This window comes from Haloflavibacter putidus (assembly GCF_006546625.1).
GTDB classification, from domain to species: Bacteria; Bacteroidota; Bacteroidia; order Flavobacteriales; family Flavobacteriaceae; genus Mesonia; species Mesonia putida.
Map to the genome: position 1 here is coordinate 1 of NZ_VIAR01000012.1, position 57,671 is coordinate 57,671.

Sequence of the window (57,671 nt, forward strand, 5' to 3'; positions counted from 1 at the left end):
TCATCCTTTTAATGAACTAATATGCCCGAAAGCGGGTGCAAATATACAACCCTTTTTCTTTCCTAAACAAACCTTTTTTGAAATAAATTTAAACTTTTCTTAATTGCTATCTAAAATGCCTGAAAATCAAAGTGAAAGATTTTGAGTTATTATTTTCTTATTTCCACTTTTTCATAGCTTCTAGAAAAGAGATATCTATTTTAGCATCATGACTTTCAAGCTCTTCAGTACGAAAAGCTCTACGTAATATATGTTCTATCATATAATCCTCCTTTACTTGAATAGGATCAAATTCTTCCTTTAAAGAAATATTAAAAAGACTAGCAGTGGTATTATACCAAAATGCATTCCATCCACTTTTTAAATCTTTCACTACATCAAATGTTGTTTCCCCGGTTTGTCGATACATTAATTTGACTAAAATTTGTCCTTCGGTTTTGGTGAGTTTTTTTAATTCTTCCTTAAACTCATCCTCCATATAATTCTGTACTATTTTAGTATAACGCTTTTTATCTGATTTGGTTTTTATATTACCGAGTCTTTTCCGTAAAGCCTGTAATCTGTCTGAAGCTAAAACTGCATACGGCCATACTTTAAAAGTTTTTCGTTTTAAAATTAAATACTGGTGTCGCTCTCTACGATCTTTAAAATTATACCTGCCTATTAGTACAACTTCATCTAAATCTATAGCAGCCATATCTTGAAGCGAGTCTTTCTCTAACAACAAATAGTCTACTTTTTTAGTAGCCGGAAGCTCTTTTTTAGAAAAAACTGCTTTAGAAGATATGGTTTGTGCAAATGTGCCGTGCAGCGCAAAGAAACTTAGTATGTAAATTAAATATTTCAATTAGAAAATAAGTTTAATTATTGAAAGCTAAAACCATTCCAAAAATTGTTATTACAAGCCGCATTATACATATTATTATTACTTTCGTGAAAAATTAGAATTAATTATTATGTCAAAAGAAACATTATTAAACGACAATTCCTTAAAATTTTTAGAGCAATACCTCAATAACGCTTCGCCTACAGGCTATGAATGGGAGGGGCAAAAGTTATGGATGGACTATCTAAAACCATATGTAGATGAATTTATTACAGATACCTATGGTACTGCTGTTGGTGTTATTAATCCCGATGCAAAATTTAAGGTGGTTATAGAAGGACACGCAGACGAAATTTCTTGGTACGTAAATTATATTACAGACGATGGTTTAATTTATGTTCTACGCAATGGCGGTAGCGATCATCAAATTGCTGCTTCTAAGCGTGTAAATATTCATACCAAAAATGGCATTGTAAAAGGTGTTTTTGGTTGGCCGGCCATTCATACCCGCGATAAAAGTGATGAACAATCTCCTAAAATAGAAAATATTTGTATTGATGTTGGTTGCAGCAATAAAGAAGAAGTAGAAAAACTGGGCGTTCACGTGGGTTGCGTAATCACCTATCCGGATGAATTTTTCGTGCTTAACGAAAATAAATTTGTTTGTCGTGCTTTAGATAACAGAATGGGCGGATTTATGATTGCTGAAGTTGCCCGTCTTTTAAAAGAAAACAAAAAAGAACTAGATTTTGGTCTTTATATTACCAACTCTGTACAAGAAGAAGTTGGTTTACGCGGTGCCGAAATGATTACCCAACGCATAAAACCTAACGTGGCCATTGTTACAGATGTAACCCACGACACCACAACGCCAATGATAGAAAAGAAAAAAGAAGGCGATACCAAAATTGGTGCAGGTCCGGTTATAAGTTATGCGCCGGCAGTACAAAACAAATTGCGCGAAATGATTATAGAAACCGCCGAAAAGAACAAAATTCCTTTTCAACGTTTGGCAGCCAGCAGAATGACCGGAACAGATACCGATGCTTTTGCGTATAGTAACGGCGGCGTGGCTTCTGCTTTAATTTCTTTACCGCTTCGTTATATGCATACAACAGTAGAAATGGTACATCGCGAAGATGTAGAAAATGTAATTAGAATGATTTACGAAAGTTTATTGCAGATTAAAAACGGCGATACTTTTAGTTATTTTGACAAATAAACTTTAATCCCCTCCAAAAAACCCTTCCGTTAAAAGAAGGGTTTTTTATTTTAATAAGTTCTGGTCATTTCTTTATCTACCACCAAAATAAAATCTGCTTGTAATTTATATTCTTCTTCCAACTTAGAAACATCTTTTTGCATTACCGTAGAAATAGTCGCAATCTTTACCTCTTTATCTGCTTGCTTTAAGTACCAATAAATACCTTCAAAATTATTGCTGTGATAAGCGCCGTTAAAATGTAAAAATTGTTGTCCCTCTGCCCTATTTTTCATAATAAAATACGCCATTGTTGCATCTTTTATTGCTTGCGCTTTCGGGAAATTAGGGTTTTTATGATCTTCCATCATTGTAAGCATTTTTTTATAACCAGGCAAATCCGGGTCGTAGTCAATAGGCAAAGGTGCTATCCAATTTTTTTCATTTTTCGGTAAAGTGTCCAAAACTTCAAAACCGTTTCTATATACTTGGCTCGCGTAACGCCGCGGAATGTTTGTCGCTACAAATTTTAAATTTTCAGATTTTGCAAAATCTACCAATGGCTTATAGTCGGTTTTATGGTTTACCCATAAACGCGCTAAGCTATCTAAGCTTTTTTGGTTAATTTTATTGTTTAAATAATCATTGAGTGCTTCTTGGTTATCGGTTTCTAGCATTTCTGCGCCTAAAACCAAATCATTTTCATGGTTTAATTCTTTTGCTAATTTTAATTGCATCCAGTGTGCGATAGGATTGTCGTGCAATTCGCCAAACAAGATAATATCTTTTTTCTTTACGGATTTGACCAGTCTTTTAAAATTCACTTTTCTACCTTTCTTATTATATAATTGGTAGGCTTCTATTTTTTGTGCTGAAAGTTGCAGGGTAAAAAGCACTAAAATTGCACTTAAGATAAATTTCATAATTTCTTATTTAGGTTCCGAAAATACTTATTTTTTAGATACTGTATGCTTCCAGCAAAAAACAATTCCGCGAAAGCGTAAAAACCTTTTGAAGACATATAAAAATTAGTACCTTTAAAATAAAAAATGAAAATCTTTGGTGTTTCGGCTTCTGCCAATACATCCAGCAGCAATTTTTATCTCTTAAAAGCTATTGAAAAGACGTGCAAAGAAGATGAGATGGAAGTTTTTGAAGGGTTACAGGAATTCGCTCTATTTAGTCCGGCGCGATTGGAAAAAGGAGTTCAAAAGAATATTCTGGAATTTAAAAAGAAAGTTTTGGCTGCCGACTTAATCCTAATTTCGACTCCGGAATACACGCACAACATCCCTGCAGCGCTCAAAAACATGTTAGAATGGTGTACGGCATCTGGAGAATTTGCCGAAAAAGCAGTTTTACCCATTACTTTTACGCCAAACGAGCCGCGCGGAGAAAACGCTATGCGTTCTTTGTTGCAATCTTTGCAAACCATGAAAGCCAAAATTGAAACCCAACTCCCACTCTATAAAACCGATGTAAAAATCCTGCATCATCAAATTGAACTGCCAAAAGAAATTCAGGAAATTATAGAAACGGCTATTGGTTTATACCGGTAATTTTGTCAAGAACTTTTACGGTTTAATTCTTGGTTAAAAAAAACAGTCAGCCAAATATTAAGCTTAATTTTGCAGCTTTTAAGTTTTGGCATATATGGGGAAAAACCTAAAAACTTCTAAAATATTTCTAATAACAGGTATTTTAGGGATAGCGGTAAATTTGCGTCCGGCGCTCTCGGATATTGGACCTTTGGCAGATTTTATTAAAAAAGATTTTGAACTTTCTGGAGCTTTGGTAGGTATGTTAACCACTTTGCCACTATTGGCTTTTGGCGTAATTTCTATGCTTACGCCTTTATTTACCAAACGTTTTGGGATAGGAAAAACGCTTTTGGGCGCAATGCTCTTACTCACCTTTGGTATTCTTATACGCTCTATATTTGGTATTGTCGGTTTATATCTGGGAACGCTTTTTATAGGAATTGGCATTGCATTTGGCAACGTACTAATCCCTGCGCTTACCAAACAAAATTTCCCCGACAGAGCCGGAATGATTACCAGTCTTTACTCTAGTATGATGGCAATTGGCGCCGCAATTGCTGCAGGAATTAGTGTTCCTTTAGCGGTAGAATATAATTTTGGCTGGCGAGGTTCTTTGGGAGTTTGGGCAGCAGTTTCTGCTTTTGCTTTTGTTTTGTGGGCGTTCCAAATAAAAAATATTAAAAAAACCAAGTCACGTCGAGCGTTTAAGGAGGCATTAAAAAAATTAAGCGGCACGAGATTGGTCTGGCAAATGGCTTTATATATGGGCTTGCAGTCTATGGCTTTTTATGTTATACTGGCTTGGTTACCGGCCATTTTGATAGAAGACGGTTACGATACTGCTTACTCCGGCTGGATGCTTTCTTTATCGCAAGCCACGGGAATTTTAGGTTCGGTGGTAATTCCGCTTTGGGCGGGAAAACGCACCGACCAACGCTTGATAATTTGGGTTTTGGTAGCCTTAGAAATCATTGCGCTTATAGGTCTGTTGTTTCCGGGAATGGGCTTGGTACCAGTTTGGGTTTCGCTTGTTGGTTTTGTATTGGGCGGCACTTTTGGACTTGCGCTTTTGCTTATTGTTTTGCGTGCTTCAGACACAGAAACCTCTGCAGAACTTTCTGGTATTGTACAGTCTATTGGTTATTTAATTGCTGCTACCGGACCGTTTTTAGTAGGACTTATTCACGATTTTAGTAAAGAATGGAATTATGCCTTGTTCTTTTTAATAGGAATTTCTTTACTGAAACTTAGTGTAGGATTGGGTGCCGGCAAGCCTCAAGAGATTTAAAATTTTCAGAAGAAAAATTGATTTTTATCAGAATACAAAATTAGCAGTACTAAAAATAATCTTCTATTTTTATCACCTGACAATCCTCTTTTTTTATGTGGCATACCCAATCTATACAACAAATACTCGAAAAATTAAAAACCGATATAGATAATGGTTTAACTTCCAAAGAAATTGAAACACGTTTAGAAAAATACGGACTCAATAAATGGCGGGAAAAAAAAGCAAAGAATATTTGGTCTTTATTTTTAGGTCAGCTTAAAGACGCTCTTATTTATGTGCTTATTGGAGCTGTGGTTATCACCTTATTTATGGGCGAATATATAGATTCTATCATTATTTTACTCGTAATCTTAATCAACGCCAGTTTAGGTGTAATTCAAGAAATAAAAGCCGGTAAAGCTATTGCCGCACTTCAAAAACTGGCTTCACCAAAAGCCTTGGTAAAACGTAATGGTAGTATAGAAGAAATAAATACAGAAGCTTTAGTACCCGGAGATATCGTAATTCTAGAAACGGGAAGGTTAGTACCTGCAGATTTACGTTTATTGGAAACTATTAATATGCAAATTGAAGAATCTGCCTTAACGGGAGAATCTGTACGGGTACATAAAGATGCCCAAAGTATTTTAAAGAAACAAAACAGTGCCTTGGGAGACCGTATAAACATGGCATATATGTCTACTATGGTTACTTACGGAAGAGGCCTAGGAGTGGTTATTGCTACGGGGGAAGAAACCGAGGTAGGTAAAATTGCCGAAGATATTAATACCACAGAAAGCAAAACACCGTTAGAAAAACGTTTGGACGAATTGGGAAAACTCTTGGGGAAACTAGCCTTAGGAGTTTGTGTGCTTATTTTTGTAATAGGCTATATACAAGGTAGAGAAGTTACAGAACTTTTTCTAACCGCAGTATCTTTAGCCGTAGCCTCAATTCCAGAAGGCTTAGCCGCCATTGTAGCCGTTGTACTTTCTATTGGTGTTACCAAAATGTCTAAACGCAATGCTATTATCAAACGTTTGCCTGCTGTAGAAACTTTGGGTTCTGTAAATATTATTTGTACGGATAAAACTGGTACGCTTACACAAAATAAAATGAAGGTAAGTGCTTTCTATACATTACATACGGGCACGATTAAGTTGCAAGATTACGCACAGCAACCTTCCGTAAATCTATTAGCAAAAGCTATGGTTTTATGCTCAGATGCAACCCTAAATGCAGAGAAAAGCAGCGGCGATCCCACAGAAATTGCATTGCTTAAATTTGCAGACGATTTAAAACTAAATAGAGAATCGTGGAACCAAAACCATAAGCGTCTAGAAGAACTTCCGTTTGATGCAACCAGAAAAATGATGTCGGTTGCAATAAAAAATTCCGAAGAAACAAATATTTATACCAAAGGTGCAATAGACCGTTTATTGCCTAAATGCACACAAATACTTTTAGGGGATGAAATAGTACCTTTAAAAAAACAACATAATTTAGCTATTGCAGAAAGCATACAAAAAATGTCTTCTCAAGCATTAAGAACTTTGGCGGTAGCCTATAAACCAATTACAACAATCCCGAAGGAAGAAAACTGGGAAGAAAATTTAATATTTATAGGTTTGGTTGGCATGATAGATCCGCCACGGGTAGAAGTAAAACCAGCTATAGCAAAAGCTGCCACTGCCGGAATTACGACCATCATGATTACCGGAGACCATAAAGAAACAGCGTTGGCTATTGCCAAAAAACTAGGAATAGCACAAGATAAAAGCCAGGCAATTACCGGGCAAGAATTAGACTCTCTCAACGAAAAAGAATTAAATAATAATATTGTTAAATACCGTGTGTTTGCAAGAGTATCACCGCAACACAAAGTAGCTATTGTAAGAGCTCTGCAAAAAGCCGGGAATATTGTATCTATGACAGGAGATGGTGTTAACGACGCTCCATCTTTAAGCAATGCAGATATAGGTGTCGCTATGGGCATCACCGGCACCGATGTTTCTAAAGGAGCATCAGATATGATTTTAGGCGATGACAATTTTGCTACCATTGTTACCGCAGTAGAAAAAGGTCGTAATATTTATAATAACATCAAGAAATCGGTTATTTTTTTACTTACCAGCAATATAGGAGAAGTAGTTACCATGCTGGTATGTATTTTAGCGGGTATGCCCACTCCTTTAATCGCTACACAATTATTGTGGATCAATTTGTTAACAGATTCACTTCCTGCAATTGCTTTGGGAATGGATCCGGATACCAAAGACGTAATGCAACATAAACCCAGACCATCAACAGAAAGTTTTTTTGCACATAAACAAGGTTGGCGTGCAATATTTGGAGGTTTACTTATTGGCGCCCTAACCATTGCTGCCTACTGGTTTGGTTTTTACGAACACGGCTATTCCCCTTTTGATGCCTCTATCCCAGAAGAAGTTTTAAGCTATGCCAGAACTATGGCATTTATGAGTATTATTTCTGCACAGTTATTCTATTCGTTAGCTTTTAGACATTATCGTCTATCTATTTTTCAACTAGGTCTCTTTAGTAACAAACCTTTAATACTTGCTATAGTTGTAGGATTTTTATTACAACTATTGGTTCTAGAAATCCCTTTACTACGAGATGCTTTTAAATTGCAAATGTTAGACGGCCCGGGTTGGCTAATGGCGTTAGGAATGGGATTAATTCCTTTACTTTTAAACGAAATTTTAAAAGCGTATTCTCGAATCAAAAAACCAAATAAATTATGAAATGGATTTTTTTATTGATAGCAATTCTATTTGAAACCATTGCTACTACTGCTCTAAAGTATTCTAATGGCTTTACGGAATGGAAACCTACTGTGTTGATGCTTATTGGTTACCTCTGCTCGTTTTATTTTTTATCGGTTACGTTAAAAGAAATTCCTATGGGAATTGCTTATGCTATTTGGAGCGCAGTAGGAATAATCTTAATTTCGGGGATTGGCTATTTTAGGTTTCAACAAAATTTAGATTTGCCGGCAATTTTGGGAATTGTTTTAATCGTTATTGGAGTTTTGGTTATTCAGTTGTTTTCCAAAACTCTTTCAGTATAAAATTAGTGTAATGCATATTTACGACGTTTTAGTAATTGGGAGCGGTCAAGCTGGACTATCTGTCGGGTATTTTTTAAAACGAACAGCTTTAGATTGGCTTATTTTAGACGAGAATAGCAAACCCGGCGGTGCTTGGCTACAAACTTGGGATAATCTAAAACTTTTCTCCCCTACCGACTATAATTCACTTTCTGGTTGGCCTATGCCTGAAACTGAAGAAGAATACCCTACAAAAAATGAATTTATAGCTTACTTAAAAGCTTACGAAAATCGCTACAAATTTCCTATTAAGCGGCCGGTAAAAGTACTAGAAGTAGAAAAGGAAAATGACTTGTTTAAAATTACTACCAATGGTAAAACCTACTTTTCTAAAAACTTAGTAAGCGCTACTGGAACGGCAAATAACCCTTTCACGCCTAATTATCCTAATCAAGATTTGTTTAAAGGAAGGCAATTGCATTCCGTAAATTATAGGAATTCTAAAAAATTTAGTAATCAAAAAGTTCTGGTAGTTGGTGGCGGAAATTCCGGGGCACAAATTTTGGCAGAAATAAGCAAAGTTGCCAACCCTACTTGGGTTACAAAAAAAGAACCTGTTTTTTTACCCGATGAGATAGACGGACGCTATTTGTTTAAAGAAGCAAACGAAATTTATAGGGGCAAGAAAAGTAAACAAATTAGCCTAGATAATATAGTAATGGTAGAAAGCGTAAAAAAAGCGCGAGATCGTGGCGATTTAAAAAGTGTTAGGCCATTTATCTCTTTTTACGAAAAGGGGGTGGTTTGGCCGGATGGAACACCAGAAAATTTTGATGCCGTGATTTGGTGTACCGGTTTTAAGCCAAATTCAAAGCATTTAAAAAACTTCAACTTGCTTCAAAATGGCAAAATAAAAACTAAAAAGACACGAAGTCTTCTAGAACCAAACTTGTGGCTGGTAGGTTATGGCAATTGGACAGGATTTGCCTCGGCTACTATCTATGGCGTGGGCAAAACAGCCAGAGAAACAGTGAAAGAGATAAAACAAGAATTCGGAGTTTAAAAAAAGTCTCCAAAAGCTAGTAGTTTTGGAGACTTTTTAATTAAATCTAAAACAAGATTATTTCTTTATAATCTTTTCTGGTAATATCGGAGCCAAAAACCTCGCCGGTAGCACAACAATTTTTGATAGTAAAAACAGAACCTTCACCGTAAAAACCTGCTACTCTACCTAAAATAAAGCTTATAGTACAGCCAGAATAAGAATTTTCTACCAGATTTTCTGTATTTTTATTAAAACCAAAAGTAGAATACTAAAGCGCCACCTGCTAAATAATATCCGCTAACGCTTTCTTCCAAAAAGCATTCACTTATAGCAGAATTACTTAAAATACTTCCGGTTATACCGCCAATTTGATTAATACCTTGTACACCTTCTTTAAAAAATCATTTAGAAATAGATGCATTTACAGCAACGTCTCTAATGCCACCACCGTTATAGCCACTTATAATAATAAGAAATTGAATTTCATTATTTTAAATAATAAAGAGGCAAACAACAAGATTATTTGTTTAAGTTATATTAATGCATTTGGTCTAACTATTTATTCTGCTTAATTTTAAAAAATATTCTAAAAAATATGACTCTTTCTTCCAGATATAAATTTCCTCAAATAACCGTAATTGTTTTTAGTGTTTTGCATGTTGTCGTGGGTTTACTCAGCTATGTAATATATTTTAATGAAAGTACGGAAGCCTGTGCAAGACAACTATTACCTTTTCAGTTGTTGGCTTTTGCCGGGCAATTACTATTGAATTACGTGAACTACCGTTCTGAAAATAAAATCGTGATTTTAACTACGCTTTTCATCGCAAGTATAATTTTATTTGGGGTTATTTCTGCTTTTTTTTCTTTACCTACTTTATGCTCTATTTACCCAACACCGTAAAAAAGCTACCAATGAAAATAAGCAGTTATTTTTTAAAACTGTGTTAGAATTATCTAATGCCTGTATTTGCATTTTCTCAAAAAGTTTATCTTTGACATCAATTGCTAAAAGTTTTCAATAGCATTAACCATAACAGCTTCATCTGTACTTAAATTATAAAACTATATGCACTTTCCACTTTTACAAGACATTCTTATTCTTTTAGGCTTTTCGGTGGTAATTGTGTTTTTACTTCAGCGTTTAAAGCTACCTTCTATCTTAGGATTTTTGATTACGGGAATCGTAATTGGGCCTTATGGTTTGGGATTAATTGCCGCAGAAGAGCAAATTGAAGTGCTTTCTGAAATTGGTATAATTCTCTTACTTTTTGTAATTGGTATGGAACTGTCTATCAAACAATTAGCTTCCATTAAAAAAACGGTTTTTATAGGCGGTAGTCTACAAGTAGGAATTACTATTTTGGTTACCGGAGCGGCTTATTTCTTATTGGGAAACAGCCTAGCCGAAGCCACTTTTGTGGGTTTTTTGTTTTCTTTATCTAGTACGGCAATCGTACTAAGCGTTTTTCAAGACCGTAACGAAATCAATACACCACAAGGTAAAAACGCCTTGGCAATACTTATATTTCAAGATATAATCGTTGTACCAATGATGTTGTTTACGCCAATTATTGCCGGCGAATCCAGTAATGTTACCCAAAGTGTTTTAATGCTCTTGCTCAAATCTGCAGTGGTTGTCATTATCACAATTGTAAGCGCTAAATATTTAGTGCCAAAACTAATGCACGCCATTGCCAAAACACGTAGTAAAGATTTGTTTTTGCTCACCACCATAACTATTTGTTTTGCAGTTGCATTTTTAACTTCGGCGGCAGGTTTATCTTTGGCCCTGGGGGCGTTTTTAGCCGGATTAATTATTTCAGAATCAGAATACAGCCATCAAGCAACCAGTATAATTTTACCTTTTAGGGAGTTGTTTACCAGTTTCTTTTTTATCTCTATAGGAATGTTACTAAATCTAAGCTTTTTTGGTGAGCATGTATTGTTCATTTTATTAATTGTCTTTGGCGTACTTATCGTAAAATCTACCATTATTGCAATAGCCATCCGCATTTTAAAATATAGCCCTAAAACCGCTTTAATTACCGGATTTTCTCTGTTTCAAGTAGGGGAATTTGCTTTTATCTTATCTAAAGTTGGTATAGAATACGGCTTGCTTAGCAACGCTACCAACCAATATTTCTTGGCAGTTTCTATTGTTTCTATGCTCATTACACCCTTTGTAATTATGTTTGCAGAGTCTATAACAGATAAGTTTTTGCACAGCAAGATAATGCAAAAGATAAGCAAAGTTCCGCAGGCTGTAGAAACCGCCCACATAGAAGACGATAGCTTAAAAAACCACTTGGTAATAATTGGTTTTGGTATAAACGGCTCTAATTTGGCACGAGCGGCACATTACAGTAACATTCCGTATGTGGTGGTAGAATTCAATGCAGAAACTGTGCAACGCGAAAAAGCCAAAGGTATTCCTATAATTTTTGGAGATGCCACCAAAGAGCATATTTTATCTACCATCAATTTAGATAAAGCCCGTGCGGTAGTGATTGCAATTTCAGACGATAAAGCTACCAAAACCGTAGTTGGTAACGTGCGTTTATTTTCAAAATCTATTTTTTTACTGGTTAGAACGCGTTATGTTAAAGAAATTTCAGAATTGTTGGCGCTTGGCGCGGATGAAGTAATTCCGGAAGAATTTGAAACTTCCGTAGAAATATTCTCGCGCGTGCTGCATAATTTTTTAGTACCCGAAGACGACATACAACACTTTACGGAAATTATTCGGGCAGACAACTATGAATTGTTCCAAAACACAACAAAATTACCAAAAACCTTTAAGCCCAGAACCAAGTTTCCAGACTTTAATATTACTTGTTTACGTGTAAATAAAGACAGCGGTAAATTAATTGGCGAGAGCTTAGAAGACTTAAGCTTGCGCGCAAAATATGGTGTAAACATTTTGGCCATTAAGCGTAAAGGAGATACTTTAGACCATATAGAACCAACCGAAAAACTACATCAAAATGATTTGCTATTCCTTAACGGAAAACCCGAAAATATTGAAAAATTTCATAGATTAATTCAATAAATGCACACTTTAATCGATAAAATAACAAACATTAACTAATATATTTAAAAATTTAGCAATTAAATTTGCTCAAGCTAGAAAATAGTTTAGCTTTGTAGGTATGATAATTAAATTTTTTCATAATGCCGCTTATTTTAATTCAGTTAATTTTAATTTAACTGAAAAGAGAAAGGCGTGAAGTTTTAAGATTAATATTTTAAAAAGCCTTTCTTTAACCGGAAAGGCTTTTTTTATTTAGATAAGTACAATGCAAAAATCAATTAATAATAACAACAATAATAATTCTACCTAAAAACGGTAGCAGATTGTTGTATCCTAATTCAGCCTGCTAACCAAGTTAGCAGGCTTTTTTTATAACCTAAAATTTAAAAACGATGAAAACTGACATTCTTACCACCGAAAAACAACTCTTGTTTAGCAAGAAGACCTTTAGAAAACAATTGCAAAAACACTTAAACTTAACCCAAGTTTCTGCACCAATCGCCGTGTTGGAAGGCACCGGTATTAACGACGATTTAAACGGACACGAGCGCTGTGTAAACTTTCCGGTAAAAGCCTTGCAAGACCGTAAAGCTGTTGTAGTAAACTCGCTTGCAAAATGGAAACGCTGCCGTTTAAAAGAGTTAGAAATGCAACCAAACTCCGGCATTATAACAGATATGCGCGCCATTAGACCAGACGAAGATTACAGCCCCATACATTCTATTTACGTAGACCAATGGGATTGGGAAAAAGTAATTACTCCTGAAGAAAGAACACTCGCTTCTCTAAAACATACGGTAAAAGCAATTTTTAAAGCTTTACGGAAAACCGAAGAAAAACTTCACAAAAAACATGGCATAGATAAAAAACTTCCAAAAGAAATAACCTTTATCCACGCCGAAGATTTACTAAAAATGTATCCGGATTCAAGTCCGAAAGAACGGGAAAACAAAATAACCAAAAAATTTGGCGCCGTCTTTTTAATTGGTATTGGTGGCGCTTTAAGCAACGGAGAACCACACGATGGCCGGGCGCCAGATTATGACGACTGGTCTACCCCAACCCTTAACGGCTATTCCGGTTTAAATGGCGATATTTTACTTTGGAACCCAATCTTAAAACACGCCTTTGAAATCTCTTCTATGGGAATTCGTGTGAGTCCGGAAACTTTAATGCAACAACTTAAAATTAGAAATCAATTGGAAAAACAACACTTTTATTACCACCAATTATTATTGAAAAAAGTATTACCAGCCTCTATTGGAGGCGGAATTGGCCAATCTAGAATTTGCATGTTCTTATTAAACAAAAAACATATAGGAGAAATTCAAAGCAGTATTTGGGATACCGGAATTATGGAACAATGCCAAAAAGAAAAAATTGATTTGTTATAAAATACACATACACAAACCATTACAAAAAGTGTAAGCCTAGGCTATTGCAAAGTCAAATTACAATAGCAGTTAAAGCGTTTATCATCACAATTTAATCGGTAAAAAAATCAAGAATTTGTTTTGGTAGTTAAAAGCCTAGCCATTACATTTGCAGCCTATTTTTATTCGGTCTAAATAAATGAAGCGTCTTTTAACAAGTGTATTGGTTTTTATTCTCGTAGCTGTTTTTCCGCTTTACGGACAAAATAAAACCGGCAGTATTAGCGGTAAAGTAACCGATTATAATGACAACTTGCTGCCTTTTATCAGCATACAGCTAGAAGGCACTAAAAAAGGTGTATCTACCAATTTTGATGGCGAATTTAAACTGGAGAATTTAGCGCCAAAATCGTATACACTTTTGGTTTCGGGTTTGGGTTTTTCTTCCGTAAAGCAAAAGCTAAGCCTAAAGGCCGGAGAAGAATTAAAAGTAAATTTTCGACTGCAAGAAAGTATTGCAGAAATAGAAGAAGTCTTGCTGCTTGGTCAAAATAAAGTTGGCAAATTACGCCAATCCGCCAAAGCAGTTTCGGTAATAGAGACCAAAGAAGTTAAACTACAAACTGCAGATTTAGGCGAAATACTTACCAGAACTTCCGGTGTAAACGTTAGACGCAGTGGTGGCTTAGGTTCTAATACGCGGTTTTCGTTAAACGGACTTACAGACGATCAAATTCGGTTTATGGTAGATGGCATTCCGTTAGATTTTATGGGGTATAGTTCTGGTATTGCCAATGTTCCGGTAAACTTGGTAGATCAGGTAGAAGTCTATAAAGGTGTGGTTCCTGTCTCTTTGGGCGCAGACGCGCTTGGTGGCGTTGTAAATTTGGTTTCTCAAAAAGATTCTATTCAAAATACCGGTGCTATTTCTTACCAAACGGGAGCTTTTGGTACGCATCGTTTGGCGGTAAACGGAGAAACAAAATTAAATGAAAACGGACTTTTCTTCCGCGGAAGCTCTTTCTACGACTATGCAAAAAACAATTATGAAGTAGATGTAGAAATTGCCGGCGAAGGTGGAAAATTAAAAGAAGTTCGTGTACCACGTTTTCACGATGCTTATAAGGGCGCAGGATTGCGAGGTACTTTTGGCGTACGAAATAGAAGCTGGGTTAACGAGTTGTCTGTAGAAGTTTTTGCCAATATCTACCAAAAAGACATTCAGAACAACAACATTATGTCTATTGTTTATGGTGAGGTTACCAGCGAAGAAGACAATTATGGTGCATTGCTTCGTTACAGAAAAAATCTTTCCGAAAAATTAAAATTGAAAACTGCCGCTGGGTATACCCAACGCAAAATAACTTTTATAGACACTAGCAAATATATTTACAACTGGTATGGCGAAAAGGTAAGAAATAATAATGGCGATATTATAAAAAGTACGCCCGGAGAAGTTGGTAACGCAACTAATCTACTTACAAAAGACGATAACCTTTACGGAAGATTTAACTTAAACTACCAACTAGCACCGCAACATAATTTGCATTTTTCTTCTGCCCCAACCTATATTTCAAGAACCATAAAAGAAAGATGGCTTGCCGAAGGACAATCACAAAAAACACCAGATAAAGAACAAAGTATTTTTAGTTGGGTAAACGGACTGGAATATATCTGGCAATCTTCTAATAAGAAAATAGAAAACATTCTTTTTGCAAAAGATTATCTATATAGTGTAGAAGCCACCGAAAAAACCAGTGGTTTACCTATTAACAGGGACCAAAACACGCATAATTTTGGCTTTGGAAATAGTTTCCGGTTTAAAATAAATTCGCAATGGCTTTTAAAAGCTTCTTACGAATGGGCAACGCGTTTACCACGACCTACACAAATTTTTGGTAACGGTAGATTAGTGGTTCCAAACCTAGCTTTAAAACCGGAGAGAAGTCATAATGCCAATTTAGAAATAAATTACGGCAATAATCCAACTGCTTCTTCTAATTGGAATATAAAATTCAACGCTTTTCTTCGTAGTACAGACCAGCTTATTTTGTTGTTAGGTAACAATGAAGTTTTTAGCTATCAAAATGTTTTTGCCGCCAGATCTTTGGGCGCAGAAGTTTCTGCTTTTTGGGAAACCGCCAATAATAAATTACGTTTAGAAGCCAACGCTACTTGGCAAGATTTTACCAACCAATCTTCGGAAGGTGAGTTTGGCAGGTATAATGGAGATCGGATTCCTAACCGACCTTATCTTTTTGGCAATACAAAAGTAAATTACCGCTTTTTTAAATTATTTGATGCAAAAGACAAATTAACTGCTTTTTGGACCACGCATTATGTATATGAGTTTTATCGCGGCTGGGAAAGTGTTGGTTTAATACAGTTTAAAGATCAAATACCGGCACAATTTGTTCACAATCTGGGAGTAACTTATGAATTACCCATCAAATCTGTAAAAACCGCTCTTACTGCAGAAATTCAAAATTTGGCAGACACAGATGTGTATGACTTTTTTGGCGTACAGCGTCCGGGAAGGGCTTTCTATATTAAATTAACTACACAATTTTAAATTAAAACAAACACAAAATGAAAAATCAACAGAAAAAAACAAGAATGTTTAACAAGCTTAACGGAATACGTCTTATGGCGCTGGCTTTATTTGCATTTACTTTCTTTTCTTGTAGCAGCGACGACGATGCTGTGAGCAATAATAATAATCCGCAAGAAGATTTATATGCTGTTTACTGGCGGGTAAATACACCAGATGGTAGAACAAATTATGTTTCTTTAGTAAACGAAATTATGAGTGGCGCCGTAGATGCTTCACAAGCTTTAGAGGTTTCTGGTAAATCTAGATTTTTTGCTCCAGAAAATGCAGATTATTTTGTAATTGGAGACGGAGAAAATATGACTTTTACCCGTTATAACATTAACCAAGAAAACCAAACAATAGAACCAGGAGAAAGTTTTTCTTTAACCAACCAAGGAGTTACTTCTTTGCAAAAAAGAAATGTTTTTTTAAGTGAAACAAAAGCTTATTATATAGATAATACGCAAGGACAAATTGTTATCTGGAATCCGGAAGAAATGGTCATTACCGGCTCTTTTGACCTTCCGGCAGAATTTGCAGATGGCTACCAAGGTTTTAGCACACAATTAGGTTTTGGAGATTACCAAGTAAATGGCAACCAAATGCTTATTCCTGTAGGCTGGGTAAATTTTGCCAACAATACCCACTTAGATAAAACCGGTTTGGCTGTGGTAGATGTTGAAAACGACCAAGTGCTTTCTTATAACGAAGACACTCGCTGTGCTTTGGCAGTAGAAACTGCTTTTATGCCTAATGGCGATGTTTATTATGGCGTAAGCGAGCGTTACCACTTTAGCACAGAAGCAAGAGAAAACGAAGACTGCGGCTGTATTTTAAAAGTGGCTGCCGGCGCAAACGATTTTGATCAAGATTACGATCCTAATTTTATGAATCAAATAGAAGGCAAAAAAGTAGGAATAGGTCTTACCAACTCGCCAAAAATGAACCACGGTTACGTAAAAGTACTAGATACAAGCATTTTACCTTGGTCGCCAGATGTTGAAGCCATAAATTATTACGGTTTGGTTTGGGAAACCTATGAAATTAATCTTCCTGAAAATGAAATTATAAGAAAAGTAGACAGACCATTAGCCCCTTCTTATTCCGAAAATCTTTACACTTTTGACGGCATTCAGTATGGCGCTATAAAAGTAAGCGATGACGAGCAGTATAAAGTTATAGAATACAACACAGACGGTTCTTACGTAGAAGGTTTAGACGTGCCCGGTTATATTTCTAATATGCAACGTTTGCATAAAGCAATATAATTTTGCATTTCTCAAAGCAATAATAAACGCAGATTTTACACTAAATATTCTGCGTAAAATAATGACAAGGTTGTCTAAAAGGTCTAATTATTTAGACAGCCTTGTTCCTTAAATAAGAATACAATTTACTTTACGGAAATTAAAAATCACCATAGCACAAAAGTCTTCTAAAAGCTGTAATACACTACTCTAACTTTAGGAAAAATTATGTTGAAACGAAAACTTTTATCTATTCATAAATGGCTGGGATTATTGGCCGGAATATTTATTTTGGTTATGAGTCTAAGTGGCGCAGCCATTGTTTTTGACGATGAGATTGAAGCCTTTTTAAATCGCGATGTTGTTTATTTAGAAAACACTTCACAAGCTGTTTCTTTAGATAACGCTTACGCGGAAGTTAGAAAAAAATACGAAAATTGGGACGCTCGTATAAAACACATTCCCAACACGGCCAACAGAGCTATAGAAATAGAAATTAGAAGACCGGACCAAAGGCGCTATCTCTATTTAAATCCGGTAAACGGAAAAATTTTGCGCGATTTAGACAGCAACAAAACCTTTTCACACTGGATGCTTAAATTGCATTACCAATTACACGCAGGTTTTATTGGAGAAATTATAGCTTTTATAGCAGGTTTTATGCTGCTTGGCTCGTTAATTACGGGCTTTTGGTTTTACCGAAAATCTGTTTGGAAAACCTTGACTTTTAAAATGCGTCCGCGTTTTAGCAAAATGAAAACCTTATCTTCAGAATTACACCGTACAATTGGTGTTTGGGCACTTATTTTTAATTTTCTAACTGCTTTAACCGGTTTTATTTTATTGTTGATTATTGTAGACTCTCACGCAGGAAAATTAGGTAAAGCAGAGCCTATTCCCAATCCGCCCAAAATAGAAGTTTCCTTAAACAAAATTGTTGCAAAAGCAAAAGAAAGCTATCCCGGTTTTAAACCTTCTTATATTAGCATGCCTAAACAACCGGATAGTAAAATAAGATTATATGGCAATACAGACACAGATTTACCAATTCATTACGAATTTTCTAATTACGTACAGTACAATCCCAAAACTGGCGAAGAAACCAAATCTTTTTTTGTTAAAAACCAAGCTTGGCATTTACATCTTTTAAGTTTTACTTACCCCTTACATTTTGGAAATTGGGGTGGTATTTTTATAAAACTTCTTTACACATTTTTTGGTCTTGCCCCAGCATTTTTATCTATTACCGGTTTTATAATTTGGCAACAACGCATCAAACGTCAAAAAGCCCTTAAAACCAAGCAACAAAAAAGAAAATTGAAATATTCGTAGACTGGTCAATTGCTTAAATAATTGATTGGTTAACTAGTGAATTCGGCACACCAAAATCTTTATTAAAATCCCGCATGCAGCTTAAAGCGTTCCCTCATTTTCTATTTTTATATTCTCTATTTTTCTTCATTTTCTTATAACAATCCAAAAGAATAAAAATTTTTCCGTAAAAACATTTTCAAAAGCTTCTTAATTACCTAAAAGCCTGTATTTTTGAGCTTCTACGGAATACCACATTTTTTATATTAAATAATTTAGTAATTTTACCGTTTAGGCAAAAAAAGAATGAAAAATAATACCATCCCAAAAAATAAGCTTGCTAACGTAAAAGTTAAAAGAGAAGATTCTAAGATTATAGCGGTGGGCGCGAGTGCCGGCGGTTTAGAAGCTTTAAAAGTATTTTTTAGCAACCTTTCTAAAACAGACATAAATACTTATGTCGTAATTCAGCATTTATCGCCAGATTATAAAAGTATGATGGGGCAATTGCTCAAAAAATTTGCGCATTTACCCATAAAACAAGTGCGGCAAAACACCTCGATAAAGCAGGGTGAAATTTATTTGATTCCATCTAAAAGTAATGCGGTTATAAAAGACGGCAAATTTGAGCTCATAGATAAAGAGAAAAAAAACCGTATTAATTTGCCAATAGATTTATTTTTTATGTCTTTGGCCAATTATAAACAAGAAAATGCCATAGGCATAATCTTAAGCGGAACCGGCAGCGATGGTACCAGAGGTGTAAAAGCTATAAAAGAAAAAGGCGGGATGATTATGGTGCAAGACCCGCAGCAGGCAAAATTTGATGGTATGCCTAAATCTGCTTTGCAAACGGGATTGGTAGATTATACGCTTGCCGCGGAAAATATGGGCAACGAAATTGAAGAGTACATTAACTCTCCTCTTATTATTAAAATTGACCAAGATAAAGTTGAATACGACAAAGACCTATTTGACGATATTTTGGAGTTGGTTAACAAACAAACCGACGCCGATTTTGCCCATTACAAATATTCTACATTAGCGCGAAGGTTAGCGCGGCGTATAAAAGTATGTAAAGCAAAAACATTAGAAGAATATTATAATGTATTAAAAGAAACGCCAAAAGAAGTTGAATGCTTATTTAAAGAGTTTCTTATTGGGGTTACCAGTTTTTTTAGAGATCAAAAAGTTTGGCAATGTTTGCATCAAGAAGTTTTACCGCAAATCATACAGAGTAAACGCAATTTTCAAAAATTAAAAATCTGGAATGTTGCCTGTAGTACTGGAGAAGAAGCTTATTCTTTGGCTATAAGTATTTATGAAGAAATGCAAAACCAAGAAAAAAACTTGGAAGTAAAAATCTTTGCTACAGACATTTCTAAAGATCATTTAGAAATTGGAAGTCAAGGTGTATATTCTGAAAGTGTTATAAGCGACATTCCGCCAGATTTACTAGAAAAATATTTCGTTTTAAAAAACGATAAATACCAAGTAGTAGATAAGATTAGAAAAATGGTCATTTTCTCTAAACATAATCTACTTAAAAATCCGCCTTTTAGCAATATGGACATTATTATGTGTCGTAATTTGCTTATTTATTTCCAACTTTTCAATCAGCAAAAAGCTTTAAATGCTTTGCATTACGGGTTAAAAGATAAAGGATTTTTAATCTTGGGCACCAGCGAAAGCGTACACACACATCACGACCATTTTGAAGAGATAAACAGACGCTACAAAATTTATCAAAATAAATTTCCGAAAAAAAGATTAGACAGCAGCAATATGCATTCTCCCAGAAAACAAGAAGTCACCAATAGAGAACCCGTCAAGAAAAAAACACTTACAAAAAGCAACAAAAACACGTTTTCTAAACATTCCTATCAAACTGCCTTAACAGAAAACATCTTAGAACATTTTGGCGGAGCAAGTGTTTTGGTAGATGTAGAGTTTACTATTTTAGAAGCTTTTGGCGAGTTTAGAAAATATGCAGATTTACCGGTAAAAGGCTTTAGCACCAATTTACTGGATATGATGGATAAAGACTTGCGCCAAGTTGTAAAAACTACGGGTAAAAAGGCCATTAAAGAAAACACCACTTTACAATACGACAATTTCAATTTACAAAAAGACGATCAAACTATAGGTTTAAAACTAATTTGTAAACCTTTTAAAGTAGAAAAATTTGGTAATGAAACCGGTCTAATTCTAAATTTTATAGAAACCGATATAAATTTAGACAAGGTTAAAAAAATTGAAAATTTAAAGCCGGGCACGCACTCGCAAGAGTATATAGAAGAACTGGAGCGCGAACTCAAAAAAACAAAAGAAGAATTACAAGAATCTTTAGAAGAAATAGAAAGCAGTAACCAAGAGTTACAAACAGCCAACGAAGAGCTTTTGGCATCTAATGAAGAACTGCAAAGCACCAACGAAGAATTGCAAAGCGTTAACGAAGAAATAAATACCGTTAATGCAGAAAATGTGCAAAAGATGGAAGACTTATCGCAACTTAATGCAGATATGAATAACCTGCTAGAGAGCACCAATATTGGTACCATCTTTTTGGACGATAAACTTCAGATAAGAAAGTTTACTCCCGCCATCAAACGACATTTTAGTCTGTTAAAATCAGATTTAGGAAGACCAATTAACGATTTTACAGCCAATTTTACTTTACGGAAAGGAAAAGATTTGGTTTCGCGCTGTGAGCGTGTTTTAAAAACCGGCAAAAGTTTAGAACGACATATTGTGGCAAAAGACGGCGTTAATTTCTTGCAACGTATTTCGCCATTTTTAAACTCTAGAGAAGAGATGGTTGGGGTAGTAATCACATTTATTAACATCGAGTCGTTACAAAAAGCAAAAAGAAAATTAGAAGCTAGCGAAAAACGCTTTAAATCTTTTTATGAAGAAGATCCGGTTATGCACTTTAGTGTAGAACCAATTTCTAATCAGATTACCCATTGCAATATAGAAGCTGCAGAGAAACTGGGTTATGAAGAAAAAGAAGAATTGATAGGAAAGTCTATTTTAGATCTTTATAAAGATAACTCTCAATTACAAACCATTAAAAGGCATAAAGAATTTAAAAAAGAAGGGGTTCTAAAAAATATAGAGCAATTATTACTTACCAAAGAAGCCGAAGAAATTTCGGTAATTATGCATATTACCGCAGAGGTAGACGAAGATGACAATATTATAAACCATCGTTTTACTTGTGTAGACATTTCCGCACAGAAAAAATCGCAAAAAGAATTAGAAGAGCAAAAAGCAGATTTAGTTAGAGTTAATCGCGATTTAGAACAATTTGTAAGTATCTGTTCACACGATTTGCAAGAACCGCTTTCTACCATAAAATTTGGTAGCGATATTCTTGGTAAAATTTATGGCGATAAGCTAGATAAAAAAGGAAAAGATTACATCTCTTATATAGATCAAGCTTCCAACCGTTTGTCTGAGCAAATTAAAGCCTTGTTAGAACATTCTCGTATTGGTAGAAATACCAATAAGAAGCTAGTAAATACGCGAGAGTTGGTAGAAGTGGTGAAATACGATTTAAGCAAACGTATAAAAGATACCAAAGCACGTGTAAGCGTTGGTAAATTACCAAAAATTAAAGCATACGAAGTAGAATTGCGTTTATTGTTTCAGAATTTAATGAGCAATGCTTTAAAGTATATTTCTAAAGACCGCAAACCGGAAATAAGAATTTCTGCTTATCCCGAGGGAGATTATTGGGTGTTTACTATTATGGATAACGGCATAGGAATCTCGGAAGAAGATCAAAAAAGTATTTTTACTATTTTTAATCGTGTACCATCTGCAGAAAAAGATTATGATGGCACCGGAGTTGGTTTGGCACACGTAGAAAAAATTGTAACCTTACACGAAGGCTCGCTTTGGGTAGATTCTCAAGTTGGAGTTGGAAGCACATTTTATTTTAAAATAAAAGCTAAATGAGGTTAAAACAATACCAAGAAAATGTAAACCTTACCAATTGCGATAAAGAGCCCATTCAAATTATTCCGTTTACGCAAGATTATGGTTTTGTGCTAGTTTGCGAACCTGCTACTTTACAAATACTGCAAGTTAGCGAAAATGTCGAGCGTTTTCTTGGTCTAAAAAAAGACGCTATTTTAAACCAGAACTTAGCTCAAATTTTACCAAAAGATGGGTTACAGCAATTTCAAAATATAAAAGAAAAACCCACCAACTTTTCTGTAGAAAAAGTAAACATTGGCAACGCAGCTTGGTTTATGCTCCCTACCCTACACAATAAGCATTTGCTTATAGATTTTGAGCCTTGGGAAGAAATAGCAGAACCGCTTTTGCTTCAAAAAGAATTATCGCAACTAATAAATTTTTTAGACAACGCCCAAAGCATACCAGAAATGGCAGCGCAAACCGTAAAAATGGTACGCGAAAGCTTTGGTTATGATCGGGTAATGCTATACGAATTTGATGCCGAATGGAATGGCGAAGTAATTGCAGAAGAAAAACAAAAGGAAATGAAAAGCTGGCTTGGTTTGCGCTATCCTGCAAGCGATATTCCTAAACCGGCCAGAGAAATTTTTTTACAACAAGGCGTAAGAATGATTGCAGATGTGCAATACAAGGCAGCAGATTTGGTTCCTAAAATTTCTCCGTTAACGCAAAAACCGCTCAATATTGCCAAATCAGAGCTTCGTGGCGTCTCTCCTATACATATTCAATACCTAAAAAATATGGAGGTTGGCGCATCGTTAACCGCTGCAATTATTGTAGATGGCGATTTATGGGGTTTATTGGCTTGCCATCATAATTACGCCAAAAAAATAAATTATTACCAACGCCAAACGTGCAAATTTTTAACCCAAGTCTTTTCTAACAAACTTTCTTTAGAAAACAGTAAAACTTACTTCAACAAATTAGAAAAGAGCGATAATTTCCGTAAAGAATTAGTAACACAAATGCGGCATAGCAAAAACTTACCGGAAGCTTTAACTGCTTTTAAAACCAAATTTACCAATTTGGTATCTTGCTCCGGTGGCGCATTAATTCTTGATAATACCATTAAATTACTAGGCAAAACCCCTACTGAAAAAGAGATAATTAAGCTAAAAGAAGAATTTTTAAAAAATAGACCGGAAAATGTTTATTTTCAGAGAAATCTTGGCGCTACTTTTCCTTCCGCAAAAGCTTATGCTCAAAACGCTTCGGGTATTTTGAGTTTACGTTTAGACCAAAGCGATAAAAATTTTGTACTTTGGTTTCGTCCCGAAGAAGCACAAGAAGTAAGCTGGGGCGGAAAACCAGAAATAATTAACAATACCAAAGACGATCTTACCTCGATGAGTCCCCGTACTTCTTTTGAAAAGTGGACTACAAAACAATCTGGTATTTCTAAAGCCTGGAAAAGTTATGATATAAAAGCAGCAGAAAATCTTTTAGAAAATATTTCGGCATTTAGATTGGCACAAAAAAAAGATAAAGTTTCGCGATTAAACAACCAATTATCTTTGGCCAATAAAGAACTGGAAACCTTTAGCTACACGGTTTCTCACGATTTACGTGCTCCCTTGCGGGGAATTAAAAGTTACCTGAAAATTTTACAAGAGGATTTGGCAGAAGGCAAAACAGAAGAGCTACCGCAAATTGTAGAGACAATGACTACAGCAACTGCCGAAATGGATACGTTGATAGAAAACTTATTAAATTATGCTAAAAATGCAGCAGGAAATATTCGGCCAACCAAAATAGCTTTGGTTACTTTAATAGAAAATATTTTAAAAAAGAATAACGTAGCTAAAAACTATCCGCAAACCAAAATAGAGATAATTCCCAATTTGCCCAACATTTTTGGAGATGCACAAATGATAGAGCAACTTTTTACCAATTTACTGGAAAATGCTTTAAAATATAGCGCCGAAAAACAAGACGCACACATTAAAATAGGTTTTGAAAAACGACAGCAAAATACCGTTTTTTATGTTAAAGATAATGGTATTGGTTTTAAAGAAGAAGATGCTAAAAAATTGTTTGAACCCTTTATACGTCTAGCTCCCAAAAACATAGAAGGTTCTGGCATTGGCCTAGCCACCGTAAAAAAAGTAATAGAAAAACATCAAGGAAAAATTTGGGCAGAGAGTGAACCCGGCAAAGGTTCGGTTTTTTATTTTATCTTAGCAGTCTGAGATAAGCTTTTTAAAAATGATAAAAATACCTTTACGGATTGTTTTGGTAGAAGACTACCAAATAGATGCAGATTTAATTACCAGGCACATAAAAAAGGTAGTTACAAATCCTACAATAAAAGTAACCGATAATCTAGCCGATTTTAAAGAACTACTAACTTCTTTTGTGCCAGATATCGTGTTATCAGATTATAATTTGCCAACGTGCACAGGTTTGGATATTTTAGAATACACCAAAGAAAACGATAAAAACTTACCATTCATCTTTATTACGGGAACTTTAGAAGACGAAGAACTGGCCGCCAACACTATTTTATCTGGTGCAGATGGTTTTATCTTAAAGAAACACTTGCCAAACTTGCACGAAAAAATACGACCTCTGTTTAAAAAGTTTGTCTTTAACATGAATAAACAAGAGGCTTTGCGCGAGCAAATTAGAAGAAATAAAATGACGGTAAACCGCATTAAACGGTATTTAGATAACCTTAGGAGCGACTCTACGGAGCAGCAAGAAAACCTTCAAAAAATACGAGAAAATATAGACTCTTTACAAGACGATAAACATGCTAACGACCTTAAAGAATGAAACCAGAGATCTTCATACCGCGACAGAAAATGAAAATCTAGCCAACAAAATTATAGATAAAAGTATTAGCAAAGAAGAATTTCATCTTTTGCTACTTCAAAACTACGTAGCTTACGCCCTTACCGAAAATGCTATTGCAGATAATTTAGATGATTTTCAGCCGGAAAAAGCCGCGGTTCTTCAAAAAGATTTAAAAAATCTAAGCATCCAATCTCCCAACTTAAATAATTATACTTACTCTTTTTCTTGTAAAAACTCTGCGGAAGCTTTGGGAGCGCAATATGTTGTAGAGGGTTCTGCTTTAGGCGGAATGGTAATTGCTAAACATTTAAAAAAATGCCCTCCCCTAGCAAATTTACCTACCCAAAATTTCTTTAGCGGAAAGCGGGAAAATTTAGCAGATTGGAAAAAGTTTCAAAATAAAATGGAAGAATACAGCTTTACCGCTTCTCAAAAAGAACAAATGCTGGAAAAAGCGAAAGAAACTTTTAATTTTTTCAGGAAGGTATTTCAAGATAAAAATCTTAAAAAGTACATACCTACAAAAAGCTTTTAAAGCAAAATAAAACGATTAGATAAAGCAACAAAAATGTTAATTTATTAAAAACCAAAAGCTTATAGTAACAAATTCCTGTTAATTATTTTCCGCTGGCTTTCTTTTTTTATACTTTAAGGCTAAATTAAGTATAACCAAAAAAATTAAATTATGGCAGTATTAAAAGTAGTAGAGATTTTAGCAAACTCAGAAAAAAGTTGGGAAGATGCAACTCAAAAAGCAGTAAAACATGCTTCTAAAACCGTAAAGAATATCAAATCGGTTTATATTAACGAGCAGACCGCTACGGTAAATGGAGACAATATAGCCGAATTTCGGGTAAACGTAAAAATAACATTTGAAGTGAATTAAAAACCTTCAAAATCTATAATTGAACAACCGTTTAAGAAATCTTTGTTAGAGAATCTTAAACGGTTTTTTTGTTTAAATTATTTCTCTTTCTATACTTTTGATTTTAGTAGGTTAGCATAATTTTTTAAGTAATTTAGCAAAATTATCAAAACATATTTTCTAAAAAACTTTGTGCTTTATTTACTCTTTTACTGTTTTTCAACTCTTCTTTATATGGACAACCTTTAGAAGAATTTATAGAGACAGAAATAATCAATAGTCCGCGTTTAGAAGGCTTGAAATTACAATATCGTGAATCGCAAGAAGAATAAAGGAAGTAAAAAGTCTTCCCAAGACATATTTTGAAGCAGGTTATTTTTTGAACGAGCCCGAAATTAGAACCGGAACCCCAGAGGCAAAATTTCCCGTAAAGCAATGCTTACAGCTTAAATTTCAATTAAAGAAAATAGAAGCCGTTAACGATTCTTATATATAAACAGCGGTTATAGAATATGTAACAAGTTAAACTATTAGTGTATAGAAAAGAGCTTATATTAATAGAATATGCATCATATAAATTTCAATTAATCAAAAAAACACTAACTTTAAATTAATTAATATTAAAACCATTTCAAAATGAAAACCAAATTCAAAACCTTAGGAATTATTGCAATTGCAGCACTGAGTTTTACCGCGTGTAAAAACGAATCTAAAAGCGATATGCAAAAAGAAGAGGTAAAACAAGAAAATACTGTAAAAAATGATCAGAACCAAGATCGTAGAATTGATTTTAGACACGAAAAAGAAGCCGAAGTTTTTTATACCTACCTGGATATTAAAAATGCATTGGTAAAAACAAACGCCGAAGAAACCCAACGTATAGCAAAAGACTTTGCAGATAACCACGAAGAAAAAAGTGAATTTCATGAGCCACAAATTTATACACTTATGGCCAAAATTGGCGAACTGGAAGATGTAGAAGAACAACGAGAGCTTTTTAATGAATTAAGTCAAAAAATTGAACCTTTTCTACAAGCGGCTCTAAAAGAAGGAGAGATTTTTAAACAATATTGCCCAATGGCTTTTAATGATGAGGGTGCGTTTTGGTTCTCTGTAAACGAAGAAATTTTTAATCCTTATTTTGGAGATAAAATGTTGCATTGCGGTTCTGTACAAGCAATTATTAAATAAAATCACTTTAAAAAATCTAAAGACTCTTGCTCCGGGTCTTTAGATTAGCTTTTTTTACTTCTATAAAAATTAAAAACGAGACGTATGAACTCTTTTTTAACACAATGGGGAGAAGCTGCATTTACCGCAGTAGGTTTTTTCTGGATGGCGCTTTGGGCATTTATATTAGGTTACATCATTAGTAGTATGATTCAGATTTTTGTTACCGAAAAACGCATGCAAAAAACCATGGGAGAAAAAGATGGTAAAAGCGTACTGTTGGGCACTTTCTTTGGTTTTATAAGCAGTTCTTGCAGTTTTGCCGCCTTGGCTTCTGCCAAATCTTTATTTAAAAAAGGAGCAAGTTTTGTAGGTTCTATCGCTTTTTTATTGGCTTCAACCAATTTGGTAATAGAACTCGGAATTATAATCTCTATTTTCTTAGGCTGGCAATTTGTAGTAGGAGAATATGTGGGAGGTATTTTATTAATTTTAATTTGCTGGCTATTAATCCGACTTATAAATCCTAAGAAATTAATACAACAAGCTCGCGAAAATCTCGAACAAGAAGAGGACGAGACAATAGATAATTCTACCAACTGGAAAAAGCAAATTAAAAAAGAAAGCAGCTGGGCAAAAGTTGCAAAAAAATATAAAATGGAATGGCAAATGGTTTGGAAAGACGTAACGGTAGGCTTTACAATAGCCGGTATAGTTGCGGCTTTTATTCCAGATTCTTTTTTTCAAACCTTATTTATAAACAGTGGTTCGGGTAATACCGATTTTTCTTTTTTCGAAATTTTAGAACATATTATAGTTGGTCCCGTGGTGGCATTTATAACCTTTATTGGTTCTATGGGCAATATTCCACTCGCGGCTTTATTATTTGGTAAAGGCGTAAGTTTTGCCGGGGTAATTGCTTTTATTTTTAGCGATTTGGTAGTATTTCCGGTTTTGCGCATCAACGCCAAATATTACGGCTGGAAAATGTCTTTGTTTATATTATTTTTACTCTTTACGGCCCTAATAGGAAGCTCCTTAATTTTACATTATGGTTTTGATGCCTTAAATCTAATTCCAGATCCCTCGCAAACCAACGTAAAAAATCAGGAGTTTTTTAAATTAGATTACACCTTCTTTTTAAACATTGGTTTTTTACTGCTTTCCTCCTATTTGGTTTACTTAGGTTTTTTTAGAAAAAAAGATGTAGATTTTAAAATGAGCGAGATGGCGCCAAAAAGTAAATTATTAGAAAGCATCTTAAAATATGCAGCTTTTATTTGCTATATATGGTTAGCAGGTGGTCTTGTGGTTAAATTTTTTGTACTTTAAGCCAAACAGCTATGCAACAAGAATTTTACATAAAAAATATGGTTTGTGACCGGTGTAAAATCGCGGTAGAAAGTATTTTGAAAAACCTAAATGCAAAACCCTTAAAAACAGAATTAGGCAAAGTTACAACAGAAATTTCAGAAGATTTTTCTATAAATACTTTACGGAAAAACCTAAACGAAGGCGGCTTTGAGCTTTTAGAAAACAACAGTTTACAACTTTCAGAAAAAGTAAAAGCAAACCTTATCAATTTACTGGAAGAAGAAAAAAATACAAAAAATATCAGTTCTTTTCTTTCACAAAAAATGAGTAAAGATTATGCGTTTATAAGCAAAACCTTTAGAAAAACAGAAGGGCAAACCGTAGAACAATTTTTTATTCGGTTAAAAATAGAAAAAGCAAAAGAACTTATACAAATGAACCAGCTATCTTTTTCAGAAATAGCTTATCAACTTGGGTATAACTCCATTAGCCACTTATCCAGCCAGTTTAAATCGGTAACCAAAACCACGATGAGCGAGTATAAAAACAACAAAAACTGGAACAGAAAACCTTTAGATAAAATTCTGTAAACCTTTTCTGTAATTATGAAAAGTTTTCTCGATAATAGCAGTTAACTTGCCTTAAAATACAGAAAAAAGATGATTTATATATATACAGTAAGCGGAATGACTTGCCAAGGTTGCCGCGCGCACGTAGAAGAAATTTTACAACAAGTTAAAGAAGTAAAAAACGCTCAAGTAAATTTAGAGAAACAAGAAGCCACCATAGAGATCAAGCAAGAAGAAAAACCGGAAGATTTATTGCAATCTTTACAAAATGCGCTAGAAAAAGATGGCAGCGGTTATGAAATTTCGCTTCCGCGGAAGCAAGGGGAAGCACAAGAAAAAACCTATTCTGTACACGGAATGACTTGCCAGGGTTGTCGCGCGCACGTAGAAGAAACGCTACAAAATATAGAAGGCGTAGAAAATGCAAGTGTAAACTTAGAAGACAAAAAAGCAAAAATTACCACTAGCAAACCCGTAACTTTAAAACAATTACAAAAAGCATTTAAAAAAGATGCTGATAGTTATCAAATAACTAAGCTTGGCGAAAAAGCACCAGAAAAGAAAAAACCAAAAAGTACGGGCACAGGCGTTTACTATTGCCCAATGCATTGCGAAGGCGATAAAACCTACGACCAACCGGGAGATTGCCCCGTTTGCGGAATGGATTTGGTAGAAGAAACACCAACAAGACAACAAACAATTTATACCTGTCCAATGCACCCCGAAATAGAAGCAGACGAACCGGGAAGTTGCCCAAAATGCGGAATGGATTTGGTACCAAAAGAACCCGACCTTTCTAGCGAAGAAAAGAATTTTATTGCGCTTAAAAAGAAATTATGGATTTCTATTGCCTTTAGTTTTCCTATTTTCTTGATTTCTATGTCAGAAATGCTCCCCAACAATCCGCTTTACAATTGGCTGGATTTAAAGTATTGGAACTGGATTCAATTTTTCTTATCCATACCAGTTGTATTTTACGCCTGTTGGATGTTTTTTGAACGCGCCTACAAATCTATAAAAACCTGGAACCTCAATATGTTTACGCTTATAGGCATTGGCGCAGGCGTAGCGTGGATTTTTAGTGTGGTGGGTTTGTTGTTTCCAGATATTTTTCCGCCGCAATTCCAATCAGAAAGCGGGGTTGTTCACGTTTATTTTGAAGCTGCTTCGGTAATACTTACTTTGGTTTTAATGGGACAGGTTATGGAAGCTCGCGCGCATAGCAAAACCAATTCTGCAGTAAAAGAATTAATAAAACTTGCTCCCAACGAAGCCACCAAAATAGAAAATGGCGAAGAAGTAAAAATAAGTATTGATAAAATTGAAGAAGGCGATTTACTTCGAGTAAAACCCGGGGAAAAAATTCCCGTAGACGGAAAAATAACGGAGGGAAAAACCAGTATAGACGAGTCTATGATTACCGGAGAGCCAATTCCGGCAGAAAAACAAGAAGGCGATAAAGTTAGCTCGGGTACCATAAACGGGCAACAAACTTTTGTAATGAAAGCAGAAAAAATAGGTAGCGAAACCTTACTGTCGCAAATTATAGAAATGGTAAACCAAGCCAGCCGTAGTCAAGCCCCAATACAACGTTTGGCAGATAAGATTGCCAGTTATTTTGTACCAATTGTGGTAATAATTTCTATCCTAACATTTATTGTTTGGGCTTTGGTTGGCCCAAATCCCGCCTTGGTTTACGCCTTTGTAAATGCAGTAGCAGTGCTAATTATTGCGTGCCCGTGTGCTTTAGGTTTAGCAACGCCTATGTCTGTAATGGTTGGCGTTGGTAAAGGCGCGCAAAACGGGGTTTTAATTAAAAATGCCGCAGCTTTAGAGGGTTTTGTAGATATAGACACGCTAATTGTAGATAAAACCGGCACAATAACACAAGGCAAACCCGCAGTAGAAAAAATTGGTGTTGCCAATAACTTTACGGAAGAAGAAATTCTTGAAAAAATTATAGCCTTAAACCAATATAGCGAACATCCTTTAGCGCAAGCCAGTTTAAATTATGCCAAAGAAAAAGAAATAAAAGCCGGCAAAGCAAACAACTTTAACAGCATTACCGGTAAAGGCGTAAGCGGAGAAATAGAAGATAAAAAATTCTTTTTGGGAAACAAACGTCTTTTAGAAGACAATAAAATAAGCATCTCAAAAGCTCTACAAGAAAATGTAGAAAGAGAGCAAGCCAAAGGCAAAACGGTTTCTTACATAGCCACTCAAGAAAACGCTATCGGCTTTATGGTAATTAGCGACCCAATTAAAAAAACCAGTAAAAAAGCAGTAAAAGCGCTTCAAGAAAAAGGAATTGAAGTAATAATGCTTACCGGAGATAACAAAGAAACCGCTCAAGCTGTAGCCAAAGAAATTGGTTTAAGCAGTTTTAAAGCAGGAATGTTACCAGAAGATAAACAAAAAGAAGTAAAAAAACTGCAAGAAAAAGGCAAGAAAGTAGCTATGGCCGGAGATGGTATTAACGATGCTCCCGCCCTAGCCCAAAGCGATATTGGCATTGCAATGGGAACCGGAACAGATGTTGCTATAGAAAGTGCAAAAATAACTTTGGTAAAAGGAGATTTGCACGGTATTGTAAAAGCAAGAAGATTGAGCGAGAAAGTAATGAAAAACATCAAAGAAAATTTGTTTTTTGCCTTGGTATATAACAGTCTTGGCGTGCCGGTTGCTGCCGGAATTCTGTTTCCCTTTTTCGGGATTTTACTTTCGCCTATGATTGCCGCCTTGGCTATGAGTTTTAGTTCTGTTTCTGTAATTGCAAATGCGTTACGTTTACGAAATGCCAAAATAAGTTAAGTAAATAAAAAGTATATGCTAAATGCTTTCGCTCTACGGCGGAATTTTTTCCGATAAGGAAAACAAAACATATAGCTAAAATAACCTGTAAACAGATTTAAAAACCTCTTTACTAAAGTTTGATTGCTATTTGGCAAACATCTTTTTACTGAAATAATTGCAGTTGAAAAGTAATCTGTATCAAATGGGTACAATGCCAAATAGCAATCTTATATTATGCGTTTTAAATTAAAACTTGCCATTTTATAATAAATTAGTTACATTCAAGTTATTCTTAAAAATTTTTGCTTATTGAATACGATTACTTCGACTGTTTCAAAACTGATTTATGAACTCTATTATAGCACAGGCTAAAACGCATTGTTTACAACTTTTAAAAGAAAGTAGGTGCAAACATTTAGCGTTTCATAATACCCAACATACTATAGATGTTTTTTCGGGAGCAAAAAAAATTGGGCAATACGAAGGTTTGACTTCAAAAGAACTAGAAATTGTACAATTAGCTGCTTTATTTCACGATACAGGAAATGTAGATTGTTTTCAAGGGCACGAAAATGTTAGCGCACAAAAAGCTTTTGACTATTTGTCTGAAAAAGGTTTAGGGCAAGAACGGGTACAAGAAATTGTAGCTTGTATTCTAGCTACAAAAATGCCCCAGAACCCACAAAATAAATTGCAAAAAGTTTTGTGCGATGCAGATTTAGCACATTTAGGCGCTAAAGATTTCCTACAAAAAAATAAACAATTACGAAAAGAATGGAGCAACCAGTTAAACCTTTCCTTTTCTACAATAGAATGGTTAGAGCTTAATTGTAATTTTTTAAAAACACATCGTTATTTTACTTCCTACGGAAAGAAAATTTTAGAGCCACAAAAGAAAAGAAACTTTGTAAAAATCAAACAACAAATGCTCAATCCAACCAAAGAATTTCCGGTTTAAAGCAATTATATTTTACTGCATTACGGCAACCTTTACTTCTTCCGTAAAGTAAAATTTTTGATTTTTCTTGATACAGAAGAAAATGAGCAAAAAGTTTAAAATTTCACATCAAATTCTATTTTAAAAGGTTTTATAGTTCAATTATCTTAGCTTGAAGCGATTAAATTTTATAAAAAATCTTATCTTTGAAGCTTATGAAATTTATGGTGTTTATTTTATCGGTGTATTTGATGGGATTAAATTTTATCCCGTGCGACGATCTTGCGCCTACTGCTCAACACCAAGAAATAAGCATAGCAGAACATACAGACTCTCACCAGCATTCTCAAAACCATGAGCAACAGGATTTATGCTCGCCTTTTTGCCAGTGTCATTGTTGCCATATTCATATTTTAGATTTCAATTTTTCTGAAGTAGTTATTTTTCACCCCAATATTCCTATTCTAGACATTGGTTATGCCAACCGTTATGGTTTAGAAATACAGCATTCTCTCTTACAACCTCCGCAAGTTTAAAATACTATAAGCAAACAATTTGTTGCTTAAAATAAGTTTCAAACACAAATTCTTATTATTATTTTAAACATTTTTATATGATTAATCGCATTATAGATTTTTCTATCCGCAATAAGTTCTTAATAGGTTTATTTATGGTTGGCTGGATAGGAATGGGCATTTGGAGTATGCAAAAAGTACCCATAGATGCCACACCAGATATTACCAATAACCAGGTACAAGTAATTACGCAAGCGCCCAATTTAAGCACAGAAGACATAGAGCAATTTGTCACCTATCCCGTAGAAGTGGCAATGAGTAATTTACCAGATGTAAAAGAAATACGCTCTGTTTCTAGGTTTGGCCTATCTGTAGTTACCATAGTTTTTAAAGATGAAGCAGGAACCTATTTACCCAGACAATTGGTTTCGGAAAAGTTAACCAAGGTTCGCGAAGAGATTCCCGAAGGTTTTGGGAGTCCTATGATGGGACCTATTTCTACCGGTTTAGGAGAAATTTACCAATATACCTTAGAAGTAGAAGAAGAATATCAAGACAAATATACTATTACCGAGTTGCGCAGTATGCAAGACTGGATAATACGCAGACAAATGTCTTTGGTGCCCGGCGTAGTTGAGGTTAACGCTTTTGGCGGAAAAATAAAACAGTACGAGGTAGCAATAAATCCGTCGCAATTAAAAGCTATGAACATTACGACTGCGGAAGTTTTGCGTACTTTAAAAGAAAACAACCAAAATACCGGTGGTGCCTACATAGAAAAAAATCACCAAGCCAATTTTATTCGAGGGGAAGGTTTGGCCAGCAATCCTACAGATATCGAAAAAATGCTTATAAAAACACGCAACGGTATTCCGGTAACCATTAAAGACGTAGCAGAAGTAAAAATTGGCCACGCCGTGAGGTATGGCGCGCTTACCAAAGATGGAAAAGGAGAAACCGTCGGCGGAATGATTTTGATGCTAAAAGGCGCCAACTCCAACGAAGTTATAGAACGTGTAAAGAAAAGAATGGAGCAAATTCAAAAATCTTTACCAGATGGCGTTTATGTAGAACCATTTTTAGACCGTAGCGATTTGATTGCAAATACTACAAGCACGGTTAAAAATAATTTATTAGAAGGCGGTTTAATAGTAATATTCGTGTTGGTTTTACTTTTAGGAAATTGGCGCGGCGGTTTAATTGTTGCATCTACCATTCCGCTTGCTTTGTTATTTGCTTTTATTTTAATGAATGTTTTTGATGTTTGGGCCAACTTGATGAGTTTGGGAGCAATAGACTTTGGTATAATTGTAGACGGCGCGGTTATTATTGTAGAAAGTACCGTTTTTTACCTTTTTGCATATACACAAAAAAATAAAAGACCAAATAGAGAAAAGCGGAATGAGATAACGGCAAAGTCTTCTAAAAAAATGATGAATGCTGCTTTTTTCGGACAGTTAATCATTGTGTTGGTTTTTATACCAATCTTAGCTTTAGAAGGCATAGAAGGCAAAATGTTTCAGCCAATGGCGCTAACTTTTATTTTTGCTATGCTTGGGGCAATGATACTTTGTCTTACCTATGTGCCAATGATGTCTGCTTTATTAATTACTGTAAAAAGTGGTAAATCTAAAAAAACAAATTGGGGAGACCGTTTTGTAAAATGGGTAGAAAAAAATTATGCTAAAGCTCTTACCAAAAGTTTAAAACACGGGAAAGCAATTTTGGCAAGTGCGGTTGTAATTTTTGGGTTGGCAGTGTTTACGTTTATGCAATTAGGTGGTGAATTTATTCCGCAATTAGACGAAGGCGATATCGCTTTTCATATCATGCCAAAATCCGGTAGTTCTTTAAGCGAAACCATTGCTACCACCACAAAAGCAGAACAAATAATCTTAAGTAAATATCCGGAAGTTAAATCGGTAATAAGTAGAATTGGAGTGGCAGAAGTACCCACAGACCCCATGCCAATGGATATCGCAGACACCTTTATAATCTATAAAGATAACTTTGAATGGACTTCCGCAAAGAACAAAGTAGATTTTCTGGAAAAAGTAAAAAAAGATTTAAGTGTGCTTCCCGGTGTTTCTTATGAATTTACGCAACCTATTGAAATGCGTTTTAACGAATTACTTACCGGTGTGCGCGAAGATGTAGCCATAAAACTCTTTGGTGACGATTTAGAACTTCTTGCTGCAAAAGCAGAAGAAATGGGAAAAATAATTTCGACAGTAGATGGTGTTGGAGATCTTAAGGTAGAAGCCACTGCAGGTTTACCGCAAATAAGCATAGAGTATAACCGTAATAAACTAGCGCAATATGGGTTGCAAATAAGCAAATTAAACCAGCTTGTACAAACCGCTTTTGCAGGCTCTAAAGCAGGAGTTATCTTTGAAGGTGAACGCAAGTTTGATTTGGTAGTAAGGTTACAAGAAAACCAGCGAAAAGATATCAAAAACGTAGAAAACCTATTTGTAAACTTGCCCAACGGCAATCAAATACCTTTACGCGAAGTTGCTAATATTCATTATGAACCCGGACCAATGCAAATAAGTCGGGATAACACCAACAGACGCACGTATGTGGGTATAAATATTAGAAATCGCGATGTAGAATCTGTAGTGAAAGACATTCAGCAAAAATTAGATGCAGAATTAGATTTACCACCGGGATATTATATAAGATACGGTGGTGCTTTTGAAAATTTGGAACGCGCAAGTAACAGGTTACAAACCGTTGTTCCTATTGCGTTAGTTTTAATTTTTATTTTAATTTATTTGGCATTACGCTCGTTTACACAAACCTTAATGATTTATTTAGCAATTCCTATGGCTACCATTGGTGGCGTATTTTCGTTGTATTTGCGCGATATGCCTTTTAGTATTTCTGCCGGAGTTGGCTTTATAGTTTTATTTGGCGTTGCCGTATTAAACGGCTTAGTGCTTATAAGTGGTTTAAACGAGTTAAAACAAGAAAAGCAAATGAGTTTAAAAAATCGTATTCTTCAAGGTACCAAAAGACGAGTACGGCCAATAATGCTTACTGCTCTTACAGATATATTAGGGTTTTTACCAATGGCAATTTCTACCTCTTCTGGAGCAGAAGTACAACGCCCATTGGCTACAGTTGTAATTGGCGGCTTGATTACTTCTACCCTACTTACTTTGTTTGTTTTACCAATTTTATATAAATGGCTAGAAAAACAAAGAGAAAAAAGAGCAGATAGAATTCCTAAAAACACCGTTCTCGCAGGACTTGTGGTTTTAGTAAGCTTTCTGCCATTTGCTACGCAAGCACAAGAAATACCAACGCAGCAATTAAGTATGGAAGAAGCCGTAGAAAAAGCCGTAGAAAACTATCCGCTTTTAAAAAATAAAGAGCTCGCCATAAACCAAAGCCAAGCAGCCAAAAAAGAAGTTTGGGATTTGGGTACTACAAAAGTTTTTACCGGCGGAGAAGAATTGACTGATGGTAAAGGCACGTATACCATAATAGGTTTAGGGCAAGAAAAAATAGATTTATTTGGCATTGCAGCAAAAAATAAATTGGCAAAAGCGCAAATTGCCTTGGCAAAACAGCAAAAAAACCTCAGCGAGTTAGAATTACAAAAAAGCGTACAATTGGCTTGGAGTAATGTTTACGTGGCAAAAAAGAAATACCATTTAATAAGTAGGTTAGATTCTGTTTATCAAAAATTTAAGCAAGCCATAGATTTACAATACAATGTAGAAGCAATTTCTAAACTCAAGTATATTTCGGCCAACAATCAAGCTCTACAAATTGCTTTGCAAAAGCGACAAGCACAAGACGATTATACCATAGCTTTAGAGAATTTTAATGTTTGGTTATTTGAAGATCAATTATATGATGTATCGCAAAATTTAGATATAAATCAGATTTTAATACAAGAAAATAAAACATTAAAAGAGCATCCGGCTTTACAAACTGCTCAATTGCAAATAGACGCAGCAAAAGCAGATTATAAAGCGGCAAAAGCAGATTTACTTCCTAAGTTTAACTTGCAATACGGTATTCAAGAAATTAGGGGTGCGTCTGGTTATTATTCTTACCAAGCTGGTATTTCGCTTCCTTTGCTTTCGGGAGCAGAGCGTAGACGCATAAAAACAAGTAAAATAGAACAACAAATAACAAGCAACAAAGCCAGTTTAAGCAAAAAAAGATTACAGACTAATTACACAAATGCTTTACGGAATTTTAAAAAGTGGAAAGAATCTTGGCAGTTTTACAAAGAAGAAGCCTTGCCACTTACCACACAACAACAAAGTGGCGCTTTGCTAGCTTTTAGAGAAGGAGCAATAGATTATACCGGATTTATTCAGTTAATCGAACAAGCTAATAAAACCGAATTAGCCGCAATCAAAACGCTTCAAAATTACTTGGAAGCTTATATAAACCTAGCATATTTTCAACCTGAACAAAATTAAAAATGATGAAATTCAATATATATATAGTATTACTTTGCGGAATTTTAGTTAGCTGCGGAAACAATTCCGAAACAGAAAAAGATTCTAATAACCAGCAAGAAACCAAGCACGAAGACAGTAATGAAATACACCTATCTTTTAAACAAGCCGAAGCTTTAAATTTAAAAGTAGATACTTTACAAACTAGAAACATGAGTGGCTTTATTGAAGCAAATGGCACCTTAGAAGTGCCACCACAAAACGAAGCAAGTATAACCTCTATTGTTGGTGCAAACGTAAAAGAAATAAAAGTAATTGAAGGAGAAGAAGTAAAAAAAGGACAAATTGTTGCCTTTTTATCGCACCCAAATATTATAGAGCTGCAAACAAGATATTTGGAAGCCTTTAACGAGCAAGAATTTTTACAAAAAGAATACCAGCGACAAAAAAAGCTATACGATGCCGGCGTAGGTTCTGGTATGAATTATCAAAAAGCAGAAGCCAATTATAAAGCCAGAAAAGGTCTATTAAATGGATTGGCTGCAAAATTACGTTTACTTAATTTAAATCCCGGAAAAATTCAGCAAGGTAATATTCAAGAACGGGTTGCATTAACAAGTCCTATAAACGGTTTTGTGCAAAAAGTAGAAGTAAAAACCGGCCAATATGTAGAACCTCAAACCAATTTGTTCGAAATTATGAATACCGAACATATTCACGCAGACTTTTTAGTGTACGAAAAAGATGCACATAAAGTAAAAAAAGGACAAGAAATACTTTTTAATGTGCAATCTTTGGGAGATAAAGAATTACGAGCCAATATTTATTCGGTTTCTAAAGCTTTTGAAAAAGATGTAAACGCAGTGCACGTGCACGCAGAAATCAAAGATTATAAAGACCAATTAATTCCGGGAATGTACATAGAAGGTAGAATTCTTACCGAAGATTCGCGCACGCTTGCCCTTCCAGAAGAAGCAGTGGTAAAAGATACTGACAAGCATATAATTTTTAGAGCCGTAAAAGCTGAGAAAGAATGGGTTTTTACTCCAATTCAAGTAAAACCCGGTATAAAACATCAAAATTGGCAAAGTATTCAACTTTTAGAAGAAGTTCCTAACAACGCAGAATTTGCATACAATAACGCCTATTTTATTTTAGCCGAATCTAAAAAAGGAGAAGGCGGTCATTCGCATTAAAAGCATTGCTTTTGATAAATAGTTTGTTCCTATGTCTACAAAAAAACAAGAAAAAGAAAGTCATCTTCACGGCGGAATTTTTGGTGAATACACAGAAATTTATTTTTCCGCTTTAAGCGGAATTTTTCTGGCAAGCGGCTTTGCTATAGCTCAATTTACAAATCTAGAACCCGGCTACTCTTTAATTTGCTATATAATTTCTTATTTCTTTGGCGGCTATTTCGCCTTGTTAGAAGCTGTAGAAAAAATAAAGCAAGGTGGATTCGAAATAGATTTTCTTATGCTGGTAGCCGCTATTGGCGCAGCATATTTAGACAAATGGGCAGAAGGTGCATTGCTACTATTTTTATTTAGTTTAGGACACGCTCTAGAACATTATGCTTTAGGGAAAGCGCAAAAATCTATTGCAGCTTTAAGCGATTTAGCTCCCAATACGGCTTTACTGAAAAAAGATGGAAAAGTAAAAGAAACACCTATAGAAAACTTAAAGGTTGACGATGTTATTTTGGTGCGCCCGCATACCAAAATTGCGGCAGACGGCTTGGTAATAGAAGGAGAAAGTAGCGTAGACCAATCTCCTATAACCGGCGAAAGTATGCCGGTAGAAAAGAAACCGTTTTCTACAAAGCAAGAAGAAGATCTTCATAATAAAAAAACAACCAGCGAGCATCACGTTTTTTCGGGAACTATAAACGGGAATCACAGTTTAGAAATAAGAATTACCAAAGAAGCACAAGATTCTACCATCAACAGGTTAATAAGGATGGTAGAAGAAGCGCAAGAACAGAAATCGCCCACGCAATTACTTACCAAAAAATTTGAAATCTATTACGTACCGGCAGTAATCATACTGGTTTTACTTCTAAATTTTGCTTTTTTAATAGTGGACGAAACCTGGAGCGAAAGCCTTTACCGCTCGTTAGTTGTTTTGGTAGCTGCAAGTCCGTGTGCTTTGGCAATATCTACTCCGGCTGCTGTGCTTAGCGGCGTGGCGAGAGCTGCCAATCGCGGAGTTTTAATTAAAGGCGGTAAACCATTGGAGGATTTAGGAAATTTAACCGCCATAGCTTTTGATAAAACAGGCACGCTAACAGAGGGAAAGCCCAAACTTACAGACGTAATTTGCCTAAATAACTATACCGAAGCAAAATTATTGAAAACGGCAATTAGCATAGAAAAATTAAGCGATCACCCTTTGGCTAGAGCTGTGGTTAGAGATGCAACCAAAAAACTAAATCTAGAAGAAACCTCTTTAGAAATTACTAATTTAGAAGCTGTGCAAGGAAAAGGGCTTAAAGCCACGGTTGAAAATGAAAGTGTATATATAGGCAATTTGAGCTTATATGAAAATTTAAAAAACCCCGTTCCAGAAAGTGTTAAAAAGCAAGTAAGCGCGTTAGAAAGAAACGGTAAAACCACCATGTTAATCAAGCGCGGTAAAGAATTTATAGGCATTTTAGGCTTAATGGATACACCTAGAAAAACGGCCAAATCTACTTTGCTAAAGCTCAAAAGCATTGGCATTAGAAAGATGATTATGCTTACCGGCGATAATCAAAATGTGGCAGATGCAGTTGCTAAAGAAATAGGAATTGCCAATGCGCAAGGAAGTTTACTGCCAGAAGAAAAAGTGGCCGCTGTAAAAGAACTGGCTAAAAAAGAAAAAAAACTTGCTATGGTTGGAGACGGCGTAAACGATGCACCGGCTATGGCCAACAGCACGGTAGGAATTGCTATGGGAGCCGCTGGGAGCGATGTTGCTTTAGAAACAGCAGATATTGCATTAATGGCAGATAAATTAGAAATACTGCCATTTGCAATTGGCTTAAGCCGAAAAACAAAAAGAATTATTAAACAAAACCTTTGGATTAGCTTGGGAATGGTAGCCGTGTTGATTCCCGTAAGTATTTTAAATCTGGCCTCTATTGGTATTGCGGTTGCTTTTCATGAAGGCTCTACCCTTTTGGTGGTTCTCAATGCATTACGCTTGTTAGGCTATAAAAAAGAATAGCTCGCAACTTTTAAAAATTAAGTAAAAAGTATTCAAAATCGTGATAAAATAGTGTCTAATTTTCTACTTCTTAAATCTAAATAGAAATAAGTTTAAAAAATGTAATCGTTTATAAGTATATTATTTATTTGATTTTCGACACTATTTCAGTACTTTAAAGAAGAGATTTATTGCAACCTGCTTAATTTGTAATTGTATATATTTGCTTTTAAAATTCAGTAAAAAAATGCGCGTATTTGTAGTAGGTACCGGCCGCTGCGGCTCTTATAGTTTTATAAATGCTTGTAAATATATCAGCAATTTTTCTGCTACGCACGAAAGTAGAACGCAAGAATTAGGAAAACAACGTTTCGCTTACGCGGAAAATCATATCGAGGCAGATAATAGGTTAAGCTGGCATTTGGCAGAACTACATAAACATTTTCCTGAAGATGTTTTATATGTGCATTTAAAGCGCGATAAAAATGCAACGGCCAAAAGTTTTTCTAAACGCTTTTTTAGACCAAAAAGTATGATAGATGCCTATGCTGAAGGAATAAAAATGAATCCGCCAGAATTGCTTACCCAAGATGAACGTTTACTAATTTGTAAGGATTACGTAGAAACGGTTACTACCAATATAGAAGATTTTATAAAAGACAAGCCGCATATTACGGTTCAGTTAGAAAATATTACGAACGATTTTGAATTGTTTTGGAATAAAATAGATGCCAAGGGAGATTTTTCTGCCGCTATAGAAAGTTTTGGTAAAAAAAACAATACCAGCAAAGAACACGCTTCTTCGCATTGGTTATACCGCTTAAAATTGTTTGTAAACCGTCAATTTAAACGCTTAGAATAAGATTCAGCAAAAAAATAATTTGTTAATTATTTTATAATTTTAAATTATGATTAGTTTTGTAGAAAATTAGAATTTATGCTCACAATCGGGATAGCCGGCGGGACAGGCAGCGGAAAAACTACTGTTGTAAATACCATTGTAAACGAACTCCGACATAAAGAAGTTGAAGTAATAACTCAAGATTCTTATTATCGCGATACCAGTGACCTGTCTTATGAAGCACGAACAAAAATTAATTTTGATCATCCGCAGTCTATAGATTTTGAGCTTTTGGTAGACCATCTCAAACAGCTAAAAAAAGGAAAATCTGTACCGCAACCCGTATATTCTTTTAAAGAGCACAACCGCACGGGAGATACCATAGAGACGCATCCTAAAAAAGTAATGTTGGTAGAAGGAATTTTAATTCTTACCAATCCGGAACTTCGCAAATTATTCGATATAAAAATCTACGTGCATACAGATAGCGATGAGCGTTTAATAAGACGTTTAAAACGCGATATTAACGAGCGTGGTCGTGATTTACAAGAAGTTTTAGACCGTTACCAAAACACGCTAAAACCCATGCACCAACAATTTATAGAACCTTCTAAAGAATTTGCAGATATTATTATTCCGTACAACCGCTACAACACCGTTGGGGTAGATATTGTTCAGTCAATAATCAAGCAGCGTTTAGACTAATTTTGTATCTTCGCATAGATGAGGTTTAAAGAGTTGCGTCAAAAACACTGGTTTAAAATTATAAGTAACAGATATGTGCTTATTTTATTAGTCTTTACTGTCTGGATGGCTTTCTTTGACAGTAACTCCCTTATGGTACATAATGAACTAGATGAAGAATTGAACAAGCTGGAAAACAACAAAGAATATTACCAGGAAGAAATACGCCAAGATAAAGCTATAATACAGGGTTTGGATGATTCTTTCGAGCTCGAAAAATTTGCTCGTGAAACCTATTTTATGAAGCGCGACAACGAAGAAGTTTTTATTATAGAATTTCAAGACAGCAGCAAAACCAATTAATTATGCCCAAAACATTATTTGAAGGTTTTAACGAAGTTTCTGCCAAAGAGTGGAAACAAAAAATACAAGCCGACCTTAAAGGGGAAGATTACGAAAGCCTAATTTTTCATAGCAGAGAAGGTATAGATGTAAAACCTTTTTATCATTTAGACGACGCCCAAGAAAGAGAAATCTCTGCCACTCCCGAAAAATGGCAAGTAACCGATAAATTTGAAATAGACGATACCGATAACGGAATTGAAACTATTAAACACGGTTTATCTAAAGGCGCCGAAGCTTTATGGCTACAACTAACTTCTGAAAATATAGACCTCAAAAAACTTTTAAAAAGTTTTGATTTAGCACAAATCCCGGTTTTTTTAGAAAGTAAAACCTTTACGGAAGAAAACCTGGGCGAATTAACCAGCATTTTAAAAAATAAGAAACACCAAGTTAGTTTAGGTATAGATATAATAGGCCATTTGGCCGCTAGCGGAAATTGGCACAAAGACCTTAAAACAGATTTCGAGACTTTAGAAACTGCCTTAACCTTTCAACAGAACTTTCAGCAAATTATTAGTGTTAACACCAGTGTTTATCAAAATGCCGGGGCTACAATGGTGCAAGAATTAGCCTATAGCTTAGCGCACGTAAACGAATATTTAAATTATTTACACCAAAACAAACCCGAAGCTTTAGAGAACTTTCAACCCGTTTTTAAAGTAGCTTGTGGCTCCAATTATTTTTTTGAAATTGCAAAGTTGCGAGCGCTGCGTAATTTATATGCCAGTATAGCTCAAGCCTACGATGCTCCCGAAGAAATAAAAATACTTGCTTTTCCTACTTTACGGAATAAAACGCTTTACGATTATAACGTAAATTTACTGCGTACCACTACTGAGTGTATGAGCGCGATTTTAGGCAGCGCAGATTATGTTTGCAATATTGCCTACGATTCTTTTTACCATAAAGAAAACGAGTTTGGCAGGCGTATAGCGCGTAACCAATTGCTTATTTTAAAAGAAGAAAGTTATTTTAATAAAGTAAGCAACATTAGCGATGGTAGTTATTATATAGAAGAATTAACCCAGAAATTGGGAGAGAAAGCTCTAAGTATTTTCAAAGACATAGAGAAAGGAGGCGGCTACTTAAAGCAACTAAAAGAAGGTATTATTCAGCGCAAAATTTCAGAAAGTGCCAAAAGAGAGGAGAATTCTTTTAACGAAACTAGGAAAATTCTGGTAGGAACCAACAAGTATAAAAACGAAGAGGATAATATGAAAAACGACCTAGAAATAGATCCTTTTCTTAAAGTAGAAAAAAGACGCACCTTGTTACAACCTATAATTCAAAAACGATTGGCAGAAAATTTAGAAAAACAGCGTTTAGCCAACGAGCACAATTAAAACGCGTTTTTTGGCGCTCAATTTTACAGTATTAGTTTATAAATAACTAAACCTTAACCGCGAAGTTTATACATTATGCAACGCAAAGACCTTCAAAATATAGATCTTAAAAAAGCTACTGCTCAATCCAAAACCAGCAGTACGTATACTACTACAGAAAAGATTAAAATTAAAAAAGTTTACAGTCCGGAAGACACAAAAAACCTTAAGCACCTCAACTTTGCTGCCGGCATTCCGCCCTATTTGCGCGGCCCCTACTCTACTATGTATGTTAGGAGACCTTGGACAATTAGGCAATATGCAGGTTTTTCTACCGCAGAAGAAAGTAATGCGTTTTACCGCCGCAATTTAGCTGCCGGACAAAAAGGACTTTCGGTTGCTTTTGACTTACCAACACACCGAGGGTATGATAGTGATCACGACAGAGTGGTTGGCGATGTAGGTAAAGCCGGCGTTGCCATAGACTCTGTAGAAGATATGAAGGTTTTATTTGATCAGATTCCTTTAGATAAAATGTCGGTTTCTATGACAATGAACGGCGCAGTTTTGCCCATTATGGCATTTTATATTGTGGCGGCAGAAGAACAAGGCGTAAAACCGGAGCAGCTTTCGGGCACCATTCAAAACGATATTTTAAAAGAGTTTATGGTGCGTAATACCTATATCTATCCGCCAACGCCTTCGATGAAAATTATATCGGATATTTTTGAATATACTTCTAAAAATATGCCGCGGTTTAACAGCATTAGTATTTCGGGCTACCACATGCAAGAAGCCGGTGCTACTTGCGATATTGAGCTGGCCTACACTTTGGCAGACGGCCTGGAATACATCCGTAAAGGTTTAGATGCCGGAATGGATATAGATTCTTTTGCTCCGCGTCTTTCTTTCTTTTGGGCAATTGGTATGAACCACTTTATGGAAATTGCCAAAATGCGTGCCGGTAGAATGTTATGGGCAAAATTGGTAAAACAGTTTAACCCTAAAAATCCAAAATCTTTATCTTTACGAACACACTCGCAAACTAGTGGATGGAGCCTTACAGAACAAGATCCGTTTAATAATGTAGCCAGAACTTGTATAGAAGCTGCCGCAGCTGCCTTTGGCGGAACGCAAAGTTTACATACCAACGCATTAGATGAAGCCATAGCTCTACCGTCTGACTTTTCTGCCAGAATTGCAAGAAACACCCAATTGTATTTACAAGATGAGACACAAATTACCAAAACAGTAGATCCGTGGGCTGGTAGTTATTATGTAGAAACCCTAACCAACGATATCGCAGAAAAGGCTTGGAAGTTAATTAAAGAAGTTGAAGAACTTGGCGGAATGACCAAAGCTATTGAAAAAGGCATTCCTAAAATGCGTATAGAAGAAGCCGCAGCCAGAAAACAAGCACTTATAGACAGCGAGCAAGATATTATTGTTGGTACCAACAAATACAGGCGAGAAAAAGAAGACCCAATTGTTACCTTAGAAGTAGACAACCAAACCGTACGCAAGCAACAAATAGAGCGTTTAGAAAAATTACGAAAGGAACGTAAAGAAGAAAAAACACAACAAGCGTTGGAAAAGCTTACAAAAGCAGCAAAAGAAAATAACGGTAATTTACTGGCATTAGCGGTTGATGCCGCGAGAGAAAGAGCAAGTATTGGAGAAATTAGCAATGCTTTAGAAGAAGTTTACGGAAGACATAAAGCACAAGTAAAATCATTTAGTGGCGTGTATAGCAAAGAAATAAAAGACGATAAATCTTTCCAGAAAGCGCGGAAAATGGCCAATCAATTTGCAGAGCAAGATGGCAGAAGACCCCGCATAATGATTGCAAAAATGGGACAAGATGGTCACGACCGCGGAGCCAAAGTAGTAGCTACCGGTTATGCAGATGTTGGTTTTGATGTAGATATTGGGCCGTTATTTCAAACTCCGCAAGAAGCGGCAAAGCAAGCGGTAGAAAACGATGTGCATATCTTGGGCGTTTCATCTTTAGCTGCTGGACATAAAACCTTAGTGCCACAAGTCTTAGAAGAATTAAAAAAGTTAGGTAGAGAAGACATTATGGTTGTAGTTGGCGGTGTTATTCCTTCGGCAGATTATGACTTTTTGTTTGAGGCCGGCGCGGTTGCCGTTTTTGGTCCCGGTACAAAAATAAGCGATGCCGCTATACAAATTTTAGATATTTTGATAGAAGAATAATTTTTGTAAACTTACTAAGCAAATTTAAATACCAAGTTTTTATACAGAACTTGGTCAAAAAATAATTATCGTGCGGTCTAAATTACGCGACATTGTAGAAAATAACGCCAGTAAAAAAGGTAAAATATTTGATTATTTTATTCAGGCTTTAATTGTTCTATCACTAGTTTCGTTTACAATAGAAACCTTACCCGGCAACTCAGCCGAACTAAAAATTCTTTTAAAAAGCTTTGAATATTTTTGTGTAATCGTATTTTCTATAGAATATCTTTTACGTATTTATGTAGCTAGAAATCCGTTTAAATATATTTTTAGTTTTTACGGTTTGGTAGACTTTATCGCTATTTTTCCGTTTTATTTAAACACGTTTTACGATTTTAGAGCGTTACGAGCCTTTAGAATATTCCGGGTTTTTAGAGCTTTAAAGTTAGTGCGGTATAACAAAGCCTTAAACCGTTTTAATTTGGCAGCCAAAATAGTTAAAGAAGAAGTGATACTTTTTTTATTGGTAACCTTTATTTTTATTTTTCTCTCCTCGGCAGGAATTTATTTTTTTGAACATAAAGCCCAACCAGAAAATTTTTCTTCTATTTTACATAGTGGTTGGTGGGCAATTGTTACTTTAACCACCGTAGGTTATGGCGATGTTTATCCCATAACCGTGGGCGGAAAAGTATTTACATTTTTTATTTTACTTATTGGTGTAGGAATTGTAACCATTCCCGCAGGCCTAGTAGCAAGTGCTTTGTCTAAAGCGCGGGAAGTAGAAGACCAAGCTAGAAAAAACAAACAAGAAGCTGCTAAAAAATCTTAAGCTGCAGCTTTTATTAGTTAGCTAAATCTTCAATTGCTTTTACGGTTTTAGAATCGTCTTCTCCCAAACCTTCTTTTTGGTGTTGCATAACGCCTTGTTGGTCAAACACACTAATAATATTAGAGTGCGAAAAGTCTATAGGCGAAATACTTTTGTAACTTACGGCCAAAACTGCAGCAAACTCACGAGTGTCTTCTTTTGTACCGCGTAGAAATATATACTCATCGCTATCCATTTCGTTTTCTTTCGCAAAAGCTTTAAGACGCTCTGGCGTATCTGTTTTTGGATCTATACTTACAAAAACATATTTGGTGTTTTGGTTGGCTTCGTCAGATACTTTTTTATGAATATTACGCATATCTGCTACCAACCGGGGGCAAGCGGCTTTGCAGGATGTGTAAATCATAACCATTACCAAAACATCTCCTTTTAAATCTTCCAGCTGTATTTCTTCCCCATTTTGGTTTGTCCAAGCCGTAGGCAAGTTATAAATAGATAAACCGGGTAACTCGTCTGTGTTTTCTTCTACTTCAGGTTTTGGCGTGGTGTTCTCAGAAACATCTTTTTCTCCTTCGCTTTTACACGCAAATAGACTTAATAAAAGAACAATTAGTAAATAATTATAAGTTTTCATTTTTTTCTTCTGTTGATTTGTTAATCGTTTCTGCACATCTAAATCCTAAGGTTCGCATAGCATAATTTGCTTTTATGCTTCCGCGGAAAGCGTAACGCATAAAGGCCGCATAATTCATTAAATCTGAAGAGCCGATGGCTGCACTACCGCAAAAAAGGTTGTTATCTTCATCTACATCTCGCCGAGATTCTCCAGAGATTAAAACCGAATTAAAGTCTGAGGTCCACTCCCATACTAAACCGTGCATATCGTAAACACCCCAATAGTTTTTGAACGTACTGCCTATCTCGTTATTAAACGTAGCGGGTTTTTCGTACCAGCTTAAAATAAACTCGTTATAGGCATCTTTTATGCGGGCATCTGGCGTATTTTGATCTGCCATAGCCACATATTCCCATTCGTCTAAAGTTGGTAAACGTTTACCTTGGCACTCGCAATATTTTTTTGCGGCAAAATAAGATACATTAGTAACCGGAGCGTTGGGTAGTTCTTCTTCTTTAAGCTGCAAGTCATTTTTCCAGTGTCTAAGGTAATTAGAGTCTGCAAATAAAGCTTTTACATTAGATTTTCTCCACTCCGGATACTCTTCTACAAAGGCTTTAAAATCTGCATTGGTAACCGGATAAACATCTATTGCGAACCGCTCTACATCTACTTGAACGGAGTCTCTTCCGTAAAGCGGAACGTAACTACCTTTTTCTATAACAGCCATGCTTTCCTTTTGAGCATGTGCCAAAAATGAAACAATTAAAACCAAACACCCTACTGCATTCTTGAAAAACATGGCTTTTATAATTTATAGTTATTACTTTATTTACTTACTACTTTAATTTATTATTTACGACGAGCTTTTACCATTTCTTCGGTAACCTCTGTTCCGTTGTTATCCCAGTTGTTATAAACATAGGTTAATACAGCTGCTGCTTCTCTATCGCTCAAGTTTTGAGCAGTCATCACACTGTTATAGGTGTCGCCATTAACGGTAATCTCACCAGTTTTACCGTGCAATACAATATCTATAGCACGATTCACATCGGCATTTAAATAATCTGCATTAGCCAAAGGAGGGAAAGCATTAGGTATACCTTGTCCTTCTGACTGGTGGCAAGCAAAACACGTTCTTCCGTAAACGGTTTTTCCTAATTCTAATTTCTGGTCTAACGATAATACCTTAGGTGGCTTAGATCTTTCTACCGCTTCTTCGTCTACCGGCATTTCTTGAATAGAACCACCTTCTGGTAAATAAACTCCTTCTTGAATAGTACCAGCATAAACTTTTTCGTTATCTCTTCCGGTTGCTTCTATTTGGGCCAATGCTCCTTTATTAAAGGCTCTAAATATGGAGTGATCTACCAAAATATATTCTCCTGGAGCATCTATTTTAAATTCTACAATTGCTGCTCCTCCGGCAGGAATTAAAGTAGTTTGAACATTTTCATTTATTGCGCTACCTCCTTCAATATGTACTTTGTCAAAGATTTCGCCAATAACGTGGAAACTGGAAACCAAATTAGGCCCACCATTACCAACATATAATCGAACGGTTTCGCCAACCTTTGCCGGTAACGCATTTTCTCCGGTCATAGCGCCAACTTTCCCGTTAAATACTACATAATCTGCATCTTCCTCAATTGCTTTTTTCATATCAAAAGCTTGCAATCCTGGTTCTCCAAAATCTCCTTTTGTATAAAAATCTCCTTGCATAATATAGTATTCCCTATCTACAGGCTCTAAACCTTCTTCTGGTTCTACCAAAATTAAACCGTACATACCGTTTGCTATGTGCATTCCAACAGGCGCAGTTGCACAATGGTAAACGTAAAGACCGGGATTAAGTACTTTAAAAGAGAAAACAATTTCGTGTCCCGGAGCTACAAAAGAAGAAACTGCGCCACCACCCGGACCGTTTACCGCGTGTAAATCTATATTGTGTGGTAATTTATTATCTGGGTGATTTTTTAAGTGAAATTCTATCTCATCTCCAATTTTAGTTCTAATAAAACTACCGGGAACAGTGCCATCAAACGTCCAATATACATATTCTACTCCGTCTGTCATTGTGCCGGTTTCTTCCAAAATTTCCATATCCACGACCAAACGTTTTGCTTTCCTATCTGCCGTTGGTTTTGGTACATTTGGTGGAGCAGTTAATTCTGCCTGCATTTCTAAATCTACTTTTATGTCTTCTGGATTTGTATAAGACTTATCATTGGATTTATCCGATTTACAAGCTACTGTAAATGCGATAAAAGAAAAAAGCATAATAGCTTTAAAAGGTGTGCTGAAAATTTTTGGTGTGCCCATATTTAACAATTTATTGGTTAATTTAAAATACTAGTACAAATATAATAGGACAATATTGTCTGAATTATGAGGATTGTCATATATGCTACATTTAATAACATTTTTTGATAGTAACTTACCTTCTCAAAATCCGTCGTTTTTAAAACAAAAATCCTACCTTTACTTTCAAAAAAATGGAATATACAAAATCTTTATTGCAAAACAATGCCCTAAAATCTAAAAACATCGTGGTAACCGGGGGTGGTAGCGGCTTAGGCAAGGCTATGACGCGGTATTTTTTAGAATTAGGAGCCAAGGTGGTAATTACCTCTCGCAATTTAGAAAAATTGCAAAAAGCGGCTAAAGAACTAGAAGAAGCTACCGGCGGAAAATGTTTTCCCATTGCTTGTGACGTTAGAAATTACGACGAAGTTGAAAAAATGCGTGATCAAGCAATAGAGCAAATGGGTAGTGTAGATGTTTTATTGAATAATGCTGCGGGTAATTTTATTTTTCCCACAGAAAGACTATCGGCTAATGCTTTTGATACAATTATAGATATTGTTTTAAAAGGCAGTAAGAATTGCACCTTGGCATTTGGCAAACATTGGATAGACCAGAAAGAAGAAAACAAAACTGTGTTAAACATTGTAACCACCTATGCTTGGACGGGTTCTGCTTATGTAGTGCCTTCTGCCACAGCAAAAGCCGGGGTTTTGGCTTTAACCAGAAGTTTAGCGGTAGAATGGGCAAAATACGGGATACGTTTTAATGCTATTGCACCAGGGCCATTTCCTACCAAAGGCGCTTGGGATAGACTTTTACCGGGAGATTTAAAAGATAAATTTGATTTGGCCAAAAAAGTTCCGTTACAACGGGTGGGAGAACACCAAGAACTGGCCAACTTAGCAGCCTATTTAATTTCTGACTTTGCCGCTTATATTAACGGAGAAGTAATTACCATAGACGGCGGCGAATGGTTAAAAGGCGCCGGACAGTTTAATATGCTCGAAGATTTACCAGAAGAAATGTGGGATGAGCTGGAAGAAATGGTTAAAAATAGAAGAAAAAAATAAGTTGATAAAGCTGTTGATAAATTGGGTTTTCAATTGGAATAATTAATTGTATTTTTACTCTCAAAAATTTAATCAAGCTTAATGGGTAAAATCATTGCAATTGCTAATCAAAAAGGGGGGGTAGGAAAAACAACTACTTCCGTAAACCTGGCCGCATCCTTAGGGGTTTTAGAAAAGAAAGTTTTATTAATAGACGCAGATCCGCAGGCCAATGCAACGTCCGGGTTGGGAATTGATGTGGAAAATGTAGAATTTGGCACCTACCAATTACTGGAGCATACCCAAAAAGCAAAAGACGCTATTCTCTCTACAAATTCTCCCAATGTAGATATAATTCCTGCACATATAGATTTGGTAGCCATAGAAATTGAGTTGGTAGACCAAGATAAACGCGAGTCTATGTTGCGCAATGCTGTACAAGAATTAAGAGATTTGTACGATTATATTTTGATAGATTGCGCGCCGTCTTTAGGTTTGCTTACCTTAAATGCACTTACTGCCGCAGACTCGGTTGTAATACCTATACAATGCGAATATTTTGCGTTAGAAGGTTTAGGAAAACTTTTAAATACCATTAAAAGTGTGCAAAAGTTACATAACCAAAAATTAAATATAGAAGGTTTGTTGCTTACGATGTACGACTCTAGGTTACGCCTTTCTAACCAAGTAGTAGACGAAGTTAAAAAACACTTTGACCAAATGGTTTTTGAAACCATTATACAACGTAATGTAAGGTTAAGCGAAGCGCCAAGTTATGGAGAAAGCATTATTAATTATGATGCAGCAAGTAGAGGAGCTAGCAATTATCTAAGTTTGGCAGAAGAAATTATCAAGAAAAATAAGTAGGAATTATGGCGAAGGCAACAAAAAAACAAGCATTGGGTCGCGGATTATCGGCTTTACTGAAAGATCCCGACAACGACATACAATCTGCCAAAGATAAAAACGCCGATAAAGTAGTAGGCAATATTGTAGAACTAGAAATTGAAGCAATAGAAGTTAATCCGTTTCAGCCGCGTACCAGTTTTAATGAAGAAGCTTTACAAGAACTAGCTTCGTCTATAAAAGAACTTGGCGTTATACAACCAATTACCGTACGGAAAATAGATTTTAACAAGTATCAATTAGTATCGGGAGAGCGGCGTTACCGCGCTTCTAAGTTGGTTGGCCTTAAAACTATTCCGGCTTATATTCGTATTGCTAACGACCAAGAATCGTTAGAAATGGCTTTGGTAGAAAACATTCAGCGCCAAGATTTAGACCCTATAGAAATTGCTTTATCGTACCAACGCTTGTTAGACGAAATAGATTTGACCCAAGAACAAATGAGCGAACGTATAGGCAAAAATCGCTCTACAATTGCTAATTATTTAAGACTTTTAAAACTAGACCCCATCATACAAACCGGTATGCGAGATGGATTTTTAAGTATGGGTCACGGTCGTGCACTTATTAATATAGAAAATTTAAAAGATCAACTTAACGTTTACGAAAAAGTTATTGCCAACGCACTTTCTGTTCGGGAAACCGAAAAACTAGTGCGCACTTTACAACAAAAAAAAGAGGCTCCTAAAAAAGAAACTTCTTCTACCAATACCAAAACTTTTAATAAAGCACAAAAAGATTTTTCTAAGTACTTTGGGGCCAAAGTAGATGTGAAAGTAAATAAAAAAGGAAATGGAAAAGTGATTATTCCGTTTTCTTCGGAAGAGGATTTTAGACGCTTAAAAAATTTGATTGAAGGTGAACAATAAGCTGCTACCATTTATTTTATCACTTGTTTTCTGTTGCTCTTTGCTTGCACAAGAACGGGACACGTTAACGGTTAAAAACCGAAACAGTATACCTTCCGAAAAACTTCAGCAAAAAGAAGTCTACAACCCATTATCTCCTGCAAAAGCTGCATTTTATTCGGCTGTTTTACCCGGCTTAGGACAAGCTTATAATGGTAGTTACTGGAAAATACCTTTGGTATATGGCGCTTTGGGAGCAGGAGTTTACTTTATTGTAGACAATAATAACGAGTATCACCGTTACCGCGATGCTTATAAGCGCAGATTGGCTGGTTACGAAGACGACGAATTTATGGGAGTTTTATCTACCAAATCTCTAATAGAAGCACAAAAGCAATTTAGGCGCAACAAAGAATTGTCTATGCTTATTACAGTAGGCATATATGTGCTTAATATTATTGAAGCAAATGTAGATGCACACTTAAGTCAGTTTAACGTAAGTGAAGATTTATCGTTTGAACCAAATATGGAGTTTGACGAAATTTCCGGCAGCGCTAACTACGGTTTAGTATTTAAATTAAAATTATAAATAAGATGAATATTGCAATTCTGGGCTACGGCAAAATGGGAAAAACAATAGAAAAGATTGCAATAGACCGAGGTCATACAATTGTTTGCCGTTTAGACAACACTCCCAAAAAAGAAGATTTGGCCAAAGCAGATTGCGCTATAGAGTTTAGCGTTCCAGAAGCAGCTTTTGCCAATCTAAAAGCCTGTTTTAAAAACGCAGTACCGGCGGTTTCTGGTACAACAGGTTGGCTAGACAATTATGAAGAAGCCACAAAACTTTGTGAAGAGAATGAAACCGGCTTTATCTACGCTTCTAACTTTAGTTTAGGAGTTAATCTATTTTTTCATCTAAATAAGCAACTTGCCAAAATGATGAAAAATTTTGAGCAATATAATCCGGGTATAGAAGAAACGCATCATACCCAAAAAGCAGATAAACCAAGCGGTACTGCTATTAGCTTAGCGGAAGATATTATGGCAGAAACCAATCTCAAAAATTGGAAATTGTATGAAAAAATGCCACAAAAAACCCAAGAAAACTTACCGGTTGTGGCTAAACGCGAGCCAGATGTTTTTGGTGTTCATACGGTAGCTTACCACTCTCAATTAGACACAATAGAAATTAAACACGAAGCACATTCTCGAGAAGGCTTTGCTTTGGGCGCAGTTATTGCTGCCGAATATTTAAAGGACAAAAAAGGTATTTATACGATGAAAGACGTTTTGGGGTTGCAAGAACTCTAAGCCATAAAACATCACGATAAAAATAAATTAGCATGACAATCACACAATGGATTATATTTTTCTTCCTAATTCAAGTTATTCATTTTTTAGGAACTTGGAAACTCTATAAAAAAGCAGGCAGAAAACCTTGGGAAGCAATAATTCCCGTATACAATGCGGTAGTTTTAATGAAAATTATAAACAGACCGTGGTGGTGGACAATCTTACTCTTTGTACCTATTGTAAACCTTATTATGTTTCCGGTTATTTGGGTAGAAACTGCTCGTAGTTTTGGCAAACATAAAGTTATAGATACCTGGTTAGCCGTTTTATCGCTTGGGTTTTATTTATATTATTTAAATTATACTACAGAAGTAAATTATATAGAAGACAGAAGCTTAAAGCCTCGCACAGAAGTTGGCGAGTGGGTAAGCTCTATTTTATTTGCTGTGGTTGCTGCAACTATTGTACATACTTATTTTGTTCAGCCTTTTACTATTCCTACTTCCTCATTAGAAAAAACACTTTTAGTAGGCGATTTTCTTTTTGTAAGTAAATTAAATTATGGCGCGCGTACACCACAAACAACGGTAGCATTTCCAATGGTGCACGATACAATACCTATTATCAATACAAAATCTTATACCAATTGGCCGCAACTCCCCTACTTTAGACTTCCCGGTTTTGAAGAGGTAGAACGCAACGATATTGTGGTATTTAATTGGCCGGTAGATACCGTACAGAAGTTTTTTGACAAATCTGGAAAAGGTTTTATAAAACCTATAGACAAAAAATCTAATTATGTAAAACGTGCTGTAGGTTTACCCGGCGATTCTCTTTCTATTAAAGATGGTAAAATACACATAAACAACCAACAATTGGAACTTCCCGAAAGGGCAAAACCACAATATTCTTATATTGTAGAAGGCAAAGGCCAAGGTTTTGATTTAAGATATTTGTATAAAAGGTACGATATTACAGGAGCAGTTGGCTGGGCAAATAAAGAAAACCGACAGTATTATTTTAGCGCGTTGAGTGATGAAGCTGTAAAAAACTTTAAGAGCCACCCTAATGTAAAATCTATTACTCGGGTTATCAATCCAGAAGGAAATAGAGAAGCGCAAATTTTTCCTAGTAGTAAACTCGTTAATTGGAATGCAGATAATTTTGGATCTTTATACATTCCGCAGCAAGGAAAATCTGTTAAAATAACTATAGAAACCCTTCCATTCTACCGTCGAATAATTGAAGTTTATGAAGGTAGGGAAATGAATATTGACAATGAGATTAATGTTGAGGGAAATCAAGTACTACTTAACGGAAAATCTCTGGAACAATATACATTTAAACAAAATTATTACTTTATGATGGGAGATAACCGTCATAATAGTGAAGATAGCAGATATTGGGGTTATGTGCCGGAAAATCATATTGTAGGAAAACCCGTTTTTATCTGGATGAGTTGGGATAGCAATGGCGAAGGCTTTTTTGATAAAATACGTTGGGAACGTCTGTTTACAACGGTTGGCGGCGAAGGCAAGCCGGTTTCCTATTTCTTTTATTTCCTTATTGCAGTAGTTATTGCTATTGCTTTTAGCTTCTTTAAAAAACGTAGAAAAAAAGAATAAAATAATGCACGAATCGGTTTTATTTCATCCTGCTTATTTTGGCTCTGTTTTGCAGTTTTCTGTTTTAAGTCAAAATAATAATTGGGTTTTGGAAGAACAAGATAATTACCAAAAACAAACCTACCGCAACCGGCAATATATTTATGGAGCTAACGGCAAATTGCTTTTAAACATACCGGTAAAACACGGTAAATCTAAGCGCGGACACCAAAAATATAAAGAAGTAGAAATAGAAAATCAATTTACTTGGCAAGATAACCACTGGAAATCTTTACAAACGGCTTATCGTACTTCTCCTTTTTTCGAATTTTATGAAGATGATTTTGTACCGCTTTATAAAAAACAATTCAAATATCTATTCGATTTTAATTTGAATTGTATGGAAGTGGTTTGTGAGTGTTTAGAGTTGCCGTTTTCCTACAAAACAACAGAAAATTATCAATTACCCGGCGAAACCGCTACAACCGTAAAAGATTATCGTAAACTAGCAAATGCTAAAAAAGGATTCAACTTTTCGCAAGACGAATACAACCAGGTTTTTGAAGAAAAACACGGATTTTTAAAAAATTTATCGGTGGTAGATTTACTTTTTAACAAAGGTCCCGAAACACTTACTTACTTAGAACAACAAGATTTATCGGGTTTGCAGCTTTAGACGCGTCATTATAGGATAATGGTCGGAGAGTTGAATGTTGTAATTCTTAAAAGCTTTTATTTCAAAATCTGGTTCTACTAGCACTACATCAATCCGTAAAGGAATAAAATCAAAAACAAAGGTTTTACCAAAACCTTTTCCGGCTACTTTAAAAGCATCTAAAAAACCTTCGGAAATTTTTTGGTACACATAACTAAAGGCCGAATTGTTTAAATCTCCCGCAATTATGGTTTTATAGGGGGTTTGCTTTACCTCTTTTAATAAAGTTTCGGTTTGTAATTGTTGTTTCCTAAAACTTTGGCCAACACGGGTTATAAGCTTTTCGCTGTCTTCTTTTTGCAATTCGCTAACGCTCGGGTCTATTTTTAAGCTTTCTAAATGTATATTAAAAACACGAATCGTATCGGCTCCTACTTTTAAATCGGCATAAATTACGTTGTTGTACGTGTTCGGAAAATTTAAATCGCCTTTATTGATAATGGGAAATTTAGAAAATATAGCTTGCCCAAATTTTGAGTTAGCAGTTTTATGTTTTTTAAACGCTTTGTACTGATAAGGATAATCTGAAAAATCTACCGCTTCTTTTTGGTAATAATCTTGAATACAAACAATATCTGGCGACTCTTTTTTTATGAAATTAATAATGCTTTGCGGAACAGTATCGTTTTTTATCCATTGAAAGCGGTTAAACTGCCTCACATTATAACTCATTAAACTAAAATCTTCGGGCGCGTTATCTTTATTTACTTCCGGTGAAAACCGATATAAAGAAAGCAAATGATTAAAACCGAGCAGTAACACTAAAAAAGAAAGCAAGAATTGTATTTTTAATTTGATAATCCAATACAATAAAAAAGCAAGATTAATCACCAACAAAATAGGTATTCCTAAATTTAAAATAGAAAGAAAAGGAAAAGTTTCCGGCGGGATGTAAGGCAAAACATAGCCCAACAATAAAGCGGTAGCAAAAAGCGAATTGACTATAAAAACAAGTTTATCAAAAAATCGCAGCTTTCCCA

The 57,671-nt window shown here is 35.4% G+C and carries 45 protein-coding genes (1 of these 45 running past the window's edge); 39 read left to right on the top strand and 6 right to left on the bottom strand.

Features of this window, described 5'->3' with window-relative positions:
• Window positions 1-157: 157 nt before the first annotated feature.
• Window positions 158-847 carry a DUF4294 domain-containing protein gene (locus FKR84_RS10930; protein WP_233357754.1) on the bottom strand — a complete coding sequence of 230 codons (690 nt, stop codon included), beginning with the start codon at window positions 845-847 and terminating at the stop codon, window positions 158-160.
• A gap of 109 nt (window positions 848-956) precedes the next feature.
• Between FKR84_RS10930 and FKR84_RS10935 the strand changes: the two genes are divergently transcribed.
• Window positions 957-2,048, top strand: coding sequence for a M42 family metallopeptidase (locus FKR84_RS10935; protein WP_141422352.1), 1,092 nt, complete (start codon window positions 957-959; stop codon window positions 2,046-2,048).
• A 50-nt stretch (window positions 2,049-2,098) separates the two neighbouring features.
• Here FKR84_RS10935 and FKR84_RS10940 read toward each other — a convergent pair whose 3' ends face one another.
• Window positions 2,099-2,950, bottom strand: a complete 852-nt coding sequence (locus tag FKR84_RS10940) for a ChaN family lipoprotein (RefSeq protein ID WP_141422353.1) — start codon at window positions 2,948-2,950, stop codon at window positions 2,099-2,101.
• A gap of 126 nt (window positions 2,951-3,076) precedes the next feature.
• On the opposite strand from FKR84_RS10940, the gene FKR84_RS10945 reads away from it, so the two are divergent.
• From FKR84_RS10945 to FKR84_RS11095, 31 genes are all read left to right on the top strand, one after another.
• Window positions 3,077-3,586, top strand: coding sequence for an NADPH-dependent FMN reductase (locus tag FKR84_RS10945; protein ID WP_141422354.1), 510 nt, complete (start codon window positions 3,077-3,079; stop codon window positions 3,584-3,586).
• A gap of 94 nt (window positions 3,587-3,680) precedes the next feature.
• A complete protein-coding gene (locus FKR84_RS10950; RefSeq protein WP_141422355.1) occupies window positions 3,681-4,856 on the top strand; it encodes a CynX/NimT family MFS transporter in 1,176 nt (391 codons plus the stop codon).
• A 95-nt stretch (window positions 4,857-4,951) separates the two neighbouring features.
• The gene (locus FKR84_RS10955) at window positions 4,952-7,603 is read left to right on the top strand and encodes a cation-translocating P-type ATPase (RefSeq protein ID WP_141422356.1); all 2,652 of its coding nucleotides are present in this window, start codon (window positions 4,952-4,954) and stop codon (window positions 7,601-7,603) included.
• Window positions 7,600-7,929 (top strand): DMT family transporter, encoded by a 330-nt coding sequence (locus FKR84_RS10960; RefSeq protein WP_141422357.1) that lies wholly within the window; start codon window positions 7,600-7,602, stop codon window positions 7,927-7,929. Before FKR84_RS10955 ends, FKR84_RS10960 begins: the two co-directional genes overlap by 4 nt.
• A 10-nt stretch (window positions 7,930-7,939) precedes the next feature.
• On the top strand, window positions 7,940-8,971 hold the full coding sequence (locus FKR84_RS10965; RefSeq protein ID WP_141422358.1) for an ArsO family NAD(P)H-dependent flavin-containing monooxygenase: 1,032 nt from the start codon (window positions 7,940-7,942) through the stop codon (window positions 8,969-8,971).
• Window positions 8,972-9,548: 577 nt separating this feature from the next.
• On the top strand, window positions 9,549-9,857 hold the full coding sequence (locus FKR84_RS10970) for a hypothetical protein (RefSeq protein WP_141422359.1): 309 nt from the start codon (window positions 9,549-9,551) through the stop codon (window positions 9,855-9,857).
• A 165-nt stretch (window positions 9,858-10,022) separates the two neighbouring features.
• Window positions 10,023-12,005, top strand: a complete 1,983-nt coding sequence (locus tag FKR84_RS10975) for a monovalent cation:proton antiporter family protein (RefSeq protein WP_141422360.1) — start codon at window positions 10,023-10,025, stop codon at window positions 12,003-12,005.
• 374 nt (window positions 12,006-12,379) lie between these two features.
• Window positions 12,380-13,381, top strand: a complete 1,002-nt coding sequence (gene asnA, locus FKR84_RS10980; RefSeq protein ID WP_141422361.1) for an aspartate--ammonia ligase — start codon at window positions 12,380-12,382, stop codon at window positions 13,379-13,381.
• 178 nt (window positions 13,382-13,559) lie between these two features.
• Complete coding sequence (locus FKR84_RS10985; protein ID WP_141422362.1) at window positions 13,560-15,932, top strand: TonB-dependent receptor; 2,373 nt, start codon at window positions 13,560-13,562, stop codon at window positions 15,930-15,932.
• 17 nt (window positions 15,933-15,949) lie between these two features.
• Window positions 15,950-17,221 carry a hypothetical protein gene (locus tag FKR84_RS10990; protein ID WP_141422363.1) on the top strand — a complete coding sequence of 424 codons (1,272 nt, stop codon included), beginning with the start codon at window positions 15,950-15,952 and terminating at the stop codon, window positions 17,219-17,221.
• Window positions 17,222-17,428: 207 nt separating this feature from the next.
• Window positions 17,429-18,532: a PepSY-associated TM helix domain-containing protein gene (locus FKR84_RS10995; protein ID WP_141422364.1), complete on the top strand. Its 1,104-nt coding sequence runs from the start codon at window positions 17,429-17,431 to the stop codon at window positions 18,530-18,532.
• 285 nt (window positions 18,533-18,817) lie between these two features.
• Window positions 18,818-22,474 (top strand): CheR family methyltransferase, encoded by a 3,657-nt coding sequence (locus FKR84_RS11000; RefSeq protein WP_141422365.1) that lies wholly within the window; start codon window positions 18,818-18,820, stop codon window positions 22,472-22,474.
• A complete protein-coding gene (locus FKR84_RS11005) occupies window positions 22,471-24,687 on the top strand; it encodes an ATP-binding protein (RefSeq protein WP_141422366.1) in 2,217 nt (738 codons plus the stop codon). Before FKR84_RS11000 ends, FKR84_RS11005 begins: the two co-directional genes overlap by 4 nt.
• Window positions 24,688-24,703: 16 nt before the next feature.
• The gene (locus FKR84_RS11010; protein WP_141422367.1) at window positions 24,704-25,273 is read left to right on the top strand and encodes a response regulator; all 570 of its coding nucleotides are present in this window, start codon (window positions 24,704-24,706) and stop codon (window positions 25,271-25,273) included.
• Window positions 25,251-25,829: a biliverdin-producing heme oxygenase gene (locus tag FKR84_RS11015; protein ID WP_141422368.1), complete on the top strand. Its 579-nt coding sequence runs from the start codon at window positions 25,251-25,253 to the stop codon at window positions 25,827-25,829. Before FKR84_RS11010 ends, FKR84_RS11015 begins: the two co-directional genes overlap by 23 nt.
• A 150-nt stretch (window positions 25,830-25,979) precedes the next feature.
• Window positions 25,980-26,180: a dodecin family protein gene (locus FKR84_RS11020; protein ID WP_141422369.1), complete on the top strand. Its 201-nt coding sequence runs from the start codon at window positions 25,980-25,982 to the stop codon at window positions 26,178-26,180.
• Window positions 26,181-26,795: 615 nt separating this feature from the next.
• Entirely contained in the window at window positions 26,796-27,350 is a 555-nt protein-coding gene (locus tag FKR84_RS11025) for a DUF3347 domain-containing protein (protein ID WP_141422370.1), read from the top strand.
• Window positions 27,351-27,434: 84 nt separating this feature from the next.
• The gene (locus FKR84_RS11030) at window positions 27,435-28,661 is read left to right on the top strand and encodes a permease (RefSeq protein WP_141422371.1); all 1,227 of its coding nucleotides are present in this window, start codon (window positions 27,435-27,437) and stop codon (window positions 28,659-28,661) included.
• 11 nt (window positions 28,662-28,672) lie between these two features.
• The gene (locus tag FKR84_RS11035; protein ID WP_141422372.1) at window positions 28,673-29,233 is read left to right on the top strand and encodes a helix-turn-helix transcriptional regulator; all 561 of its coding nucleotides are present in this window, start codon (window positions 28,673-28,675) and stop codon (window positions 29,231-29,233) included.
• 69 nt (window positions 29,234-29,302) lie between these two features.
• The gene (locus FKR84_RS11040; protein ID WP_141422373.1) at window positions 29,303-32,023 is read left to right on the top strand and encodes a heavy metal translocating P-type ATPase; all 2,721 of its coding nucleotides are present in this window, start codon (window positions 29,303-29,305) and stop codon (window positions 32,021-32,023) included.
• Between the two features lie 328 nt (window positions 32,024-32,351).
• The gene (locus FKR84_RS11045; RefSeq protein ID WP_141422374.1) at window positions 32,352-32,963 is read left to right on the top strand and encodes an HD domain-containing protein; all 612 of its coding nucleotides are present in this window, start codon (window positions 32,352-32,354) and stop codon (window positions 32,961-32,963) included.
• A gap of 194 nt (window positions 32,964-33,157) precedes the next feature.
• Entirely contained in the window at window positions 33,158-33,478 is a 321-nt protein-coding gene (locus tag FKR84_RS11050; RefSeq protein WP_141422375.1) for a DUF6660 family protein, read from the top strand.
• A gap of 77 nt (window positions 33,479-33,555) precedes the next feature.
• Window positions 33,556-37,902 (top strand): CusA/CzcA family heavy metal efflux RND transporter, encoded by a 4,347-nt coding sequence (locus FKR84_RS11055; RefSeq protein WP_141422376.1) that lies wholly within the window; start codon window positions 33,556-33,558, stop codon window positions 37,900-37,902.
• Window positions 37,903-37,904: 2 nt separating this feature from the next.
• Window positions 37,905-39,077 carry an efflux RND transporter periplasmic adaptor subunit gene (locus FKR84_RS11060; RefSeq protein ID WP_317129113.1) on the top strand — a complete coding sequence of 391 codons (1,173 nt, stop codon included), beginning with the start codon at window positions 37,905-37,907 and terminating at the stop codon, window positions 39,075-39,077.
• 31 nt (window positions 39,078-39,108) lie between these two features.
• A complete protein-coding gene (locus FKR84_RS11065) occupies window positions 39,109-41,088 on the top strand; it encodes a heavy metal translocating P-type ATPase (RefSeq protein WP_141422377.1) in 1,980 nt (659 codons plus the stop codon).
• A gap of 226 nt (window positions 41,089-41,314) precedes the next feature.
• The gene (locus FKR84_RS11070; protein ID WP_141422378.1) at window positions 41,315-41,929 is read left to right on the top strand and encodes a hypothetical protein; all 615 of its coding nucleotides are present in this window, start codon (window positions 41,315-41,317) and stop codon (window positions 41,927-41,929) included.
• 75 nt (window positions 41,930-42,004) lie between these two features.
• Window positions 42,005-42,613 carry a uridine kinase gene (gene udk / locus FKR84_RS11075; protein WP_141422379.1) on the top strand — a complete coding sequence of 203 codons (609 nt, stop codon included), beginning with the start codon at window positions 42,005-42,007 and terminating at the stop codon, window positions 42,611-42,613.
• A gap of 18 nt (window positions 42,614-42,631) precedes the next feature.
• On the top strand, window positions 42,632-42,955 hold the full coding sequence (locus tag FKR84_RS11080; RefSeq protein WP_141422380.1) for an FtsB family cell division protein: 324 nt from the start codon (window positions 42,632-42,634) through the stop codon (window positions 42,953-42,955).
• Between the two features lie 2 nt (window positions 42,956-42,957).
• On the top strand, window positions 42,958-44,340 hold the full coding sequence (locus FKR84_RS11085; RefSeq protein WP_141422381.1) for a methylmalonyl-CoA mutase subunit beta: 1,383 nt from the start codon (window positions 42,958-42,960) through the stop codon (window positions 44,338-44,340).
• Between the two features lie 75 nt (window positions 44,341-44,415).
• Complete coding sequence (scpA, locus tag FKR84_RS11090; protein WP_141422382.1) at window positions 44,416-46,536, top strand: methylmalonyl-CoA mutase; 2,121 nt, start codon at window positions 44,416-44,418, stop codon at window positions 46,534-46,536.
• A 70-nt stretch (window positions 46,537-46,606) separates the two neighbouring features.
• A complete protein-coding gene (locus tag FKR84_RS11095) occupies window positions 46,607-47,350 on the top strand; it encodes an ion transporter (protein WP_141422383.1) in 744 nt (247 codons plus the stop codon).
• A gap of 13 nt (window positions 47,351-47,363) precedes the next feature.
• Here the strand turns inward: FKR84_RS11095 and FKR84_RS11100 are convergent, their stop codons facing one another.
• From FKR84_RS11100 to nirK, 3 genes are all read right to left on the bottom strand, one after another.
• Window positions 47,364-47,984 carry an SCO family protein gene (locus FKR84_RS11100; RefSeq protein WP_141422384.1) on the bottom strand — a complete coding sequence of 207 codons (621 nt, stop codon included), beginning with the start codon at window positions 47,982-47,984 and terminating at the stop codon, window positions 47,364-47,366.
• A complete protein-coding gene (locus tag FKR84_RS11105) occupies window positions 47,971-48,696 on the bottom strand; it encodes a formylglycine-generating enzyme family protein (RefSeq protein WP_141422385.1) in 726 nt (241 codons plus the stop codon). Before FKR84_RS11105 ends, FKR84_RS11100 begins: the two co-directional genes overlap by 14 nt.
• Window positions 48,697-48,818: 122 nt before the next feature.
• Entirely contained in the window at window positions 48,819-50,288 is a 1,470-nt protein-coding gene (gene nirK / locus FKR84_RS11110; RefSeq protein WP_394348485.1) for a copper-containing nitrite reductase, read from the bottom strand.
• A gap of 173 nt (window positions 50,289-50,461) precedes the next feature.
• Here nirK and FKR84_RS11115 point away from each other — a divergent pair, with 173 nt between their 5' ends.
• The 7 genes from FKR84_RS11115 (at window position 50,462) to FKR84_RS11145 (ending at window position 56,652) form a co-directional block, all read left to right on the top strand.
• Complete coding sequence (locus tag FKR84_RS11115; protein WP_141422386.1) at window positions 50,462-51,343, top strand: SDR family oxidoreductase; 882 nt, start codon at window positions 50,462-50,464, stop codon at window positions 51,341-51,343.
• Between the two features lie 81 nt (window positions 51,344-51,424).
• Window positions 51,425-52,189, top strand: a complete 765-nt coding sequence (locus tag FKR84_RS11120) for a ParA family protein (protein WP_141422387.1) — start codon at window positions 51,425-51,427, stop codon at window positions 52,187-52,189.
• A 5-nt stretch (window positions 52,190-52,194) separates the two neighbouring features.
• A complete protein-coding gene (locus FKR84_RS11125; protein WP_141422388.1) occupies window positions 52,195-53,097 on the top strand; it encodes a ParB/RepB/Spo0J family partition protein in 903 nt (300 codons plus the stop codon).
• Complete coding sequence (locus FKR84_RS11130) at window positions 53,087-53,665, top strand: DUF5683 domain-containing protein (RefSeq protein WP_141422389.1); 579 nt, start codon at window positions 53,087-53,089, stop codon at window positions 53,663-53,665. Before FKR84_RS11125 ends, FKR84_RS11130 begins: the two co-directional genes overlap by 11 nt.
• A 5-nt stretch (window positions 53,666-53,670) precedes the next feature.
• Window positions 53,671-54,390 (top strand): 4-hydroxy-tetrahydrodipicolinate reductase, encoded by a 720-nt coding sequence (dapB, locus tag FKR84_RS11135; RefSeq protein ID WP_141422390.1) that lies wholly within the window; start codon window positions 53,671-53,673, stop codon window positions 54,388-54,390.
• Window positions 54,391-54,422: 32 nt separating this feature from the next.
• Complete coding sequence (gene lepB, locus FKR84_RS11140) at window positions 54,423-55,997, top strand: signal peptidase I (protein ID WP_141422391.1); 1,575 nt, start codon at window positions 54,423-54,425, stop codon at window positions 55,995-55,997.
• A 4-nt stretch (window positions 55,998-56,001) separates the two neighbouring features.
• Window positions 56,002-56,652: a WbqC family protein gene (locus FKR84_RS11145; protein ID WP_141422392.1), complete on the top strand. Its 651-nt coding sequence runs from the start codon at window positions 56,002-56,004 to the stop codon at window positions 56,650-56,652.
• On the opposite strand, the gene FKR84_RS11150 is transcribed toward FKR84_RS11145, so the two are convergent.
• Window positions 56,632-57,671: the 3' portion of an endonuclease/exonuclease/phosphatase family protein gene (locus FKR84_RS11150; RefSeq protein WP_141422393.1), read on the bottom strand. 1 nt of this gene lie beyond the right edge of the window; only the last 1,040 of its 1,041 coding nucleotides appear in the window; the start codon is cut by the window's right edge — 2 of its three bases fall inside, at window positions 57,670-57,671; it ends in the stop codon at window positions 56,632-56,634. The two genes, FKR84_RS11145 and FKR84_RS11150, sit on opposite strands and share 21 nt — an antisense overlap.

What these genes read in the sequence shown, in the direction of transcription:
- FKR84_RS10955 (WP_141422356.1), top strand. Translation starts at nt 4,952, where the DNA reads ATGTGGCATACCCAATCTATACAACAAATACTCGAAAAATTAAAAACC.
- FKR84_RS10960 (WP_141422357.1), top strand. Translation starts at nt 7,600, where the DNA reads ATGAAATGGATTTTTTTATTGATAGCAATTCTATTTGAAACCATTGCT.
- lepB (WP_141422391.1), top strand. Translation starts at nt 54,423, where the DNA reads ATGACAATCACACAATGGATTATATTTTTCTTCCTAATTCAAGTTATT.
- FKR84_RS11120 (WP_141422387.1), top strand. Translation starts at nt 51,425, where the DNA reads ATGGGTAAAATCATTGCAATTGCTAATCAAAAAGGGGGGGTAGGAAAA.
- FKR84_RS10950 (WP_141422355.1), top strand. Translation starts at nt 3,681, where the DNA reads ATGGGGAAAAACCTAAAAACTTCTAAAATATTTCTAATAACAGGTATT.
- FKR84_RS11000 (WP_141422365.1), top strand. Translation starts at nt 18,818, where the DNA reads ATGAAAAATAATACCATCCCAAAAAATAAGCTTGCTAACGTAAAAGTT.
- FKR84_RS11040 (WP_141422373.1), top strand. Translation starts at nt 29,303, where the DNA reads ATGATTTATATATATACAGTAAGCGGAATGACTTGCCAAGGTTGCCGC.
- udk (WP_141422379.1), top strand. Translation starts at nt 42,005, where the DNA reads ATGCTCACAATCGGGATAGCCGGCGGGACAGGCAGCGGAAAAACTACT.
- dapB (WP_141422390.1), top strand. Translation starts at nt 53,671, where the DNA reads ATGAATATTGCAATTCTGGGCTACGGCAAAATGGGAAAAACAATAGAA.
- FKR84_RS11030 (WP_141422371.1), top strand. Translation starts at nt 27,435, where the DNA reads ATGAACTCTTTTTTAACACAATGGGGAGAAGCTGCATTTACCGCAGTA.
- FKR84_RS11025 (WP_141422370.1), top strand. Translation starts at nt 26,796, where the DNA reads ATGAAAACCAAATTCAAAACCTTAGGAATTATTGCAATTGCAGCACTG.
- scpA (WP_141422382.1), top strand. Translation starts at nt 44,416, where the DNA reads ATGCAACGCAAAGACCTTCAAAATATAGATCTTAAAAAAGCTACTGCT.
- FKR84_RS11015 (WP_141422368.1), top strand. Translation starts at nt 25,251, where the DNA reads ATGCTAACGACCTTAAAGAATGAAACCAGAGATCTTCATACCGCGACA.
- FKR84_RS10945 (WP_141422354.1), top strand. Translation starts at nt 3,077, where the DNA reads ATGAAAATCTTTGGTGTTTCGGCTTCTGCCAATACATCCAGCAGCAAT.
- FKR84_RS11060 (WP_317129113.1), top strand. Translation starts at nt 37,905, where the DNA reads ATGATGAAATTCAATATATATATAGTATTACTTTGCGGAATTTTAGTT.
- FKR84_RS11100 (WP_141422384.1), bottom strand. Translation starts at nt 47,984, where the DNA reads ATGAAAACTTATAATTATTTACTAATTGTTCTTTTATTAAGTCTATTT.
- FKR84_RS11020 (WP_141422369.1), top strand. Translation starts at nt 25,980, where the DNA reads ATGGCAGTATTAAAAGTAGTAGAGATTTTAGCAAACTCAGAAAAAAGT.
- FKR84_RS11080 (WP_141422380.1), top strand. Translation starts at nt 42,632, where the DNA reads ATGAGGTTTAAAGAGTTGCGTCAAAAACACTGGTTTAAAATTATAAGT.
- FKR84_RS10940 (WP_141422353.1), bottom strand. Translation starts at nt 2,950, where the DNA reads ATGAAATTTATCTTAAGTGCAATTTTAGTGCTTTTTACCCTGCAACTT.
- FKR84_RS11055 (WP_141422376.1), top strand. Translation starts at nt 33,556, where the DNA reads ATGATTAATCGCATTATAGATTTTTCTATCCGCAATAAGTTCTTAATA.
- FKR84_RS11115 (WP_141422386.1), top strand. Translation starts at nt 50,462, where the DNA reads ATGGAATATACAAAATCTTTATTGCAAAACAATGCCCTAAAATCTAAA.
- FKR84_RS11125 (WP_141422388.1), top strand. Translation starts at nt 52,195, where the DNA reads ATGGCGAAGGCAACAAAAAAACAAGCATTGGGTCGCGGATTATCGGCT.
- FKR84_RS11105 (WP_141422385.1), bottom strand. Translation starts at nt 48,696, where the DNA reads ATGGCTGTTATAGAAAAAGGTAGTTACGTTCCGCTTTACGGAAGAGAC.
- FKR84_RS11005 (WP_141422366.1), top strand. Translation starts at nt 22,471, where the DNA reads ATGAGGTTAAAACAATACCAAGAAAATGTAAACCTTACCAATTGCGAT.
- FKR84_RS10970 (WP_141422359.1), top strand. Translation starts at nt 9,549, where the DNA reads ATGACTCTTTCTTCCAGATATAAATTTCCTCAAATAACCGTAATTGTT.
- nirK (WP_394348485.1), bottom strand. Translation starts at nt 50,288, where the DNA reads ATGGGCACACCAAAAATTTTCAGCACACCTTTTAAAGCTATTATGCTT.
- FKR84_RS11035 (WP_141422372.1), top strand. Translation starts at nt 28,673, where the DNA reads ATGCAACAAGAATTTTACATAAAAAATATGGTTTGTGACCGGTGTAAA.
- FKR84_RS11065 (WP_141422377.1), top strand. Translation starts at nt 39,109, where the DNA reads ATGTCTACAAAAAAACAAGAAAAAGAAAGTCATCTTCACGGCGGAATT.
- FKR84_RS10995 (WP_141422364.1), top strand. Translation starts at nt 17,429, where the DNA reads ATGTTGAAACGAAAACTTTTATCTATTCATAAATGGCTGGGATTATTG.
- FKR84_RS10935 (WP_141422352.1), top strand. Translation starts at nt 957, where the DNA reads ATGTCAAAAGAAACATTATTAAACGACAATTCCTTAAAATTTTTAGAG.
- FKR84_RS10975 (WP_141422360.1), top strand. Translation starts at nt 10,023, where the DNA reads ATGCACTTTCCACTTTTACAAGACATTCTTATTCTTTTAGGCTTTTCG.
- FKR84_RS10990 (WP_141422363.1), top strand. Translation starts at nt 15,950, where the DNA reads ATGAAAAATCAACAGAAAAAAACAAGAATGTTTAACAAGCTTAACGGA.
- FKR84_RS10965 (WP_141422358.1), top strand. Translation starts at nt 7,940, where the DNA reads ATGCATATTTACGACGTTTTAGTAATTGGGAGCGGTCAAGCTGGACTA.
- FKR84_RS11070 (WP_141422378.1), top strand. Translation starts at nt 41,315, where the DNA reads ATGCGCGTATTTGTAGTAGGTACCGGCCGCTGCGGCTCTTATAGTTTT.
- FKR84_RS11085 (WP_141422381.1), top strand. Translation starts at nt 42,958, where the DNA reads ATGCCCAAAACATTATTTGAAGGTTTTAACGAAGTTTCTGCCAAAGAG.
- FKR84_RS11145 (WP_141422392.1), top strand. Translation starts at nt 56,002, where the DNA reads ATGCACGAATCGGTTTTATTTCATCCTGCTTATTTTGGCTCTGTTTTG.
- FKR84_RS11010 (WP_141422367.1), top strand. Translation starts at nt 24,704, where the DNA reads ATGATAAAAATACCTTTACGGATTGTTTTGGTAGAAGACTACCAAATA.
- FKR84_RS10985 (WP_141422362.1), top strand. Translation starts at nt 13,560, where the DNA reads ATGAAGCGTCTTTTAACAAGTGTATTGGTTTTTATTCTCGTAGCTGTT.
- FKR84_RS11045 (WP_141422374.1), top strand. Translation starts at nt 32,352, where the DNA reads ATGAACTCTATTATAGCACAGGCTAAAACGCATTGTTTACAACTTTTA.
- FKR84_RS11050 (WP_141422375.1), top strand. Translation starts at nt 33,158, where the DNA reads ATGAAATTTATGGTGTTTATTTTATCGGTGTATTTGATGGGATTAAAT.
- asnA (WP_141422361.1), top strand. Translation starts at nt 12,380, where the DNA reads ATGAAAACTGACATTCTTACCACCGAAAAACAACTCTTGTTTAGCAAG.